This is a genomic window from Brevundimonas sp. (genome assembly GCF_003248455.1).
Taxonomy (GTDB): domain Bacteria; phylum Pseudomonadota; class Alphaproteobacteria; order Caulobacterales; family Caulobacteraceae; genus Brevundimonas.
On record NZ_QFNM01000018.1, the window covers coordinates 1 to 54,681 of the forward strand.

General features: G+C 66.6%; 38 protein-coding genes, 1 tRNA gene and 3 pseudogenes. 17 read left to right on the forward strand and 25 right to left on the reverse strand.

What is annotated here, in order from left to right:
- Positions 1-107 precede the first annotated feature (107 nt).
- Positions 108-320, forward strand: a pseudogene (locus DI624_RS08235) (transposase); the annotation flags it as partial.
- Here DI624_RS08235 and DI624_RS08240 read toward each other — a convergent pair.
- Both DI624_RS08240 and DI624_RS08245 read right to left on the reverse strand, forming a co-directional pair.
- On the reverse strand, positions 317-1,477 hold the full coding sequence (locus DI624_RS08240; protein WP_291537305.1) for an efflux RND transporter periplasmic adaptor subunit: 1,161 nt from the start codon (positions 1,475-1,477) through the stop codon (positions 317-319). The pseudogene DI624_RS08235 and the gene DI624_RS08240 sit on opposite strands and share 4 nt — an antisense overlap.
- A complete protein-coding gene (locus DI624_RS08245; RefSeq protein WP_291537306.1) occupies positions 1,470-4,682 on the reverse strand; it encodes an efflux RND transporter permease subunit in 3,213 nt (1,070 codons plus the stop codon). The genes DI624_RS08240 and DI624_RS08245 overlap by 8 nt, the downstream gene beginning before the upstream one ends.
- Before the next feature lie 663 nt (positions 4,683-5,345).
- Between DI624_RS08245 and DI624_RS08250 the strand changes: the two genes are divergently transcribed.
- Both DI624_RS08250 and DI624_RS08255 read left to right on the forward strand, forming a co-directional pair.
- Positions 5,346-6,455 (forward strand): pyridoxal phosphate-dependent aminotransferase, encoded by a 1,110-nt coding sequence (locus DI624_RS08250; protein WP_291537307.1) that lies wholly within the window; start codon positions 5,346-5,348, stop codon positions 6,453-6,455.
- Between the two features lie 57 nt (positions 6,456-6,512).
- Complete coding sequence (locus DI624_RS08255; protein WP_291537308.1) at positions 6,513-9,365, forward strand: M14 metallopeptidase family protein; 2,853 nt, start codon at positions 6,513-6,515, stop codon at positions 9,363-9,365.
- Positions 9,366-9,415: 50 nt separating this feature from the next.
- Here DI624_RS08255 and DI624_RS08260 read toward each other — a convergent pair whose 3' ends face one another.
- Positions 9,416-10,324 carry a LysR substrate-binding domain-containing protein gene (locus DI624_RS08260; RefSeq protein ID WP_291537309.1) on the reverse strand — a complete coding sequence of 303 codons (909 nt, stop codon included), beginning with the start codon at positions 10,322-10,324 and terminating at the stop codon, positions 9,416-9,418.
- 214 nt (positions 10,325-10,538) lie between these two features.
- Between DI624_RS08260 and DI624_RS08265 the strand changes: the two genes are divergently transcribed.
- From DI624_RS08265 to DI624_RS08285, 5 genes are all read left to right on the forward strand, one after another.
- On the forward strand, positions 10,539-11,846 hold the full coding sequence (locus tag DI624_RS08265) for a dicarboxylate/amino acid:cation symporter (RefSeq protein ID WP_291537310.1): 1,308 nt from the start codon (positions 10,539-10,541) through the stop codon (positions 11,844-11,846).
- Between the two features lie 348 nt (positions 11,847-12,194).
- Complete coding sequence (locus DI624_RS08270) at positions 12,195-14,954, forward strand: M14 metallopeptidase family protein (RefSeq protein WP_291537311.1); 2,760 nt, start codon at positions 12,195-12,197, stop codon at positions 14,952-14,954.
- Positions 14,955-15,173: 219 nt separating this feature from the next.
- Positions 15,174-18,206, forward strand: a complete 3,033-nt coding sequence (locus DI624_RS08275) for a TonB-dependent receptor (RefSeq protein WP_291537312.1) — start codon at positions 15,174-15,176, stop codon at positions 18,204-18,206.
- A gap of 76 nt (positions 18,207-18,282) precedes the next feature.
- Positions 18,283-19,749 (forward strand): amidohydrolase, encoded by a 1,467-nt coding sequence (locus tag DI624_RS08280; RefSeq protein WP_291537313.1) that lies wholly within the window; start codon positions 18,283-18,285, stop codon positions 19,747-19,749.
- Positions 19,750-19,777: 28 nt separating this feature from the next.
- Positions 19,778-21,481: a putative 2OG-Fe(II) oxygenase gene (locus DI624_RS08285; RefSeq protein ID WP_291537314.1), complete on the forward strand. Its 1,704-nt coding sequence runs from the start codon at positions 19,778-19,780 to the stop codon at positions 21,479-21,481.
- Between the two features lie 65 nt (positions 21,482-21,546).
- On the opposite strand, the gene DI624_RS08290 is transcribed toward DI624_RS08285, so the two are convergent.
- From DI624_RS08290 to DI624_RS08300, 3 genes and pseudogenes are all read right to left on the reverse strand, one after another.
- A complete protein-coding gene (locus DI624_RS08290; protein ID WP_291537315.1) occupies positions 21,547-24,360 on the reverse strand; it encodes a M14 metallopeptidase family protein in 2,814 nt (937 codons plus the stop codon).
- An 85-nt stretch (positions 24,361-24,445) separates the two neighbouring features.
- A complete protein-coding gene (locus DI624_RS08295; RefSeq protein WP_291537316.1) occupies positions 24,446-25,825 on the reverse strand; it encodes a VOC family protein in 1,380 nt (459 codons plus the stop codon).
- A gap of 315 nt (positions 25,826-26,140) precedes the next feature.
- Positions 26,141-26,617, reverse strand: a pseudogene (locus DI624_RS08300) (transposase); the annotation flags it as partial.
- Between the two features lie 283 nt (positions 26,618-26,900).
- On the opposite strand from DI624_RS08300, the gene DI624_RS08305 reads away from it, so the two are divergent.
- Together DI624_RS08305 and DI624_RS08310 are read left to right on the forward strand one after the other, a co-directional pair.
- Positions 26,901-26,976 (forward strand) — tRNA-Thr (locus DI624_RS08305).
- A 20-nt stretch (positions 26,977-26,996) separates the two neighbouring features.
- A complete protein-coding gene (locus tag DI624_RS08310) occupies positions 26,997-27,623 on the forward strand; it encodes a TetR/AcrR family transcriptional regulator (RefSeq protein ID WP_291537317.1) in 627 nt (208 codons plus the stop codon).
- On the opposite strand, the gene DI624_RS08315 is transcribed toward DI624_RS08310, so the two are convergent.
- Genes DI624_RS08315 through DI624_RS08325 form a run of 3 tightly spaced genes read right to left on the reverse strand, consistent with a single transcriptional unit; the run spans position 27,620 to position 30,552 of the window.
- Positions 27,620-28,384, reverse strand: a complete 765-nt coding sequence (locus DI624_RS08315) for an A24 family peptidase (RefSeq protein WP_291537318.1) — start codon at positions 28,382-28,384, stop codon at positions 27,620-27,622. The two genes, DI624_RS08310 and DI624_RS08315, sit on opposite strands and share 4 nt — an antisense overlap.
- A gap of 33 nt (positions 28,385-28,417) precedes the next feature.
- The gene (locus tag DI624_RS08320; protein WP_291537319.1) at positions 28,418-30,286 is read right to left on the reverse strand and encodes a ferrous iron transporter B; all 1,869 of its coding nucleotides are present in this window, start codon (positions 30,284-30,286) and stop codon (positions 28,418-28,420) included.
- Positions 30,286-30,552: a FeoA family protein gene (locus tag DI624_RS08325; RefSeq protein WP_291537320.1), complete on the reverse strand. Its 267-nt coding sequence runs from the start codon at positions 30,550-30,552 to the stop codon at positions 30,286-30,288. Before DI624_RS08325 ends, DI624_RS08320 begins: the two co-directional genes overlap by 1 nt.
- Positions 30,553-30,703: 151 nt before the next feature.
- On the opposite strand from DI624_RS08325, the gene DI624_RS08330 reads away from it, so the two are divergent.
- Complete coding sequence (locus tag DI624_RS08330) at positions 30,704-31,204, forward strand: cytochrome c family protein (protein ID WP_291537321.1); 501 nt, start codon at positions 30,704-30,706, stop codon at positions 31,202-31,204.
- Between the two features lie 7 nt (positions 31,205-31,211).
- Here the strand turns inward: DI624_RS08330 and DI624_RS08335 are convergent, their stop codons facing one another.
- From DI624_RS08335 to DI624_RS08350, 4 genes are all read right to left on the reverse strand, one after another.
- The gene (locus DI624_RS08335; RefSeq protein ID WP_291537341.1) at positions 31,212-34,418 is read right to left on the reverse strand and encodes an efflux RND transporter permease subunit; all 3,207 of its coding nucleotides are present in this window, start codon (positions 34,416-34,418) and stop codon (positions 31,212-31,214) included.
- Positions 34,418-35,521, reverse strand: a complete 1,104-nt coding sequence (locus DI624_RS08340; RefSeq protein ID WP_291537322.1) for an efflux RND transporter periplasmic adaptor subunit — start codon at positions 35,519-35,521, stop codon at positions 34,418-34,420. Before DI624_RS08340 ends, DI624_RS08335 begins: the two co-directional genes overlap by 1 nt.
- A gap of 113 nt (positions 35,522-35,634) precedes the next feature.
- Positions 35,635-36,237: a hypothetical protein gene (locus DI624_RS08345; RefSeq protein WP_314187352.1), complete on the reverse strand. Its 603-nt coding sequence runs from the start codon at positions 36,235-36,237 to the stop codon at positions 35,635-35,637.
- Between the two features lie 164 nt (positions 36,238-36,401).
- Positions 36,402-37,166: a class II aldolase/adducin family protein gene (locus tag DI624_RS08350; RefSeq protein WP_291537323.1), complete on the reverse strand. Its 765-nt coding sequence runs from the start codon at positions 37,164-37,166 to the stop codon at positions 36,402-36,404.
- Positions 37,167-37,343: 177 nt separating this feature from the next.
- Here DI624_RS08350 and DI624_RS08355 point away from each other — a divergent pair, with 177 nt between their 5' ends.
- From DI624_RS08355 to DI624_RS08365, 3 genes are read left to right on the forward strand one after another with little or no spacing between them, the layout of a single operon-like run.
- Positions 37,344-38,471: a DUF2336 domain-containing protein gene (locus tag DI624_RS08355; RefSeq protein ID WP_291537324.1), complete on the forward strand. Its 1,128-nt coding sequence runs from the start codon at positions 37,344-37,346 to the stop codon at positions 38,469-38,471.
- Between the two features lie 31 nt (positions 38,472-38,502).
- The gene (locus DI624_RS08360; RefSeq protein ID WP_291537325.1) at positions 38,503-39,297 is read left to right on the forward strand and encodes an NAD kinase; all 795 of its coding nucleotides are present in this window, start codon (positions 38,503-38,505) and stop codon (positions 39,295-39,297) included.
- Between the two features lie 60 nt (positions 39,298-39,357).
- The gene (locus DI624_RS08365) at positions 39,358-39,834 is read left to right on the forward strand and encodes an Hpt domain-containing protein (protein WP_291537326.1); all 477 of its coding nucleotides are present in this window, start codon (positions 39,358-39,360) and stop codon (positions 39,832-39,834) included.
- Between the two features lie 64 nt (positions 39,835-39,898).
- On the opposite strand, the gene DI624_RS08370 is transcribed toward DI624_RS08365, so the two are convergent.
- Positions 39,899-41,038, reverse strand: coding sequence for a DUF2336 domain-containing protein (locus tag DI624_RS08370; protein WP_291537327.1), 1,140 nt, complete (start codon positions 41,036-41,038; stop codon positions 39,899-39,901).
- Positions 41,039-41,126: 88 nt separating this feature from the next.
- Positions 41,127-41,924, reverse strand: coding sequence for a transglycosylase SLT domain-containing protein (locus DI624_RS08375; RefSeq protein ID WP_291537329.1), 798 nt, complete (start codon positions 41,922-41,924; stop codon positions 41,127-41,129).
- Between the two features lie 169 nt (positions 41,925-42,093).
- Between DI624_RS08375 and DI624_RS08380 the strand changes: the two genes are divergently transcribed.
- Positions 42,094-42,831: a TonB family protein gene (locus DI624_RS08380; protein ID WP_291537330.1), complete on the forward strand. Its 738-nt coding sequence runs from the start codon at positions 42,094-42,096 to the stop codon at positions 42,829-42,831.
- On the opposite strand, the gene DI624_RS08385 is transcribed toward DI624_RS08380, so the two are convergent.
- A complete protein-coding gene (locus tag DI624_RS08385) occupies positions 42,828-43,841 on the reverse strand; it encodes an FAD-binding oxidoreductase (RefSeq protein ID WP_291537331.1) in 1,014 nt (337 codons plus the stop codon). The two genes, DI624_RS08380 and DI624_RS08385, sit on opposite strands and share 4 nt — an antisense overlap.
- A gap of 206 nt (positions 43,842-44,047) precedes the next feature.
- On the opposite strand from DI624_RS08385, the gene DI624_RS08390 reads away from it, so the two are divergent.
- Positions 44,048-44,815: a pseudouridine synthase gene (locus DI624_RS08390; protein WP_291537332.1), complete on the forward strand. Its 768-nt coding sequence runs from the start codon at positions 44,048-44,050 to the stop codon at positions 44,813-44,815.
- 10 nt (positions 44,816-44,825) lie between these two features.
- Here the strand turns inward: DI624_RS08390 and DI624_RS08395 are convergent, their stop codons facing one another.
- From DI624_RS08395 to DI624_RS08430, 8 genes and pseudogenes are all read right to left on the reverse strand, one after another.
- Positions 44,826-45,578 (reverse strand): ATP12 family chaperone protein, encoded by a 753-nt coding sequence (locus DI624_RS08395; protein WP_291537333.1) that lies wholly within the window; start codon positions 45,576-45,578, stop codon positions 44,826-44,828.
- 17 nt (positions 45,579-45,595) lie between these two features.
- A complete protein-coding gene (locus tag DI624_RS08400) occupies positions 45,596-47,116 on the reverse strand; it encodes a putative 2OG-Fe(II) oxygenase (RefSeq protein WP_291537334.1) in 1,521 nt (506 codons plus the stop codon).
- Positions 47,116-48,153 carry an RluA family pseudouridine synthase gene (locus DI624_RS08405; protein ID WP_291537335.1) on the reverse strand — a complete coding sequence of 346 codons (1,038 nt, stop codon included), beginning with the start codon at positions 48,151-48,153 and terminating at the stop codon, positions 47,116-47,118. The genes DI624_RS08400 and DI624_RS08405 overlap by 1 nt, the downstream gene beginning before the upstream one ends.
- Entirely contained in the window at positions 48,150-48,545 is a 396-nt protein-coding gene (gene crcB, locus DI624_RS08410; RefSeq protein ID WP_291537336.1) for a fluoride efflux transporter CrcB, read from the reverse strand. The genes DI624_RS08405 and crcB overlap by 4 nt, the downstream gene beginning before the upstream one ends.
- 40 nt (positions 48,546-48,585) lie before the next feature.
- Positions 48,586-49,074, reverse strand: coding sequence for a hypothetical protein (locus tag DI624_RS08415; RefSeq protein ID WP_291537337.1), 489 nt, complete (start codon positions 49,072-49,074; stop codon positions 48,586-48,588).
- A 51-nt stretch (positions 49,075-49,125) separates the two neighbouring features.
- Complete coding sequence (locus DI624_RS08420; protein WP_291537338.1) at positions 49,126-49,851, reverse strand: RluA family pseudouridine synthase; 726 nt, start codon at positions 49,849-49,851, stop codon at positions 49,126-49,128.
- A complete protein-coding gene (locus DI624_RS08425) occupies positions 49,848-50,582 on the reverse strand; it encodes a DUF72 domain-containing protein (RefSeq protein WP_291537339.1) in 735 nt (244 codons plus the stop codon). The genes DI624_RS08420 and DI624_RS08425 overlap by 4 nt, the downstream gene beginning before the upstream one ends.
- A pseudogene (locus tag DI624_RS08430) lies at positions 50,575-51,868 on the reverse strand (replication-associated recombination protein A). The gene DI624_RS08425 and the pseudogene DI624_RS08430 overlap by 8 nt, the downstream one beginning before the upstream one ends.
- Positions 51,869-51,943: 75 nt before the next feature.
- On the opposite strand from DI624_RS08430, the gene DI624_RS08435 reads away from it, so the two are divergent.
- Positions 51,944-52,366: a VOC family protein gene (locus DI624_RS08435; protein WP_291537340.1), complete on the forward strand. Its 423-nt coding sequence runs from the start codon at positions 51,944-51,946 to the stop codon at positions 52,364-52,366.
- A 252-nt stretch (positions 52,367-52,618) separates the two neighbouring features.
- Here the strand turns inward: DI624_RS08435 and DI624_RS08440 are convergent, their stop codons facing one another.
- Complete coding sequence (locus DI624_RS08440; RefSeq protein WP_291537343.1) at positions 52,619-54,022, reverse strand: Do family serine endopeptidase; 1,404 nt, start codon at positions 54,020-54,022, stop codon at positions 52,619-52,621.
- Between the last annotated feature and the right edge of the window lie 659 nt (positions 54,023-54,681).

Below are 54,681 nucleotides of genomic sequence, written 5' to 3' on the forward strand. Positions count from 1 at the left end.
TGATCAGCTCCGCCGCACGGCCGCTCCCGCCGGCGCAGCAGATCGGCTATCAACCCCCTGGGCTCTCACAATGATCGAGGGAACAGAGGGGGCACGTCAGCGGCTGTGCGCACATCCCGACCAAGCGCGACCGCAAGGTCCAACGCTCCATCGATCCGGCGATCTATCGACAGCGCAACGTCGTCGAGCGCTACTTCTGCAAGCTTAAGCATTTCAGACGCGTAGCGACCCGCTTCGACAAGCTGGCCAGAAACTTCCTCGCAGCCGTCCTGCTCGCTTCAACACGACTATGGCTCAGGGCTTATGAGTCCAGAACCTAGACGCGCGGCGGCACCGTCCGCACCTTGTCCCCCTGGGCCATTGCGTCAGGCGGGTTGTCGACGACCCGCGCGTCTTCATCGACACCGGCCAGTATCTCGACGGTCTTGCCGGTATCGCGGCCGATCCTGACGGCGTGAATACTGACGCGATTGTCAGGCCCAAGGACAGCGACGACCGGGCCCTCGGAGGTGAATAGCAGCGCCGTGGCGGGTACATGCAGACTGTCGCCCACTTCGAGGTCGGAGAACTCCACCTGGGCGTAGGCACCGGGCTTGAGCTCGCATTTGGGATTGGCCGTCTGCAACTCGACCAGCACGGTTCCCGAGCGCACATCGACCGAATCCGCGCTCCGGGTCACGACCATATCGAACTCGCGATCCGGGTATTCGGGCAGACGCATTTTCGCAGCCGTTCCGATCCTCAGGCTGGCGGAAAGGGATTGGGGCACATTCACATAGATCCGCACCCGGTGCGTATCCGAAACGGTGAACAGCGGCTCGGCCGTGGTGGCGCCGGCAGCCACCAGCGCCCCGACCTGGGCCGATCGGCTGGTGATCACGCCCGAGAAAGGCGCCTGTAGACGCGTGAACCCGCGTTGCGCCTCCAACCGGCGCATATCGGCCAGCCGGGCGTTCGCCACTGCGGCCACGGCGGCATAATCCCCGACCTTTTCATCCGTCGCCTGCTGGGAAACCACGCCGCGGGCCAGCAGGGCTTTCCAGCGATCCGCTGTCGTGCGGGCCAGATTCTCATTGGCTTGCGCCGTCTGATATTCGGCGCGCGCCACGGCCAGTTGTTCGTCGAGTTCCGGGGCCGCGAGCACGGCGAGCGTCTGCCCCGCGCTCACGACATCGCCGATGTCGACGAACCAGGCTCTCACATAGCCGTTGGTGCGCGCATGGATCGGCGCGCTGTTCAATGCCTGGATCACCCCGGGCAGTATCAGGCCGTCTTCGGCACTCACCTTCTGGGGCCGCACCACGGCCACGGTGGGCAGGGCGATGTCGGTGGAAATCGCCTTCAGGTCGCGGTCGTTGGACGCGCGTGTAGACACACCGAACGCCACGACAGCCAGCGCCGCCAGCACGGCTCCGATCCCCAGGCGCTTCAAGGTCAGGACTTTCGGCTTTGAACCGACTTCGAGGGGTTCAGGCATGGGGCGAGGCAAGCTCCGGTGCGATCGCCTTGTGACGGCGGCGATGGTGAATGGAGGCGAACACGGCCGGTACGAAGAACAGGGTCGCGAACGTGGCGACCACGAGCCCCCCGATGCCTGCGCGGCCCAGCGGCGCATTCTGTTCGCCGCCTTCTCCCATGCCGATCGCCAGCGGCAGCATGCCGATGATCATGGCGAGCGCGGTCATCAGGACAGGGCGGAAGCGCACGGCTCCGGCCTCGATGGCCGACTGGATCGGGTCGCCGGTGGCCGCCAGACGCTCACGCGCGAAACTGACCACCAGGATGGAGTTGGCCGTCGCCACCCCCATACACATGGTCGCTCCGGTCAGAGCCGGAACGGACAGGGTCGTTCCGGTGGCGAAGAGCATCCAGATGATTCCCGCCAAAGCTCCCGGCAGGGCCATGATGATGACGAACGGATCGGCCCAGCTTTGGAAATTCACGACGATCAGAAAATAGATCAGCACGATGGCGACCAGAAGACCCAGGCTCAGCCCCCTGAAGGCGTCGTTCATGGTCTTCACCTGCCCGCGAACCGTCACCGTAACCCCCTTGGGCTTTTGGGCTTCCAGATTCTTCAGCGCCTTGTCGACATCGGCCGCCACGGCGCCGAGATCGCGTCCCGCGGTGGTCGCGAAAACGTCGACGACGGGCTGGATGTTATAGTGGCTGATGATCGGCACGGTCGTCGCACGTTCGAACCTCGCAATCCCCCCCAGTGTCTGGGGCGGTGATCCATTCACGCCGGATATGGGGATGTTGCGCAACTCATCCATCGAGTCGACCCGGTGTTCCGGGGTTTGAGCGACCACCGAATAGGACACGCCGTTTTCGGGATTCAGGAAGAAGACCGGAGAGGACTGGGACGTACCGGCCAGTGAACTGCCCAGACTGGTGGTCACGTCCCGTTCGGTCAGCCCATACTGGCCGATGCGCGAACGATCGACATTGACCTTGATCTGGGGCGCCCGGTTGCCCTGATGAATGCGTGCGTCAGCCAGGCCGCGTATGCCACGCACCTCTCGCAACACCTTTTCCGCATAGGCGTAGTTGGCCTCACGATCGCGCCCGGAAACCTGGATGTCGATCGGCGCAGGGCTTCCGAAATTCAGGGTCTGGCTTGTTATGTCAGCCGGCAGGAAGGCGAAAGTGCTGCCCGGAAACTGGCGCGGAAGCTGGGCGCGCAGGGCCGCCACATAGTCGCGGGTCGGCCGATGCCCCTCCTTCAGCTGGACGAGGATGTCTCCGTCCTGTGGCCCGATACTGCCCGTCATATTGTAGAGGACGTTCAGTGAACTGCCCGGCAGCCCGATATTATCCGTCATCGATCCGATCTCATCGGCCGGAATGACCTGGCGGATATGCTTCTGAACACGATCCAGCTCCGCAGCCGTCTCTTCGAGGCGTGTTCCGGCGGGCGCACGGACGTGCAGGGCGATCTGCCCGGCATCCACCTCAGGAAAGAAGTTACGACCCAGAAACGGCGTCAAACCGAGTGACAGGATGACCACCGCCACGAAGCCGACGATGAATATCTTGCGGCTGCCGACGGTGCGGGCCAGCAGGTCCGCATAGCGGGCTCGAAAGCGTTCAAAAAGAACCTCGAACCGGTGCTGGAAACGCACGAGCGGTGACCAGAGCCGCGCCATTCGGCCAGGTCTGGGAGCGTGGTCCTGCGGCCCCCGATCCGCCTTCGGCACATGCGGTTTCAGCAGATACATCGCCATTGTCGGGACTAGGGTTCGCGAAAGGATGAACGAGGCGATCATCGCAAAAATGACGGACAGGGCCAGCGGAACGAACAGGAATCCGGAGACGCCCGGCAGGTAGAACATCGGCACGAAGACGATGCAGATGCACAACAGCGACACGAAGGCGGGCCCGACGATCTGTGCGGCCCCGTCGAGGATCGAGGCGGTCACGCCCTTGCCCTGCTCCAGATGCCAGTTGATGTTTTCGATCGTCACGGTGGCGTCGTCGACCAGGATGCCGACCGCCAGCGCCAGTCCCCCCAGGGTCATGACGTTGAGGGTCTGGCCGGCGCTGTAGAGAAGCGCGATCGCCGCCAGGACGGACAGGGGGATGGAGACGGCGATGATGACCGTCGATCGCCATGAGCCCAGAAAGAGCAGGATCATCAGGGACGTGAGCGCCGCAGCGATGACGCCTTCCTTAATGACCGCGTCGACCGCGGCCCTGACAAAGATCGACTGGTCGCCGATGACGTCGGCCTTCAGGTTTTCCGGCAGCCCTTCCAGAATCTGTGGCAGCTTTTCACGCACATTGTCGACGATGGCGATGGTGGACGTCGTTCCATTCTTGAGCACCGTCAGCAGCGCAGAGCGGCGGCCGTTGACGTGGACGACATTCGACTGGGGGCCGCTGCCGTCGCGCACCTGGGCGACATCGCGCAGATAGATGGTGGCGCCGTCCACCATCTTCACCGGAATGTCGTTCATCTCCTCCACCGAGGCCGGGGCGTTGTTCAACTTCACGGCGTATTGCAGGCTGCCGATCTTCGCCACGCCGACCGGGTTGATCTGGTTCTGGGCGGCGATCGCCAGACCTATGTCCTGGGCGGACAAACCCTTGGCCTGAAGCGCGGCCGGGTTGAGGTCGATCTGGATCTGGCGAGAGCGACCGCCGTAGGGGATCGGAACCGCCACGCCCTGCACAGTGGTCAACTGGGTCCGGATCTGGTTCTGGCCGAGGTCGAACAGTTGCTGCTCGGACAGACCGTCGCCCGACAGCGCGACCTGCACGATCGGCACGGTCGAGGCGCTGTAGTTGACGATCAGCGGCGGCGTCAGGCCCGGCGGCATCTGTCGCAGCGTGCTCTGGGAAACGGCTGTGGCCTGTGCGGTAGCCGCCTGCAGATCGGCGCCGGGCTGCAGGAAGACCTTGATGATCCCGTAGCCCTGGATCGAGTGCGCCTCCATATGTTCGATGTTGTTGACTGTGGTCGTCAGCGACCTCTGGTGGATAGACAGTATTCGACCGGCCATCTCTTCGGGGGGCAGGCCGGCGTACTGCCAGGCGACGCCCAGCACGGGCACGCGGATCTCGGGGAAGATATCGACCGGCATTCGCAGCGCAGCAAATACGCCTGCGACCGCGATAAGTATGGACATCACGATGAAGGTCAGGGGTCGCTGCAACGCAATACGGACGATCCCGATCAAGACGCGGCTCCAACAATGACACAAGACGGGAACGGCTCAACGCATACGCATTTTGCACTGCACCATTTGTCCCGTCCGAAGCTTTCTGCGCGAACCTCCCGTCGGTCAAGGCGCGCCAGGCCCAGCCCGGGAGCGGCGGTCCGGCCATGGAGTGCGTCACACCGTCTCCGGCCGAAAGCCGAAACAGGTCCACGCCAAAGCAAAGACCGCCACATCCTCAAGTAAATGTATTATTTTCCGATATTTATAGGAAAGTTAGCAGGGCGGCGTCGCAAGACCGGGGTCGGGCTTTTTACAAGCCGTGAGCATGAGGTCACAAAAACATATCGCCATTTCCTGGCGTCGGGCCGGCTGCCGGGCCTTTATTTCGCGGAGTTGGGATCGTGAGCAGCGGTCAGGGCTGTCGGCCTTCTCCCCGCTCACAATTCGTCGGCATGACCCCACAAAAACATATCACTATTCGACCCAGCCGCTCATCCGTCATCGTTTCTCCTTGTATTGTCCGGGGCGCTTGAAACGTCCATGCCCGATACATCAAACATCAATTTTCAGATCTGAATCTGATAGAATATGGATGCATTTTCAAACGCCTTCTCACCCTCCGTTCGCGTCTCGAATATAAAGCCGTCGCCCATACTTTCGCTTTCTCAAAAGGCGAATGAAATGCGGGTGGATGGCGCCGACATCATCGATCTGACGCTGGGCGAGCCCGATTTCGACACCCCGGATCACGTCAAGCAATCAGCCCAGGATGCGATGTGGTCGGGGAAGACCAGATACACGCAGCTGACCGGTGCGCCCGACACCATCGACGCCATTCTGGCGCGCATCTCGATCACCTATGAACTCTGCTTCCAGCGCCAGAACGTCATCGTCACGAACGGGGCGAAACAGGCGCTGCACAACGCGTTTTCGGCGACGCTGAATCCCGGCGACGAGGTCATTCTGCCGACCCCCTACTGGACTACCTATCCGGACATCATTCGTCTGGAGGGTGGCGTCGTCCGTGAGGTTCCAGGCCTGTGGAGCCTGGACAAGGGATGGCGACTGGATATCGCGGCGATCGAACGGGCGATCACCCCCCGAACGCGCTGGATCCTGCTGAACTCACCCTGCAATCCCTCGGGCGCAGTCTATTCTCCGGAAGATCTCGCCGCGCTGGCCGGGCTTGTGGCGCGTCATGACGGCTTCTGGGTCATGAGTGACGACATCTATCAGGACATCGCATTCCCCGCGCCGGCGCCGATGTTCGCCGCCCGGCACCCTGAAGTCGCGGACCGGACGCTCATCATCGGAGGCGTTTCAAAGGCCTATGCGATGACAGGCTGGCGGGTCGGCTGGGCCGTCGGGCCTGCGGACCTGATCCGGGCCATGGCGGCCGTCCAGAGCCAGACGACATCGGCGCCGAGCTCCATCAGCCAGGCCGCTGCAGCCATCGCCTTGCGCGGGCCACAGACCAGCGTCCTGAACATGGTTGCAGAGTTCAAGGCGCGCCGGGACGTGGTGGTTGACCGCCTGAACGCCATTCCCGGACTGGAATGCGCCTTGCCGGGCGGCGCCTTCTACGCCTTTCCGCGCATCACAGGCGCGCTCCATCATCTGGGACTGGGTTCGGATACCGAGTTCTGTGACGCCTTGCTGAATGCCGGGGTGGCCGCAGTGCCGGGATCAGCATTTGGCGCGCCGGGATTCATCCGGCTTTCGTACGCCGCTTCGATGGCGGAGCTGGAAGGCGCCTGTGACAGGATTGAACAACTATGCGCGCAGGTCTGACCCGCGCCCGCATGGAGACGCCGGATCAGGGGGGAGTGGGCGCGCGGTCGACTTCGATTGGCGGCGCCGTTGGGATTCCGGTCGGCGTTCTGCCGGGCGGCTACTGAAGCAAAAGAGGGGATGCTGATGCGACATCTATTCACGATCGCCCTGGCCAGCGCGGCGGTACTGCTGACACAGCCGGGCGAGGTCTCGGCCCAGACTTCGGGCGTCACCTCGCCGGCACAGGCGTTCGGCTTTCCTATCGGGGCCGACTATTCGCTGATCAACTACGATCAGGCCCAGGAATACTGGCGCCGTATCGATGCCGAATCCGATCGGGTTCAGGTCGTCTCCTTGGGCAAGACGGCCGAGGGACGCGATCAGTTGATGGCGATCGTGTCTTCCCCGGAAAATCTGGCCAAGCTTGACACCTACAAGAGTATCGCCCGCCGGCTGGCGCGCGCGGAAAACCTGACGGAAGCCCAGGCGTTGGAACTCGCCCATGAAGGCAAGCCGGTCGTCTGGATCGACGGCGGCCTCCATTCGACGGAGACCGTCGGCGCCCAGCAGATTACCCAGACGCTCTATGAGCTGGTGAATGGCGACGATGCAGAGACCACACGGCTTCGGAACGATCTGGTCATTCTGCTGGCTTTCGCCAACCCCGACGGCATGAATCTCGTTTCCAACTGGTACATGAGGAACGCGGATCCCGCGCAGCGGGAGATGCGTAATATTCCTACGCTCTACCAGAAATATGTGGGACACGACAATAATCGTGACTTCTACATGTCCAACATGCCCGAGAACATAAACATCAATAACGCCCTCTACAGGGAGTGGTTTCCCCAGATCGTCTTCAACCACCACCAGACAGGCCCTGAGGGGATGGTGGTCTTCATTCCGCCATTCCGCGACCCGTTCAACTACAATCTCGACCCGCTCGTCATCCTCGGCCTTGATGGCGTCGGGGCCGCAATGAACACCCGCCTCATCAGCGAAGGAAAGGCAGGCTCGGGTCGCCGCAGCGTTGCGACCTATTCCAACTGGACCAGCGGCACGCTGCGGTCGACGGCGTTGTTCCATAACTCCGTCGGCATCCTGACCGAGATTATCGGAGATCCGACCCCCTACGACCTGCCGCTCGTGGCGCGCCAGCAGCTCGCCCGCAACGACCTGCCGATGCCCATCGCTCCACAGAAGTGGCACTTCATGCAGTCGATCGAATACTCGCTTTCGATGAACAGGGCCGTGCTCGACTACGCCTCAAGGAATGCCGAGGCGGTTCAGATGAGCATCTACCGGATGGGCGCCAACGGCATCGAAAGCGGCCAGCGCGACAGCTGGACCACGACGCCGAAGGATATCGCCCGGCTTGAGGCCGCCGCCCGGAGCGGTCCGGCCTTTGCGCCGACGGGAGCCCGCTATAGCGCCGGCGGCGCCGGAACGGTGATCAACCCCACCCTCTATGATACTGTGCTGCACGCCCCCGAGGCGCGCGATCCGCGTGGGTACGTCATCCCGGCGGATCAGGCCGACCTGCCGACGGCGGTCGCGTTTGTAAATGTTCTGATCAAGGGCGGGGTCGATGTCGAGCGCGCGACGAGCACGTTCACGGTGGGCGGAAAGACCTATCCCGCCGGAAGCTATGTCGTGAAGACGGCGCAGGCCTATCGCGCCAACATCCTCGACATGTTCGAGCCCCAGGACCATCCCGACGACATTCCCTTTCCGGGTGCGGCGCCGACCCCGCCCTACGACGTCAGCGGCTACACCCTCGCCTATCAGATGGGCGTCAAGTTCGACCGCATTCTCGACGGGTTTGACGGTCCGTTCCAACGCGTCAACGACGTCATGGCGCCGCCGCCGGGTGAGATGTCAGGCCGCGGCCGGGCCGGCTTCATCATCAGCCATGAAGTCAACAACACCTTCATCGTTCAGAACCGGCTGCTGAAGGCAGGAGCCGAGGTGTTCTGGCTGTCCGACCCGATCACCGTCGACGGTCAGAGCTTCGGTCCCGGCGCCCTGTGGATTCCGGCCGGGGAAGGCGTGCGCGACATTGTCGCCAAGGGCGCACAGGATCTGGGAGTCGATGTCCATGCCGTCGCGTCGGCCCCGAGGGGCGAGCGCCTGAAGCTGGCTCCGGTCAGGATCGGCCTGGTCGACAAATACGGCGGCGTCATGCCGTCTGGCTGGATGCGCTGGCTGTTCGAACAGTATGAGTTCGACTTCGACGTCGTCTTCCCGCAGGAAATCGACGCTGGCGGCCTCAAGGACCGCTACGATGTTCTGGTCTTCTCAACGGACTCCATCGCCAGCCGTCGCGCGTCGAGCCAGCCTGCGCCGGAAACGATCCCGGCGGAGTTCCGGCCCATGCTGGGAACCATCACCCCCGAGCGTTCGACGCCGCAACTGGCCGCGTTCGTCAGGGCCGGTGGATCGATCGTCGCCATCGGCAACTCCACCTCCCTGGCCAGCCAGTTGGGCCTCCCTGTTCGCAGCGCCCTCGTCGAGACCGGACCGGGCGGTGAGACGGTCGAACTCCCGCCGGCGAAGTTCTTCATCCCCGGGGCGATCATGACCAACAAGGTCGATCCTTCGGACCCTCTGGCCTATGGAATGAGCGACACGGTGGACATCTACTTCCACAACAGCCCCTCGTTCCTGCTCGGTCCGGCGACGGCGGATGCGTCGGTCCGGCCCGTGGCCTGGTTCGCCTCCCCCGACACCCTGCGCAGCGGCTGGGCATGGGGTCAGGCCTATCTCGACAAGAGCGTGTCGATCGTCGACGCCAGGCTCGGTCAGGGACGCGTGTTCCTGATGGGGCCGGAAGTCGTCCAGCGCGCCCAGTCGCATGGAACCTACAAGTTCCTGTTCAATGCGCTGATGTTCGGGCCCGCCGAGGCGAAGGCGAAGTCCGCCGACTGAGGTCGTCCTCGCGGCGACGGCGGGCGCCTTCGGCGGCCCGCCGTTCGCTGTCAGAAACGGTTGCCGGGCATGCTGGCGATGTTCAGCACCCATTCCGTGAGGTCGTGAAGCGGCCCGGAACCGCCCCTGTCCTCCGGGACAACCCAGTAGTAGGCGTTCTCGCTCTGCAGTTCGATGTCGAACGGGGCGACCAGATCGCCGGAGTCGAGTTCGTCGACAATGAACATGGACGGCAGGATCGCGACGCCCAGGCCCGCCTGGGCGGCCTGTCCGAGCATCGAAAACTGCTCGTATCGAGGCCCTGACAAGGCGGAGTGCATTTCCAGACCGGCAATCTCGAACCAGTTGGCCCAGGCCATCGGGCGGGTGCTGAGATGCAGCAGCGTCCCCCTGGCCAGATCCGCAGGCGAGGTTATCCCGTGGTCCTCGAGGTATTCGGGGTTCGCAACCACCACCATCACCTCGCTCATCAGGTGATGGGTGACGCCGCCCGGCCAGGCCGCCCGGCCATAGTGGATGGCGGCGTCAAAAGGCTCGGCCCCGAAATTGAAGGGCTGCAGTCGCGCCGAGAAGTTGACGGTCACGTCGGGATGCGACTTCATGAAGCTCGGCAACCTGGGCACCAGCCACCGCGAAGTGAAGGTCGGCAAGACCGCGACATTCAGCACCGTCTCGAGTTCCGAAAAGGACATGGCGCGTTGGGTCGCGTCGCGCAGATCGTCCAGAATTCGTCTCGCGTCCTGCATGTAGATAGACCCGGCCGCCGTCAGTACGACCTTTTGTCGAACGCGTTCAAACAACTGCGTGCCGAGCGACTCCTCAAGGACACGGATGTTCCGGCTGATGGCGCTCTGGGTCAGGTTCAGTTCCGCGGCAGCGCGGGTGAAACTGCCATGACGTGACGCCGCCTCGAAAGCGAGCAGATCATTGATTGAGGGCAGTAGCGCCTGCCTGCTCATTCACAATACTCATGACGTGATCGAAACATATCATTTTTCCACGGCGCTCACTCGGGAGAGCATACATATCAGCACTAGAAGTGTTGCCCCGAAAGCCCGAAATGCAACAGGACCAGACAATCCCGCCTCTTGCTGCGCAGAACTCTTCGTCTGTGTTCGGAATAACGCACCCCTCGGCCGCCGGTCCGGCGCGCGGATGTGAGGCGCAGAAGGCATGAGCGGTTCGGCGCCGCCTTCAGCAGAAATTCCAACGGCCGAAAGGCCGCGATCGCTTCTCCGCCGCTGGTGGTTCGACATCCCGCTCTGGCAGCGAATTTTGGCCGCCCTCGTACTCGGCGCCGTTCTGGGTTTCTTCTGGGGCGAGGGCGTCACCCAGATCAAATGGATCGGCGACATCTTCGTTCGGCTGATCCGGATGCTGGTGGTGCCGCTCGTGTTTGTCACCATCGTCGCCGGCATGTCGGCGATGGGGGACATCACCCGCCTGGGTTCGATCGGCGGAAAGACGCTGGCGCTCTACCTGTTCACGACCCTGCTGTCGGCGTGCCTCGGCCTGTTTATCGGCGGACTGCTCAAGCCGGGCGTCGGGGTCGATCTGGCCGGGGTCGTCCCCCAGGTGATGGCGACCGGGTCGACGTCTCTGGCCGAGCAATTCATCAGCATCGTCCCGACCAACCCCATCGCCTCTCTGGCGCAAGGCGAAATTCTGTCGGTGATCTTCTTCGCGCTTCTTCTCGGCGCCGGAATTCTTGCGGTGGGAGACGCCGCCCGTCCCGTGGTCAGCCTGTTCGACGCCGGCTCCCAGATCCTGCTCAAGGTCACTCATTTCGTCATGGAGACCGCCCCGTTCGGCGTCCTGGCGCTCATCGCCTGGGTCATGGGGACCAGCGGCCCTTCAGCCTTCTTCCACGTCTTCATCCTCGCCGTGTGCGTGCTGATCGGCTGTACGGTGCAGATCCTGTTCATCCACGGAGGGGTTGTGCGCCTGTTGGCGAGACTGCCCGTACTGCCCTTCTTCCACGGCATCATCGATGTGGTGGTGGTGGCCTTCTCGACCTCATCCAGCGCGGCGACCCTGCCCGTCTCCATGCGGGTGGCGGTCAGAAACCTCGGCGTCAGCCCGATCGTCGCCTCGACCGCCCTGCCGATCGGCACGACCGTCAGTATGGACGGCACCGCCATGTATGTCGGCCTTCTGACCATGTTCGCGGCACAGATCTTCGGCGTTTCTCTGGACCTTGGTCAGTTCGTCGCCGTTATCCTGGTAACGACCTTGGTCGCCGTCGGCTCCGCCCCCATCCCCTCCGCCTCGCTGTTCCTGCTCGCCGGCGTGCTTCAGGTGATCGGCGTGACCGCAGAACAGACGGCGCTGATCGTTGGCTTCATCCTGCCCTTCGACCGCATCCTCGACATGATGCGGACAGTCCCGAACTGCACGGGAGACCTCGCCGTCGCCGTAACGGTCGCGAGGGCTGAGGAAGAACTGGATCGAGGGGTCTATATGGATCTATCGGATGAATAGAGCCCCAAGAGAAAACAGGGACAATAAAGTTCAATCGTAATACTTATTATTGTCCATGGTGAGAATGATAATCAGACCCAATTCAGGTGTCTGAGGCAGAAACTATAATAATACCATAGGGAAAGACACTACTCCGGAATGGCCATAGCTGGTGCTTCAAAATAAAAAGTCAAAAGAATGGCAAAATATCTTGTCACAGATTCTTTTTGATCTAATAGTTTTCAAATGCTGCACTGCAATATGATCTGATCGGAACGTCATTCTGACGTCCGCTTCTGCAGCCGTATGGAGGACGTAGTGAAGTTCAAACGAAGCACTCTAACCGGTGTCGCAGCGACATTTGCATTCTTGTCCGCGTTTCCCGCCGATGCCCAGGCCCCCGCGCTGCGCCAATCCGAGATCGCAGCAATCACCGCCCCAGCGCAGGCCTTCCCGCAAGACCCGGGCTCTGACTACTTTCTGGCCAACTACACACAGTATGAAGCCTACCTCAAACAACTTGCGAGTCAGTCGAACCGGATGAAGTTGAGCAGCTTCGGCGTATCCGCCGAAGGCCGCACCCAGTGGATGGCCATCGTTTCCTCGCCCGAGAACCTGGCGAACATGGAACGCTATCAGGACATCGCCCACAGGATGGCGAAGGCTGAAGGCGTGACCGAACAGGAGGCCGCGCAGCTGGCCGCCGAGGGCAAGGCCATCGTCTGGATCGACGCCGGCCTGCACTCGACCGAAACCGTCACGACCCAGAGCCAGATCCAGATCCTCTATCGTCTTCTGACGATGAACGACCCTGAGACACTCCGCACGCTCGACGACGTCATCATCATCTTCGGCCACGTCAATCCGGATGGAACCGAACTGGTCGCCAACTGGTATATGCGGAACCAGAATCCGGAAGACCGTGAATTCAGATACATTCCAAGACTTTACCAGAAATATACCGGCCACGATAACAACCGCGACTCTTATATTTCAAACATGCCCGAGACGGAGAATGTGAACCGCGTTCACTTCCGCGAGTGGTTCCCCCAGATCATCTTCAATCAGCACCAGACCGGCCCTCGCGGCATGGTGGTGTTCATTCCGCCGTTCCGGGACCCTTTCAACTACAACTATGACCCCCTGGTCATGACCAGCACGACCGAGGTCGGCATGATCATGCACAGCCGCCTGATCTCGGAAGGCAAGGCCGGGTCAGGCATGACCAGCGCGGCGCCCTATTCGACCTGGCACAACGGCATGTATCGCTCGACGCCGTACTTCCACAACTCGGTCGGAATACTCACCGAGATCATCGGCGGACCGACGCCCGAGGCCATCCCGCTGCTGCCGGACACCCAGATCGCGCGGGGCGAGGAACCCATGCCGATCTCGCCGCGCATGTGGCACCTGCGGGACTCGCTGGAATACCAGTGGAGCATGAACCGGGCGGTCATCGACTACGCCTCCCGCAACCGCGAGCGCCTGTTGATGGGCATCTATCGCATGGGCGCGAACAGCATCCAGCGCGGCAACCAGGACAGCTGGACGATCACGCCTCAGGATATCGACGCCCTGAAGGAGGCCGGCGCCGGCACTGTCGCTCCGGACGCCGAAGGCACGGCCGAATACATGCGTTCGCCCGGTCAGGTGTCCTCGGAACTCTACGACACCGTCCTGCGTGATCCCGCGAAACGCGACGCGCGCGGCTACATTCTCAACCCGGACGAGCAACGCGACCTGCCCACGACGGTCGCGTTCCTGAACGCCCTGATCAAGAGCGGCGTCGATGTCGAGCAGGCCACCGCGGCGTTCACGGTCGGCGGCAAGCGCTATCCGGCCGGATCGTACGTCGTGAAAGCGGCCCAGGCCTATCGTCCGCATGTCATGGACATGTTCGAGCCCCAGGACCACCCGCACGACCTGGCCTATCCGGGCGGCCCTCCGAAACTTCCCTACGACGTCGCCGGCTACACCCTGGCCTACCAGATGGGCGTGTCGTTCGACCGTATCGTCGAAGGCTTCGAAGGCCCGTTCCAGGATGTCGCCGATGAACTCCCCTCTCCCAGGGGAACCATCACCGGATCCGGCCGCGCCGGCTGGCTAGTCGGTCACGAGACCAACAACAGCTTCATCCTGACCAACCGCCTTCTCAAGGCCGGCGCTCCGGTCTTCTGGACCAAGGGCGACACCCGCGTTGCGGGCGTGGAATTCGAACCTGGCGCCATCTGGGTGCCGGCCTCGCCGGAGGCCGCCGCGATCATGAGCGCCGGCGTGGTCGAACTGGGCGTCGACGCCCAGGCTGTCGCCTCGGCGCCGCGCGTGGAGACCCTAGCGCTCAAGCCGGTCCGCATCGGGCTGGTGGATCGCTACGGCGGCGTGATGAGCTCGGGCTGGACCCGCTGGATGCTGGAACAGTACGAGTTCCCGTTCGAGGTGGTCTATCCGCAGGCCCTGGACGGCGGAAACCTGAACAGCAAGTTCGACGTGCTGGTCTTCACCGACGGCACGACCCCGGCCCTGCGCGGCGGCCCGTTCCGGTCCGGCCGCGGAGGCGAACAACCTGCGCCCGAGGCCATTCCTGCAGAGTATCGCGCCTGGCTGGGCGAAGTCACCGAGCAGAAGACCCTGCCCCAGATCGACGCCTTCGTTCGGGGCGGCGGCACGATCCTGACCATCGGGGGCGCGAACCGTCTCGCCTCCCTGTTGAACGCTCCGGTGGAGCCCGCCCTCTTCCGGGAGGTCAACGGCCAGCAGACGGTGCTTCGCAACGAAGACTTCTTCATCCCGGGATCGATCCTGCGCGCCCGGATCGATAACAGCCAGCCTCTGGCCTACGGCATGCCCGACGAGGCGGACGTCTTCTTCTCGAACGGCCAGACCTTCCGTCTGAACGGCCCGGCGGCCCATTCGATCGCCTGGTTCGACACGGCGACCGCCCTGCGGAGCGGTTGGGGTCATGGTCAGGAGCAGCTGAAGGACACGGTCGCGATCGCCGATATCGACATCGGCGAAGGCAAGTTGTTCGTCTACGGCGCCGAGGTCATCCAGCGTGCACAGCCGCACGGAACGTTCAAACTATTCTTCAACGGCCTTATCTACGGTCCAGCCAGCAACGAAAACAAATAGGGTAGGTATAAAAACTAGGTATTTGTGGCCGAGGTTGCAAAACCTTGGCCATATTTCTCGTATTCAAAAAATCCAAATGTTTCAGGATACTGTACAATGTGAGGCATTTATGAACCATTTCATCATCTATTCTAAAATTTAAAGAGATTTTGATTGCTGATATTTGACAAGATGACACCATCCCTGTGACCGAGAGGTCAGTGAATGAAGGGGATAATCATGCACATTTGTACAGGAGCCCGGCGGACCCGGGCGGCTTATAGAAGCCTACTCGTCGCAACCTGCGCCTACGGGGCGCTCGCCTCGGGCGCGGCGCTGGCTCAGGAAAGGCCGGTCGAGGCGGAACCGGAAGCGTCCGAGGTCAGCGAGATCGTCGTGACCGGCTCGCGGATCGCCAGGCCGGACTACGTCGCCAACAGCCCGATCATTTCGGTATCGGCCCAGGCGATCGAGGACACCGGCCAGGTCACCGTTGAAAAGGCCCTCTCGCAACTGCCGCAGTTCTCGGGCTCGTTCGGTCAGGGCAACACCGGCAGCACCAGCACCGGCCTTAACGGCGGCCAGTCCTACGCCAGCTTGCGCGGCCTGGGCGCCAAACGCACCCTGCTCCTGCTGGACGGCATGCGCCTGCAGCCTTCCAATCCCGACGGTTCGGTCGACCTAAACGTCATTCCTGAAACCCTGATCGGCAACGTCGAGGTCATCACCGGCGGCGCCTCGACCGTCTATGGCTCGGACGCCACGGCCGGCGTGGTCAACTTCCGCTTGCGCCGAAACATCCAGGGCGTCGAAGTCGGCAGCACCTACGGCATCAGCGACTATGGCGACGGCGAGTCGTTCCGCTTCAACGTCATCTCCGGCGGTTCTATCGCCGAAGGACGTGGCCGGGCCCTGCTTTCGCTCGACTACACCAACAGGGAGCGCGCGACCGAGTCAGAGCGTGACTTCTTCCTTACGCGCTCCACGACGAACGCCACCGCGACGACACCGCAGGGCGCCATCCTGTTCGGCGCCAACACGCCGACGCTGGCGGCGGTCAACGCCCTGTTCGTCAATAAATACGGCACCCCGGCTTTGACCGGCAGCGCCGGCCGGTTCACCAACCAGTTGGGTTTCAACCTTGACGGCACCCTGTTCAACCAGGTCGGGACGCAGCCGGTTCGCAACTTCCGCGATCCGGAGACCGACGAAGCCTACATCTCGCCGACTGGAACGCAGATCAACTTTGGGTCGCCGAGCACCGCCGCTGTCCAGAACGATATGGAACGCTACTCGCTGTTTTCGCGCATCGACTACGATATCAGCGACACCCTCCGCTTTTTCGCCCAGGGGTCGATGGTCACCCTGGAGTCGGTGGGTATCGCGAACCCGTCGCTCGCGTCCGGCACCTATGCGCTGACGGCGCCCTCGACCAATCCGTTCCTTGCACGGACGGATATGGTTTCCGTCCTGGCGTCCCGCACCAATCCGACCGCGGACTTCACCTTCCAGAAGGCCTTCGACCTGGCCGGCGCCCGCTACCAGCCCTACTCCTACGACCTCTACCAGTTCACGGTCGGCCTCAGCGGCGACGTTCCCTACAAGGACTGGACCTGGGAAGCCTATGCCAGCGCCAGTCAGGCCAAGTTCGTAAATGAACAGACGGGCGGGGTTAGCTATCGCGCCCTGAGAAACCTTCTGTACAGCCCGACGGGCGGTACGGAATTCTGCGCCGGCGGCTTCAATCCCTTCGGCAACTTCATCCCGTCGCAGGACTGTATCGACTACATGTCAATCCGGACGCTGAACAGCAATACGCTGAAGCAGCGCTCGGCCGAAGCGACCATCCAGGGCGGTCTGTTCGCCCTGCCCGCAGGCGAGGTTCGGTATGCAGCCGGCGTCAGCTATCGCTACAACGCCTTCGCCTTTGATGCTGACCGCGCCTTCCAGGAGGCGGTCAACGGCCAGTTCACCAGCGACGTTCTCGGCTACAGCGTGCTCCGCTCCAACGGCGGCTCGGTCGATACGACGGAAGTCTATGGCGAGCTTCTGGTGCCGGTACTGGCGAACCTGCCGTTCATCAAGGAATTCAACCTGGACCTCGGCTACCGCTTCTCGGATTACAACACCGTCGGCGGGGTCAGCGCCTACAAGGCCGACTTCGAATGGCGTGTGATCGATCCTGTCCGGCTCCGCGGCGGCTACAATCGGTCGGTGCGCGCGCCCTCCCCCGGTGAGTTGTTCGCCCCGCAGTCAACCGCCAGCGTCGGCACCGGCACGGCGTCGCCGACCACCGAAAACGGCGATCCCTGCGACACCCGCAGCTTCTTCCGTCAGGCCAGCAACCCCAACGCCGCCCAGGTGCGCGCCCTGTGTCTCGCCCAGGGCGTTCCGGCCTCGCTCATCGACACCTTCACCTGGGGCAGCGCGCAGGCCTTCGCCCTGACCGGGGGCAACGAAGACCTCTACGAAGAAACCACTGACACCTATTCGTTCGGTGTCGTGGTCCAGTCCCCGTTCGAGGCGCCCTTGCTCAGCGGGATGTCGGTCGCACTCGACTGGTACAATATCAAGATCAAGGACGCGATCGGCGCGCTTTCCGTAACCAACAGCATTCGCTACTGCTTCAACAGCGGCGGAAACAACCCGACCTATGATCCCAACAACTACTATTGCTCGTTGCTGGCGAGAAACGCGGACACGGGACTGCTGCTCAACCCGGTCCAGCCCCTGCTGAACCTCGGACAATTCAATGTCGAAGGCGTGGACCTGGTCTTCGACTGGCGTCTGTCGCCGGCCGACATCGGCATTCCCGTCGAGGGAACCCTGTCGCTCAATTCGGCGATCAGCTACCTGGGCGCCTTTGAAATCCAGGATCTGCCCGGCGCGCCGACCTACGACTACGCCGGGGCCTGGGGAACGGCGATCGAATCCAACGCCGGCCTCGCCCACCCCGAGTGGAAAATCAATACCTCGATCACCTATTCCCGCGGCTGGGCCAGCGTCGGGCTGCGGTGGAGATTCATCGACGAGATGATCCACAGCAGCCTGATCACCAATCCGGCGAGCACCACCCCCAATGTCGACGCCTACAATGTGTTCGACATGAACGCCCGGTTCGACCTGTCCCACGACACCAGCCTGAGGCTCAACGTCACCAATCTCCTGAACGAAGAGCCCCCGCAGGCCGGGACCACGCCCGGAAGCTATGACTCCCAGAACTATGATACCGTTGGCCGCTATTTCACGATCGCAGTCACCAAGAAGTTCTGATTGGAATATGGGCCGCCCTGTTTCCCCAGGGCGGCCCAACGCCGCAGTCCATCATCGCACCCACCGGAACGCCAAAATGAAATTCAAGACCCTGACTGCCATCACACTGGCGCTGTCGTCCCTGACCATGACCGCCGTTCAGGCGGCCGAATTGCCGGAGGCGCAACAGGCCGGCATCATCCAGGCCGTCGACGGCAGCGCCGGCCAGCTGGGCGCCACCGCCCTGGCGATATGGGGATTTGCCGAGGTCGGCTATCAGGAAACCCAAAGCTCTGCCCTGCTTCAGCATGATCTGAGCGCTGCCGGCTTCACCATCACCCCCGGCATCGCGGGCCAGCCCACCGCCTTCCTCGCCAGTTTCAAGAACGGCGACGGGCCGGTCGTGGCTCTGCTGGCCGAGTTCGACGCCCTGCCCGGCCTGTCACAGGCGGTGTCCCCGGTCGAAACTTCACTGGGTGCGATCGCAGGTCATGGCTGCGGCCACAATCTGTTCGGCGCCGCATCCAGCTACGCCGCCATCGCCGTCAAGCAGTGGATGATCGCCAATAACATAAAGGGCGAACTTCGGGTCTATGGCACGCCCGCCGAAGAAGGCGGTTCGGCGAAGGCCTTCATGGTGCGCGACGGCCTGTTCCGGGATGTCGATGTCGCCATCCACTGGCACCCCGGCTCCGTGAACAGCGCCAGCCAGGGCACGACCAAGGCCAATGTCAGCGGGAAGTTCCGCTTCTACGGCACCTCATCGCATGCGTCGGGCGCCCCAGACCGCGGCCGTTCGGCGCTGGACGCCGTCGAGGCCATGAACAACATGGCCAATATGATGCGCGAGCACATCCCCGACGGGACGCGCATCCACTATGTCATCACCAACGGCGGCGAGGCCCCTAATGTGGTGCCCAACTTCGCCGAGTCCTACTATTACGTGCGTGACGGTAACCCGGACACCGTGCTGTCGGTGATCGAGCGGCTCAAGAAGGCCGCCGAGGGCGCGGCCCTGGGCACGGGCACCCGTTACGAATTCCAGCAGATCGGCGGCGTGTACAGCATGATGCCGAACGGCGCCTTGATGGCGGTCATGGATCGCAACCTGCACCGGGTCGGCGGCATCACCTGGACGCCCGAAGAAACCGCCTTCGCCACCGAAATCCAGAAGACCCTGACGGCCCGTCCCGCCCTGTCGACGGTCGGCCAGATCGAAACGGCGCAATTGAAGTTCGATGGCTCCGGCGGGTCGACAGATGTCTCTGACGTTAGCTGGGTCGTGCCCACCGTGGGCCTGTCCACGGCGACCTTCGTGCCCGGCTCGGCGGGCCATAGCTGGCAGAACACGGCGGCGGCCGGGTCCAGTATCGGGGTCAAGGGCGCTGTGGTGGCGGCCAAGACCCTGGCCCTGACGGCGGCGGAGCTGTTCACCAGCCCCGACACCATCGCGGCGGCGACGGAGGAACTGCATGAACGGCGCGGGGCGGATTTCGTCTATCGTCCACTCGTCGGCGACGGTCCTCCGCAACTGGACTATCGTGGCAATAGCGGCGCCAACTGACGCCGAGGAAGCCATGGCCTAATCACGCATGACAGGCGGACTTACCCCACAGGCCGCCGCCGCCGCACAGACGGCGGCGGCGCTCATGAACAGACGCCAGTTCGCCCAGGCCCGCGCCATCCTGGCACCGCTTGCACGTGACTGGCCTTTTCAGCCGGAGCTGCAATTCCTGTTGGGGGCGGCTTGCCGGGAGGTTGGCGACGCCGTGGCCGCCGAGGCCGCCCTGCGCGCAGCCCTGGATGCCGATCCCCGACACCAACGCGCGGCTCTGGATCTCGCGCGACTGATGTCCAGTCAGGGACGTCCTAGCGATCTGCTCGAGGCGACCTGCTTTGCGGCCGGGGCGGATCGTCCGCATGAAGCCCTGCTGGGCGAACGTGCTCGCGCCCTTCTGGCCCTGGGCCGGGACGACGAAGCCGTCGCCCTTCGTCGGCGCGCGGTCGCCCTGCACCCCGGAAAAGCCGGCCCGCTGCACAACCTCGCTGCGACACAGAGTGACGCCGGGCTGGGCGAAGACGCCGAGCGCAGCGCCCGCGCGGCCCTGTCACTGGGCGACACCCCGGAAACCTGGCTCGTTCTGGCCCGGGCCCTGCAGAGTCAGAACCGGTTTGACGAGGCCGAGACGGCCTTTGCCGAGGCGACACGCCGCCGTCCGGACTATGTGTCCGCCTTGCAGGATCACGCGCAACTGGTCTGGATGCGCACAGGAAATCTCGAGGCGGCGCTCGCCGTCGTGGACCGTGCCGTCCCGCCGGACGCAACAGGATGGCCGCTCCGGATCCTGCGGGCGCGGTTGATGCAGTCCGCCGGCGATACCGCCGGGGCCTACGCCGCCGTCATGCGTGACGCGCCTGAGGGCGACGTCGGCGCCCTGACCCTGGCCGCGCAACTGGCGCTGACCCTCGACCCCGGGGTCGCATTGAAACACGCCCTGGCCGCGTCCGCGCTGGCACCAGACGACCGGGCCGTGGAACGGGCGCTGGTCGAGGCCCATCTGGCCGTCGGACAGCCCGGGGCGGCCCTGGAAGCGATGGCGGAGCCCTTGCGTCGCACTCCGTTCGACCAGGGCTTCGTCGCATCCCAATGGACCGCGTGGCGGCTGCTTGGAGATCCCCGCGCCGCGACCCTCTACGACTATGCGTCGGTCGTTTCGGCCGGAATGATCGACATACCGGACGGCTGGGCCTCGCTGCCCGACTATCTGCACGACCTCGGCGCCGCCCTGCGGGGCCTGCACGGGCTGACCGCCCATCCGATCGGCCAGTCGCTGCGCCATGGAGCCCAGACCAGCGCCAGCCTTCTCCGTAGCGAGGCCCCCGCCGTTCGCGCGTTTCCAAAGGCGATAGAAGCCGCAGTGCGTCGCCACCTGGCCTTCATCGGCACGGGCGACGACATCCTGAGATCGCGCAACACCGGCGACTATCGCATCCGGTCGATGTGGTCGGTGCGCCTGTCGCCCGGCGGGTTTCACACCAGCCACGTTCATCCCGACGGCTGGCTGTCCTCAGCCTGCTACATCGAAACGCCGGATGTCGCCGACGATCAGGATCCCGAGGGCTGGTTGAAATTCGGCGAACCCGGCGGCCCCACCACGCCAGGCCTTGTGGCAGAATACCATGTCCAACCCAAACCCGGGCTCTTGGCGCTGTTTCCATCCTATATGTGGCACGGAACCGTGCCCTTCAGCCGAGGTCGTCGCATGACGATCGCCTTCGACCTGGTCCCGGCGTGAGTTGAACCGCACGGGCGGAACGGTCTGGGGAGAGACGCCGACGCGCGGCCCCGCCCCACGCCCCCCTATTCCTCCGCCGAACGCCGAGCCGCGCCGGTCGCCGTAATCGCGGGACCGTACATCAGGGCGTTGAACAGGAATTTGTAGGTGCCCTGCGACTGGCCGAGCTGGGTGATCTCGGCGCCCATCAGGAAGACGCGCCCCCGACCGTGAGGCACCTCCAGAACCGTGCTGGCGCCATTCAGGTGTTGCGCGCCCCAGGCCCAGCCGCTGCGAAGCGGGTCTTCGCCTTCGAACCAGGACACCCGGCTTCCTGCGGTCGGCCCGGTCAGACGGAAGGCGGGGCTGTTGTAGTAGTAGACGTCGACCGTATCCGACATGCCGTAGGCCAGAGGGTTCCGGTTATCGACACGACTGGAGAGGATTGAGCCCGGCACGTAGAATTTCGATCGCGGCAGATGCCGGACAGTTCCGTCAGCCGTCGTTTCCGTCAGGGCGTCTTCGACCGGAAGGTTCAGTTGGTAGGCCAGTTGGGTGGCGCTGCCAACGGCGACGACGGAGCCGCCCGCCTGAAGGAAGGCATCGATCTGGAGAACCGTCTTTTCCTTTGTGATCTTGCCCAGCCAGCCCCGATATTCGGCCGGGATGTCCTGGGGCTCGGGCTGCTCCCGCTCGGGGCGATCGGGCGACGGGGGGTTCGGGATAGTGCCGTTGGCAAAGACCAGCACATCGAACCGGTCCTTCAGATTGCCGGCGTCCAGATCCTGCGGGTGAACGACCTCGAACGGGAACTCGTAGTTCTCGAATATCCACCGCGTCCAGCCCGCCGACATGCTGCCGCCGTAGATGTCCACGAGACCGATGCGAACCGGCCGTAGCTCGAGCTTGTCCGAGGTCGGCGCGGTGCTCGCGGCCGCAGCGTCAAAGCCGAGATCCCTGACCCCCTGTTCGACGATCTGGCGCACGCCGTCAGCCTGGGGAATCCAGATCGTGCCAGCGGGGAAGGTCTCGCCGCCGACCGAAACCGGCGTCTTCAGCCAGCTGACCTGTTTTCCCGCCGCCAACAGACGGTTCTTGAGGACGAAGGCGTTGTTGATCTCGTGGCTGACCAGATAGCCCGCCCGACCGAAGCCGACGACCCGGCCGGCGGGCGCGGCGACTTCGTCCGACAGGCGCTCGAAAGGACCGTCCACCCCGTCGAGAACCCGGTCGAACTGAATCCCCATCTGGTAGGCCAGGGTGTAGCCCGTCACGTTATGCGGCGCATTGGGCGTGGCACCCGGATAGGGAATGTCGTCAGGGTGGTTCTGGGGCTCGAAATTATCGAGCACCATGGCGCGATAGGGCTGGCCCGTCTGCACCACGAAAGAGCCAGCAGGATAGGTCTTTCCGCCCGTCGTGAAAGCCGCCGTGGCGCGCTGCACCTGGATGCCGCTCTTGATCAGGGCGTTTACGAAACCCACCGTGCGCGGGAAGTCGGATTGGTCGGCGCTGAGAATATAGGCGCGGGGATCGCGGGCCGCCGCGCTGTGCAGCACCGTCTCATACAGCGCCGGATCAACCGCCGCGCGCGAATAGCCCATGCCCCAGCCGGGAACGTCGGGCGTGTAGGGATTGCGGGCGGCGGCGGCCTCCAGTTCGGCGATCCGCTTCGGCGTCACGGTCCAGGTGTCGGTCTGGCCCGCCTCGATGCCGTTGCGGGCCATGACGAACATGTTGAACAGCAGGTGATCGGGGTTTCGCGAGGCATAGTCGAGCACGGCGCGGTTCAATGACATGGTGTAGTCGATCGCCTGCTGGAACCGCCAGATCTGCGGCGCGACCGGCATGGGGATGTCGTTACGCGGCAACTGGGCCGACGGCACAAGCGGCAGTTGTTCCGGCGTGGGGTGGCCATTGATCTCGGTAATGATCCCGATCGAATTATGGAACAGAGCGTTGGCGCGAAGGGTCGTGCTGGCCCAGTTGGTGTAGGGGGCGACGGTGCGTTGTCCGCCGCCCGGCTTGCCCTCGGTGATCAGACGCGCGTTCATCGCGGCGCCGACGTTCTCGAGTCCCATCAGGACGAGCGGATCGAGGTTGTAGTTGTAGGGATCGCGGTGCGTCGGGATGAAGACCACCATACCGGCGGGGCCGGACTGGTGGTGGTTATAGACGATCTGGGGGAACCACTCCCGATACAGAACTCGGTTGACGTTCTCGGTCTCGGGCATGTTCGACGCCACGAAATCCCGGTTGTTATCGTGCCCGACATACTTGTGATACAGGCGCGGAATGCTCTCGAATTCGCGCTCTTCCGGGTCGGCGTTGCGCATGTACCAGTCCGCGACCAGCTCGTTTCCGTCCGGATTGGCGTTGGCGACCAGGACGATCACATTGTCCAGAATGCGCAGCATTTCCGGATCGTTGGCGCTGAGCAGCTCATAGGTCAGCTGGGACAGGTGCTGGGTGCTGACCTGCTCGGTGGAGTGCAGGCCGCCGTCGATCCAGACGATCGCCTTGCCTTCCGAAGCCAGCTTGCGGGCCTCGGCCTCGGTCATGTCCTCGCCCATGGCCATGCGCCGGGCGATGTCGCGATATCGGCCGAGATGGGCGAGATTTTCGGGCGACGAGATGATCGCCATCAGTTGGTCGCGGCCTTCGGCGGTGCGGCCGATCGACGTGAGCTGCATACGGTCCGACTGCCCGTCCAGCGTCCGCCAATAGTCTGCGAGCTGGGAATAGTTCGCCAGCTTGTAATCGTCGCCGATGTTGAAGCCGTAAGCCTGCAGCGGGGTCGTGATCGAGCCGTTTTCGACCGGGGCGGCCCAACTGCCGCCGGCCTGCAACGCCAGCACGGTTGTCGCCAGCCACAAGGCGCGTCGGTTCAGCTTTGTCATCTCTTTATCCCCTCAGAGTTGGCGTTGTGAAATGCGACTTGTCCCGATGCCGATGATCGTCCAGCCAGACCGGTCGACCTGATCCCTACCGGGCTCTCCCTTCACGCAGGAATCCTGGCTTCGACGTTCCGGGCCGTGCGAGGGCGCGCTGGACGTCCGCCAGAGACTGGTTCTGCTCCATGGCGTACAGCGCCATCTCATCCTCGACGGGACGCCCCAGGGCCGCTTCGAACGCCTCCCTGGCGGGATCGGCTGCGACATACGACGCCGTTGCCGCGCGCCCCAGGTTGGAATGGAATATCCCGGCCGCGCTAACCGGCAGAAAGTCCTCGTAGACGATGGGATCGGCGGCCACATAGCCGGCTGAAATCAGGGCTTCGAGGTCGCCGACTATGGCATCAGGCGGGGGCGAACCGGTATCGACCAGCCGATAGCGGAACCAGGCCAGCTCCTGTCGCCTCAACGCCGTCCAGTCGTCGGGGAACTCGGCGAAGCGGCCCTGGCCTGCCGATCTCGCAGCCAGCAACTGGTCGTAGAGCGCTCTTCCGGCGGGCGTCAGGGCCGCGCCACGCTGTTCGATCTCGCCAAAACGCGCGGTGTGAGACCCCAATACCCACTCTCCGTCCGACGGGAATGCGATGGCTTCGTCCAGAGCCTTGAAACTGGTCTGGCGCAACAGGATCGGGCAATCCCTGCGAGGCGGCCCCTCGATGCTGTCCTTGGGGCGCAGGCCCTGTGCGGACATCGCCGCCTGTGCGGCGTCGATGTCCAACGTCCGCGGCGTGAGGTGGTTGATATGCGGCCCCCGGAAACTCACGACGTCGGCGATCAGTCGATGCGCCTTGAGCAACCGCTCATGGGTCGGCGCGCTGACCGTGGCGTGCATATGCCAGCGGAAGGTGTCGAGCAGGGTCTCGACGAAGCGATCCGCCTGATCCGGCCCGAGACCACCCTCGCGTTCGCTGATCTGGATCAGTTCGACGGTTTCGGGATTGAAGATTTCCCGACGCCCGAGTGTGACGAGAGCTTCCTCGCGAAGGGCCTCGTCCTCGATCAACTCCAGCCGCAGGAGGGAGGTGAACACCCGGAACGGATTGCGGCGCAACGCCTCGATCTCAATCGGGCGAAACGCTGTCGAATGCACGGGCACCCCGGCGGGCGCCAGGTTGTAGTAGCTGACCGGGAACATGCCCATGACCGCAAAGGCCCGCCCGATCATCGCCAGTTCCGCAGGCGTGCCGACCCGGATAGCCCCGTGCCGTTCCTCGGACAAACGATCCAGATCACCGGAACTCTTCAGTCGTCGCTCGAAATCCTGATCTGCGGCCAACACATCGGCATTGATGCTCGCGACGAGCGACATGAGCACCGAATACTGAGGAACCTCTTCCCGATACATGCGGGAAAGCGCTTCGGAGAAGCGCCCTCTGATCTCGTCGCGATAGAGAAACCCTGTGCCGACCATCTCTGCGCCATTTACTGGAAAAGTCAGCGAATAATGGGCATCTCGCGAAGCCCCAAATGGGATTAATTTATGGAGTGATCACGGTTCATAATCGGTGACATTGACCTGCCCCTGCAGGGGCCGGGACGACGTCCTTCCGCCGGGGCTCGGGCAGGTGATGGAGGACCGGGTCGCCGCGCAGGCCCTTGTGGTAACAAGCTCGTCTTCCCGGATGCAAACGGCGGATCGCTCTAATATCTTATGGCGGGCGTCGCCCTGGCGGAACTGACACGTTAAGTCGGTCTGGCTGCAGAATGCTCTTCGCCTTACCCGCTTTCAGGCCGCTTGGGTCGCGGCCGCCCAAGCGGCCTCGGCGTGGCCTCGCAGAATACGAAGGCCAGGTCGCGAGATCAGGTGGGGCTGGAGGTTAAAGGCGTTGTAGATCGGACCGTGGACGGAGAGGAATCTCTGGGCTGAACGCTGCGATTTGAACCTCTGCTGCTTCTGCTCCCGTCATCGGATCACGAGGTGAGAGTTCTCGGCCCGATTATTCTCCCGCATCCCGCCAGGTATGTGACGGGTTTGAAGATGCAGGACTTTCATCGCCGCTCGATACGACGCGAGCTTGTCCGTGATGATCGTTTCGGGATGGATCCCGATATTGCGAAGCAGGCGGCGCAACAGCTTTAACGCCGCGTGCTTGTTCCGTCGCTTCTGGACCAGGACGTCCAGGACTTCGCCCTCGTCATCGACGGCACGCCACAGATACATGCGTCGTCCGCCGATCTTCACGACCGCCTCATCCAGATGCCAACAGCCCGTTGGTCGGTCGCGGCGACGGCGCAGATTGGCGGCGACCCTGGCCGAGCGGAAGGCGCTTGCCTCTTGAGGCTCATCGACCATGGCGACCCGCGCCGAGTGGAGACTTTTCGTCGTTGGCCTGACACCACCGCCAACGATTTTGTATAGGTTGATGGACGCCTTCGCCGTTCGGCGGTCATGACGAAAAGCAGGCCGCCGGCTTTATGCAAAACCGGATCGGCCGCTTGCGTCTCGGCCCCAGGCTGGACATAACAGCCGGACGCCGCAGGCGTGGGCCGGTTTAGCTCAGTTGGTAGAGCGCCAGTTTTGTAAACTGGATGTCGCGGGTTCGATTCCTGCAACCGGCACCATCTTTCGACCATCCGGGGCAATGGCCGACACGACGAACAAGCTGGGCCACAAGATCGGCGCGCGCGGCGGCAGAACCCGCCAGGCGATCCTCGACGCGACCCGACGCCTGTTGAACGAGCGACATTACGGCGAAATTCGCGTCGCAGACCTGGCCTCAGCCGCCGGGGTGTCGCCATCAAATTTCTATACCTATTTCAAGACGGTCGAAGAGCCTGTTCTGGCTCTGTGCGAAGTCGCGGCGGCCGATTTCCAGGGTCTGGCGGCGCATTTTCAGGCCGACTGGCCTGGCGACAAGGCCTTCGTCATCGCCCGCGCCTTCATCCTGGACGTGATGGCGATCTGGCGGAACCACGGGCAGGTGCTGCGGGTCGAACATATGCTGGCCGACAACGGCGACGTCGCCTTCGTCGAAAGCCGCGTGCGCCGCCTGCGACGGCTGCATCTGGCCATCGAACGCCGCGTCGCCCAGGCCCACGCCAGCGGCCTGCACCCCAGGGACTACAACCCCCGCCTGGCCTCCTATCAGATCGCGTCCATCGTCGAATCGACCGCAGCCAGCTTCGACCTGTTGCGCCGCGCCGATACGCCGGAAGCCATACTGGACACGGCGGCGATCATCGTCGTCAAGCTGACGACGGGCCGCTAGAGCCCCAGAGGGCCATAAAGCCAAGTCAGCCAGATCCCGACCGCCAGGACGACGCCGAACGGCAGCTTCTCCGTCGCCCCGACCGACCGGCGCACCACCAACAGCACAAACACCAGGCTGAGACCGACCGCGCACGCCCACAACAAGACGCTGGGCAGGCCGAGCCATCCCACCCAGGCCCCAGCCCCGGCGAACAGGAACGGGTCGCCGCCGCCCAATCCCTGGCGCTTGCGCACGGCCTGATACAGCCAACCGACCAGCCGCAGCCCCCCGAACCCGGCCGCCGCGCCGATCAGATGCGACAGGACGACGTCCCATCCCGTGGCGATGGCGACGACCAGGCCGGTGGCGATCAGCGGCAGGGTCAGTATGTCGGGCAGCCAGAAATTCTCGCCGTCGACAATGGCGATCAGCAGCAACTGCCAGCCCAGGACCGCCGTCGCCGCCATCATGAGGACCGATGCGCCGCTGCCCGACGCCCAGAGCGCCGCCCATACGCCGATCGCGCTCGCCGCCAGTTCGATCAGCGGATAGCGGCGGGAAATCCGCGTCTGGCAGCGGGCGCACCGGCCGCGCGACGCCAGCCAGCCGAACACCGGAACACGCTCCCAGGGCCGCCGCCTCTGGCCGCAGCACCGGCGCCGCGAGGGGGCGGCGACGATGTTCTCGTCACGCGGCAGGCGTACGCTGACCTCGGCGACGAAACCGCCGACGATCAGGCCCAGAACGCCCAGAACGACGGCGGCGGTCACAGGGTTCATGGAAGGGTCCAGACGACGACGACCCCTGGGCGTTTAGCCGCCGCCGAGCGCCGCCGCCACATGATAGGTGATCAGCGACGCCAGATAGGCCAGACCGAACATGTAGCCGATCATGATCCAGGTCCATTTCAGCGAGTTCGTCTCGCGCCGCACCACGCCCAGGGTCGCCACGCACTGGGGCGCGAAGATATACCAGGCTAGGAAGGACAGGGCCGTGGCCAGCGACCAGTGCGACGCCAGGGTCGAAGCCAGCAGGCCCGTCGCGTTCTCCGCGTCCGCGATGGCGTAGGTGGTGCCCAGCGCCGCCACCGCGACCTCGCGCGCCGCCATGCCGGGAATCAGGGCGATCACCATCTGCCAATTGAAGCCGATGGGCGCGAAGATCGGCTCCAGCGCCCGCCCGATCATGCCGGCGAACGAATAGTCGATGGCCGGCAGGGTGGCGTTTTCAGGCGGATAGGGAAACGTCGCCAGGACCCACAGGATGATCACGGCCGGCAGGATGATCCGCCCCGCCCGGTTCAGAAATATCCTGGCCCGGAGCCACAGGTTGAAACCGACGCTCTTCAGGTCTGGAACCTTGTAGGTCGGCAGCTCCATCATGAACGGCTCGACCGCGCCGCGCCAGAACACCTTGCGGATCACCAGCGACACCAAAAGCGCGCTGAGGATGCCGGCGGCGTAGAGACCGAACATCACCAGCCCCTGCAGATTGGCGAAGCCCCACACCCGTTCGTTGGGAATGAAGGCGGCGATGATCAGCGTATAGACGGGAATGCGTGCCGAGCAGGTCATCAGGGGCGCGACCAGTATGGTGGTCAGGCGGTCGCGCTTGGAATCGATCACCCGCGCCGCCATCACGCCCGGAATGGCGCAGGCGAAGCTGGACAACAGCGGAATGAAGGCGCGGCCGTGCAGCCCCGCTCCGCCCATGATCCTGTCCATCAGGAAGGCCGCACGGGCCATATAGCCGAAGTCTTCCAGGGCGATGATGAACAGGAACAGGATCAGGATCTGCGGCAGGAAGACCAGCACGCTGCCGACGCCGGAAATGATGCCGTCCACGATCAGGCTTTGCAGCAGACCGTCTGGAAGGGCCATGGCGACCAGACCGCCCAGCCAGCCGATGCCGGCCTCGATGCCGTCCATCAGAGGCGCAGCCCAGCTGAACACCGCCTGGAACATGAGGAATAGCAGGGCGAACAGAATCAGCAGACCGCCCACCGGATGCAGCAGGACGGAATCGATCCTGCCCGTCAGGGTGTCGGGTCGTTCGGGCGGAAGGACGCAGGCCTTCATGATCCGCTCGGCCTCGCGGGCGGCGGTGCGAAGTTCGGCGGCGTCGGGGCTGCGCCAATGGTTTTCCGATAGGGCGGCGGCGTCGGCCTGGGCCTCGATGGCGGCGATCAGGTCGTCGATGCCCCGCCTGCGCGTAGCGACCGTGGTGACGATCGGCACGCCCAGTTCGCCGCGCAGCCTTTCCAGGTCGATCCGCAGACCCTGGCGCTGGGCGATGTCGTACATGTTCAGCGCCAGCACCATGGGCCGGCCGACGGCCTTCAATTCCAGGATCAGACGCAGCACCAGCCGCAGATTGGTGGCGTCGGCGACGCAGACCACCACGTCCGGCGGCGCCTCGCCCGCCAGACGCCCCAGGACGGCGTCGCGCGTGACCTCCTCGTCGGGGCTGCGCGCGCGCAAGGAATAGGTGCCGGGCAGGTCCAGCACCGACATCGACCGGCCGGACGCACCGCGGATCAGGCCCTCCTTGCGCTCCACCGTGACGCCGGCGTAGTTGGCGACCTTCTGGTGGGCGCCGGTCAGGGCGTTGAACAGGGCGGTCTTGCCGCTGTTCGGATTGCCGACCAGGGCGACGCGGGCGGTCTTCAGGGCCATGTCCATCAGGCGGCGTCCAGGCGGATCGTCAGGCTGGCGGCCTCGTGGCGGCGCAGGGCCACGCGCATGTCGTCCACCTTCATGGCGATGGGATCGCGGCCGAACAGGCCCTCGTGAAGCAGTTCGACCCGGGCGCCCTCGACGAAGCCCAGTTCCAGCAGGCGGCGCTCCAATTCGACCGCCTCGCCCTGATGATGACAACGGGCGCCCACCTGGACGATGACGCCGTGATCGCCGCGTCGGGCCTGGCTCAGCTTTATGGTTTCGGTCAAAGGCTACGCTCGCACGGGCGAGGCCGTCCCCCGACGGCTCCGCGTTCATTGACAGTGATTATCAGGTGCGCGACCCCCGCGTCCAGCGGGACAGCTTGACCAATTGCCGCGCAGGCGCATTGCGCTATCAGACGCCGAACAGGAGCCGTTCATGTCCCGCCTCGCCTTCGCCGCCCCGCTTGTTCTGGCCCCGGTCCTGGGCCTGTCCGGCTGCGGCCAGGACGTCCCCCCGTCGGCTCCGGCCAAGCCTGCGCGCGTTCTAACGGACGCCGAAAAGGCCAGCCTGCTGGCCGCCCTTCCCGCGCCCTACGACGCCGGCGATCTGGAGAACGGCCGACGCGCCTTCGCCCGCTGCCGCTCGTGCCACACGATAGGCGAGGGCGGCGCCGATACGACCGGGCCGAACCTTTACGGCGTCTTCGGCCGCAAGGCGGGAGACCGTCCGCGCTACAGCTATTCCAATGCGCTGAGGAACGCCGACTTCGTCTGGGACGCCGAGCGGCTGGACCGCTGGCTGCAGAATCCGCGCGGCTTCCTGCCCGGCAACAAGATGACCTTCTCCGGCCTGCCCGACGCCAAGGACCGCCGCGACGTCATCGCCTTCCTGAAGGTGGAGACGGGCTACGCGCCGCAGCCTTCGCCCGCCTCCTGATTTCCGATCAGCTTTCGGGGATCGGCTTCTCGCCGCCGTCGCGCATTTCCTGGGCCTCCCACGCCTCGATCCTGCGGGCGGTCCATTCCGGCGACTTGGTGAAGCGCGCCAGCACGCCATAGATCACCGGCACGACGAACAGGGTCAGCACCGTCGCGAAGATGGCGCCGGTGAAGATCACCACGCCGATCGTCTGGCGGCTGCCCGCCCCCGCCCCCTGCCACAGCACCAGCGGCAAGGCGCCGAAGGCGGTCGCGATCGAGGTCATGATGATGGGCCGAAGGCGCAGCGACGACGATTCTATGATCGCCTCGCGGATGGACCGGCCCTGGTCGCGCAGCTGGTTGGCGAACTCGACGATCAGGATGCCGTTCTTGGCCGCCACCCCGATCAGGATGATCAGGCCGATCTGGCTGTAGATGTTCAGGCTGGACCCCGCCATCAACAGGCCGAACAGCCCCCCGGCGGCCGCCAGCGGCACCGTCAGCATGATGACCGCCGGCGTGATCCAGCTTTCGAACTGGGCCGCCAGCACCAGAAAGACCAGCAGCAGCGCCAGGCCGAAGGCCGCAATGACCGCGCCGCCCGCTTCCTGCTGGTCGCGCGCCGCCCCGCCCCACTGCACCACCACGCCGCCCTGCGGCTGTTTCGCCGCCTCGGCGCGCAGGAACTGCACGGCGTCGTCGATGGTGGTGCCGGGGTTCAGATCGGCCTGCAGCGAAATGGACCGCTGCCGGTCCAGCCGGCGACGATCCGGCGTGTCGCCGCTGGTCTTGGTCGTGACCACGGCCGACAGCGGCACCAGCTGCCCGCTGCCGGTCGCGACATACAGGGCCTCCAGGTCCGCCACCTCGCGCCGGTTGTCGCGGTCGGTCTGCAGGATGACGTCGTACTCCTGGCCGCCCTTGATGTAGGTCGTGGCGCGGCGGGAGCCGAACATGGTCTCCAGCGTCCGCCCGATGGACTGGGCCGACACGCCCAGCGCCGCCGCCTTCTGCGGATCGACGTCGACCAGCAGACGCGGCGAGTTCGGCTCGTAGTTCAACCGGGGCCGCGAAAATCCAGGATTGGCCTGGGCCGCCGCAAGGACGGGCTGAAGCCAGTTGTAGATCTGCTGGTAGTCCGTGCCCGTGGCGATCAGTTCGATGGAGTTGGAATTGCCGCCGCCCCTCTGGAAGGCGCCGGGCGTAGAGGCGTTGACCTGGGCCCCGGTCTGGGTCCTCAGCTTGCCGTTCAGCTCCTGGGCGATCTCGGCGGCCGTGCGGTCGCGCTCGGACCAGTCCGACAGGGTCAGGACGGCGTTGCCCGAGTTGAAGCTGCCGCCGCCGAAGCCGGGCGCCGACACCAGATAGCTGTCCGCCTCGCCGCTGGCCTTGTATTCGGCCAGCAGGGGCTCCAGCCCCAGCATGATCTTGCGGGTATAGTCGAACCCGGCCCCTTCCGGCCCGGCGACGCGCACCGTGACCCGGCCGCGGTCCTCGTCCGGCACCAGTTCGTTCGGCAGAAGCATGAAGATGCCCCCCGCCCCCGCCGCGACCAGCAGGATCAGGGCGCCCACGCCGACCACCGCGATCCGGCGGCCCAAAAGCATGTCCAGCGAACGCGAATAGGACGACTTCAGCCGGTCCATGCCCCAGTCCACCTTGCGCGCCACCCAGCCGCCGCCCTGGGCGGGTTTCAGGATCTTGGACGCCAGCATCGGCGACAGACTCAGCGCCAGGAAGGCCGAGAAGGCCACGGCCGCCGCGATGGCCGCCGCCAGCTCCACGAACAACCGCCCGACATAGCCGGGTAGGAACAGCAGCGGCGCGAACGCCGACAGCAGTACGATGGTCGTGGCCACGACGGCGAAGAAGACCTGGCGCGCGCCCCGCTCGGCCGCGACCAGCGGCGGCTCGCCGTGATCCAGGCGGCGCTGGATGTTCTCGACCACCACGATGGCGTCGTCCACGACCAGGCCGATGGCCAGCACCAGAGCCAGCAGGGTCAGCAGGTTCAGCGAAAAGCCCAGCGGCGCCAGGACGATGAAGGTGGCCAGCAGGCAGATCGGCGCCACGATGGACGGGATCAGCGCCGCCCGCAGGCTGCCCAGGAAGATGAAGTTGACCAGGGCCACCAGGGCCATCGAAATGCCGATGGTGATCCACACCTCGTCGATGGCGTGAGAGGTGAAGACCGAGTTGTCGGATCCGACCTCGATGGTCACGCCGGGCGGCAGACTGGGCCGGATCTCTTCGATCATCTGGTGGACGCCGTCGGAAATGGCCAGGTCGTTGGACTGGGCCTGGCGCGTCACGGCCAGGCCGATCTGATCCATGCCGTTGCCGCGGAACAGTCGGCGATTTTCCTCCGGCGCCTCTTCCACCCGCGCGATGTCGCCCAGGCGGGTCACATAGGTGGGCTGCCCCTGGATGATGGCCGCGGAGCCGCTGCCCGTGCCCGTCGCGACCGTGGCGGAGGTCGAGGCCGAGCCGCGCGTGCCGATGGGCAGCTGGCGGAAGTCGTCCGGCCGCGCATAGGTCCGCGCCACCCGAACCGTATAGTCCTTGTCCGTCGATTCCAGCGAACCGGCCGGCAGTTCGACGTTCTGGTTGGTCAGGGCGGTCTCGACGTCGTTGACCGTCAGCCCCCGCGCCGCCATCGCCGCCGACTCCAGCCATATCCGCATCGAATAGCGCTGCTCGCCGAAGATGTTGACCTGGGCGACGCCCGGCACGGTCGCCATCCGGTCGACCAGATAGCGGTCGGCGTAGTCCGTCAGTTGCAGCCGATCCATGCTGGTCGAGCGCAGGAAGACGATGATGATCGGCTGGCTGTCGGAATCGGCCTTGGCCACCTCCGGCGGATCGGCCTGATCCGGCAGGTTGCCCACGACCCGGCTGACCCGGTCGCGCACGTCGTTGGCGGCGTCGTCGATGTTGCGGTCCAGCGCGAACTCGATGTTGACGCTGGATCGGCCGTCGCGGCTGGTCGAGGTGATGCGCTCGACGCCCTGGATGCCGGCGATCTGCTGTTCGACCGGCTCGGTGATCCGGCTCTCGATCACCTCGGCCGAGGCCCCGGCATAGGTCGTGTTGACCGACACCACCGGCGGATCGACGTCCGGCAGCTCGCGCACCGGCAGGAAGAAGAAGGCCGCCGCGCCGATGACGCACAGGACGATGGCGGCGACCGCCGCGAAGACGGGCCGCCGGACCGAGACGTCGGACAGCATCATTGGGCGGCGCCCGACTTGCGCTGCGCGCCCGCGACGCTGACGGGGGCGCCGGGCTGGATGCGGTTCAGGCCCGAACCGACGATCCGCTCGCCCGGCTCCACGCCCGACAGAATTTCGACCAAGCCGTTCTCGACCGCGCCGGTCTCAACCTCGACCCGCTGGGCGGTCGAACCGTTCTGGCCGGGCGCGATGCGATAGACGAAGGCGCCGGCGCCTTCGTACTGCACCGCCGCTTCCGGCGCCGCCGGCGTCTGGCGCTGGCCCTGCTGGACAACGACGCGCAGCAGCATTCCGGGGCGGATGCGTCCGCCGGGATTGGGGAATTCGGCGCGGGCCGTGGCGGCGCGGGTCGCCTCGTTGACGCGGGTGTCGATCAGGGCGATCCGCCCCTGGAACGGCGCATCGCCATAGGCGTCGGCCGTCGCCGTGATCGGCGCGCCGGGCCGCAACAGGTTCAGATAGCGCTCGGGCAGCGGGAAATCGACGCGGATGGTCGAGGTGTCGTCCAGGGTCGCGATCACCGCGCCGGGGTTGATCAGGGTGCCTGGCGTCACGGTCGTCAGGCCCACGCGGCCCGCGAAGGGCGCGCGGATCACACGGTCGCCCCGCCGCGCCTGCGCCGCCTGAAGCGAGGCGCGCGCCGTCTCCAGCGCCGTCTCGGCCTGTTCCAGCATGACCTGGGGCGCCACGCCCCGGTCGGCCAGAGCCTTGTAGCGATCGTACTCGCGCTGGGCCTGATTGACGTTGGCCCGGGCCTCGATGATGGCGGCGTCCTCCTCGCGCGCCTGCAGTTCGACCAGGGGCGCGCCCGCCGACACCAGCTGGCCGTCGGCGAACAGGACGCGGGTGATCAGCTCCGTGGTGGACGAGGTGACGTTGACCGACCGCTGGCCGCGCGCGACGCCCAACACCCGAATCTGATCCGAGAAGGGCCGCACGGCCACGACCGCCTCGGACACCTGCTGGCCCCCATGCCGCCCGCCGGCGCCCGGGGCCTGGCTCGACTTGTCGTCAGAGGTGATCACCTTGAACACGGCGGCGACGACCATCAACGCCAGCAGGACGGCGGCGGCGACGAGGAAAAAGTGACGTTTGATCACGCAGCGGGACTCTCGAACGGGGGGACGCCGCATGCATTACCGGCTAATGCGGCGTGCGCAACGTAATCTAACAGTAACGTGTGCGGCTGCGATTTCCGTCGCGGAAATATGCGTCAGAAACGACGCCAGATCGCGACGACCGGCCCGTGCGCCAGAGGCGTCTCGCGTCCTGCGACCGTTTGTCTCCATCCCGCCTGCACGCTCCAGGACCCCAGGTCGCGCACCACCGACGCCTCCAGCGACAGCCAGCGCGCGCCCCCGTCCGCCGCCCCGCCGAAGGCCTGGCCCAGCGCCATCCAGTCGCGGCCGAAGCGGGCGCCGGCCGTCGCGTCGATGCGCGTCTCGTCCGGCAGACCGTCGCGCAGGCGGCGCGCGGCCTGAAGCTCCACGAAGGTCTGATCCATGCCCCAGCGGCGGCTCATCGACCGACCGGCCGACAGCCGCGCCTCCCAATCGTGTTCGCCAACGCCCGGCGGCGCATAGTCGGCGTTGCGCCCCTCGCCCGCGCGGGCGTAGCCGCCGTAGAGGCTGACCGCGCTGCGGCCGCCGCGCCACACCTGCCAGGTCGCGCCGATCTCGACAGGGCCGCGACCTTCGTAATCGACGAAGGCGTCCTCGCCCGCCTGCCAGTCGGCCTTCAACTGCAGCGTCAGCCGCTCCGTAACGCCATATTCCGCGAACAGGCCCAGACGCGCGTCGCGTCGGACGGCGGGCAAGGGCTGTTCGCCGCCGGAGGGATCGAACCCGCTGTCGGCGCGCGACCGCTCATATTTGACGATGGCCTGGCCCTGTCCCTTGGGCTGGACCCAGGCGCCGGCCGCGACCGGCTGGGCGACCGAGACGGACAGGACGCATCCCGCCGCTGCGGCCGCCGCCGTTATCAGGCGTCGTAGCCCGGCGACTTGCGATCCAGTTGGCGCAGCGCGCCTGGCCAGGCCAGGGCCGAAATGAAGCCGATGCCCCGCCCCTGCTCTCTGGTCTCCGCCTGGGCCTGTTGCGGGGCCAGCAGCACATGCTCGCGCCCGCCCGACAGGGCGGCGATCTGCTGCGCGCAGGCCCGCTCCAGGAAGAAGATGCCGATCCATGCCTGCGCCGCCGTCTCCCCGACCGCCAGCGTGCCGTGATTGCGCAGCAGCATCAGCGGTTTGTCCCCCAGATCGGCGACCAGACGTTCGCGTTCGTCATGGTTCAGGGCCAACCCCTCATAGCCATGATACGCAACCTGGTGCTGTAGTAAACAGGCGTTCTGGCTGATCGGCAGCAGGCCTTCGGCCTGGGCCGCGACGCCCACGCCGTCCACCGTGTGCAGGTGGATCACGAACTTCGCGTCCTCTCGCGCGGCATGGACCGCCGAATGGATGGTGAAGCCCGCCGGATTGATGAAATTCGTCGTGTCCTGGACGATATTCCCCTCCAGATCGACCTTCACCAGCGACGAGGCCGTGATCTCGTCGAAATAGAAGCCGTAGGGATTGATCAGGAAATGATGCTCCGGCCCCGGCGCGCGCGCCGAGATGTGGGTGAAGATCATGTCGTCCCAGCCGTGCAGCGCCACCAGCCGATAAAGCGCCGCCAGTTCCACGCGCGCCTGCCATTCGGCCTCCGACACGCGGGATTTGATCGAGGGATTCGCACCGTCCGCCATGGTTTCCTCCTGCCTCTGTGTGGGCGTTGGCCGAACCGTCTTCCTCGCGCGCCGCGGCGTCAAGCCGTGTTCGCCCGGCTGACGCCACGTCGAGGCGACGCATCGGGGCTTGGTTAACTCGGCCTTCACTACGCCGGACCTATGGTCGAAGGGTTCATCGACGGTTCGGGAGCCGCTGTGTCTGTCGTTCAACTGGAGCCGGCCCGGGACACCTGGGACGACCGGACCATGACCCAGATGCTGACCCTGGCGCGCAGCCGCTCGGCCGAGGATCGCCAGCGCCTCCTGCTCAAGGTCACGGGCCTGTGCGAGGCCGCCGCGCCGCCGCCGAACGTCGCCCCCCTGCTCAGCGACATCTTCCTGACATTGGCCGCCCAGGCCGAACGCGACATCCGGCTGGCCCTGGCCGAACGCATCGCCGACGCGGAATGGGCGCCGCCGGCCCTGGTCAACATGCTGGCGCTGGACGAGATCGACATCGCCCGCCCCGTCATCGCGGCCAGCCCGCTGCTGAAGGACGCCGACCTGATCCGCCTGCTGATCGAGGCGACGCTGGAGCATCAGATCGCGGTGGCCCGCAGACCGCGGCTTTCGGGCCCCGTGTGCGACGCGATCGTCGACCGGGGCGAGGCGGTGACGATGACGGCCCTGGCGTCGAACCGGACCGCCGACATCGGCGAGGCGGCCATGCGACGGCTGGTCGACCAGTCGCGCCGCATCGCGGGCCTGCGGGCGCCGCTGACCCGCCATCCCCGCCTGAACGAAGCCCTGGCCCAGCAGCTTTATCAGTGGGTGGGCCAGGCCCTGCGCCAGTCCATCGGCGAACGATTCCGCATCGACGACGCCCATCTGAACGCCGCCGTCCAGCAGGCCGCGACGGTCGCCGTGGGCGCGCCGGAATGGCGCGGGGCGCCCGCGGGCCGCCTGGCCGAAAACCGCGAGCGCGTCGAGATGGAACGCCGCCTGGTGGACAAGCTTCAGGCCGCCGGCCAGCTTCGCCCCGGCCTGCTGGTCCGCGCCCTGCGCGAACAGCGTTTCGAACTGTTCGAACAGGCCTTGGCGGCCCTTGGCGGCTTCAGCGACGCCCAGGTCTATCATGCGGTGCGCGCGCCCACGGCCGAACCCCTGTATCTGGCCTGCATCGCCGTGGGCGTGGACAAGGCCGTCTTCGCCTCCCTGTTGGTCGAGGTCCGCAAGCTGAGCGGCGGCCTGCCGGGCGAGGGGGGCTGGACCGCCACGCCGATGAACGCCCATTCCGCCTCGCGCGCCTTTCGTCAGATGATGGAAAACCCCGTGATCGTTTGACTTCGCCGCCAAGCTCGGCTCACGTCGCGCCGTGAACCAGACCCGGCCTTCTCCGACCGCGACGCCCCCCGCCCTGGCCTTCGTCGCCAGCGACCGACCCGAAGCGCAAGCCGCGCGGGCCGCCCTGATCGCGCGCTACGGCGCCGTCCCCGCCGAAGAGGCCGACGTCATCGTGGCTCTGGGCGGCGACGGGCAGATGCTGGAGACCCTGCACGGCAACCTGCGTCGCCGCGCGCCTGTCTATGGCATGAACCGCGGCTCGGTCGGCTTCCTGATGAACGACTACGAGGAACAGGGACTGCTGGAGCGGATCGCCACCGCCGCGAAGACCGTCATCCACCCCTTGCAGATGGACGCCTGGACCGAGGCGGGCGAAGTCCACACCGGCCTGGCCATCAACGAGGTCTCCCTGCTTCGCCAGACCCGCCAGACCGCCAAGCTGCGCATCACCGTCGACGACCGCGTGCGCCTGGAGGAGCTGTCGTGCGACGGCTGCCTGGTCGCCACCCCGGCCGGATCGACCGCCTACAACCTGTCCGCTCACGGCCCCATCATCCCGCTGGACGCGCGCATTCTGGCCCTGACGCCGATCAGCGCCTTTCGGCCCCGGCGCTGGCGCGGCGCGCTTCTGTCGCACGGCGCCAGGGTGCGTTTCGACGTGCTGGAGGCCGACAAACGCCCGGTCTCGGCCACTGCCGACAATTTCGAGGTCCGCCGCGTCGCCCGCGTCGAGGTGCGCGAACGCCGCGACGTGGCCCTGACCATGCTGTTCGACGCCGGCCGGTCGTTCGACGAACGGGTGATGGCCGAGCAATTCGCCAACTGACTGGTGACGGCTTCTTAAGCCTGTTTCCGTAATTTGGATCGACGTTCAATGGAGCCCGCCATGAGCAACCCGGCGCAGATCACTCCTCCCACCAACGCCCTGCGTCTGAAGGTCGGCGGCGGATTCGGCATCAACGCCGACGCCATCGCCAAGGCCGAAGAGGCGCTGAAGGCCATGTCGGCTCAGTTCGGCGAATGGCTGAACGACGAGATCGTCAAGCTGGACAAGGCCCAGGCCGACATCCGCGAACACGGCTACATCCCCGCCACCGCAGAGGCCCTGTATTTCCGCGCTCACGACCTCAAAGGGCTGGGCACGACCTATGAATATCCGCTGGTCACGCGCATCGCCGGCTCGCTGTGCAGGCTGCTGGACGACGCCGAGCGGCGGATGTCGGCCCCCTTGGCCGTGCTGGACGCCCATATCGACGCCATCCGCGCCGTCGTCCGCGACCAGATCAAGACCGACGAACATCCCACCGGCCGCGCCCTGGCCGAGACGCTGGAGGAGCGGGTGGCCGAGCATCTGGCGGGTTGACCGGCGCGCGAACGCGAAAGGAAGCGGCCCGCCCTTCGGCGGGCTTTTTTCGTGCTTTCGGCGCTCAGGCGGCGCTGGCGGCGGCGTAGGCGGCAGACGGCGACTGGTCCAGCCGCTCCATCAGATAGGCCAGGTCGTCGCGCAGCACGTTCGGGCGCTGGGTCAGGAACCGCTCCAGCATCTGCTCGCGGAACAGCTCGCTGGACGTGTCGATCCCTTCGGCCGCCAGCGCGCGCCAGGTGTCCACCCCGGCGCGGAAGGCCGGGAACAGGCGCGGCGGCAGGCCGGCGCGGTCGTAGATGGCCTTCAGCCCCAGCGGCCCGGCGTCGTGCACCATCAGCCAGGCGCGCTGATGCGGCGTATTGGCCAGCTCGGCCAGGCCGTATTCGAACATCGCCATCTGCCCCCGCGCCAGGCCGCGCAGCAGCAGCGAGGCGTTCAGCACCCGACGCGCGTTCAGCTGCGTCATGAAGGCGGCCAGGTCGGCGCTGGCGCCCGCCTGGTCGATCAGATCGACGGTGGTGCGTTCACGCGCATACTGGGCCAGGCGGATCGCCGTCTCGGGCGCCACGGCGTGGCGGCTGATCAGGTGTTCACGCACCGTATCGCTGGCCAGCTGGATCAGCCGTTCGGTCACGTCGAGCGGCAGGACCTGACGGTAGGCGACGGCGGTCAGCACGTCCGGCGCCTCGGCGAACCGCTCGACCACCACGGCCAGCGACGCCTCGGACAGGTCGGCGTTGTCGTTGGCCGCCAGGGTCCGCACCGCCTGCTCGCACCCCTCGCCGGCCAACACGTCGCAGACGTCGCGCGACACGCGCGCCCGGCCCGCAACCGCCACCTGCCGGACGACCGAACCGGCGCGCACGATCTCGATCAGGTCCTCGTCGCTGAAGGCGGGCGAGGCGGCGATGATCGGCAGGGCGATGCTGTCCAGGTCGCCGGCCAGCTTGCGCGCCACGTCGTTGGGGATCAGGTCCGACGCCTTCAGCGTGACGGCCATGGCCCGCCGCACCAGTTCGGCGGCGTCATTGGCCAGCAGGCGCAGGATCTTCTGGGCCGCCGCGCGGTCTTCCTCGCCCAGTTCGGCGCGTTCCATATTGCGGCACAGCTTGTGGGCGGCTTGCGCGCGCTCGTCGTCGTCGGCCGCCTTGATCAGGCGACGAATGTCCACTTCGGTCAGGCGTGCGCGATAGGCGGTCATGGACGGCTCGTCAGGGAATCGGATCGTGATCCCAAAATGAGACTGCCATGCTTAATGGGCGGTTTACCATCGGTTGAATTTCACCGACTCAGGTCGTTTGCTTGCCCATCGGCGAGAAAGCGCCGCCGAAGCCGCTGCTGGACGACCCGTCCTGGCCCAGCAGCAGGGCCAGCAGCCCCTGATCCTGTTTCAGCCGGTCCAGCCGCGCGGCCAGCATCTGGTCCTGGTCGCTCAGGCCGGGGGTGGAATAACGGGTGTCGCCCGCCCCCGCCGCGGGCGCGCCTTCGCCGGCCGTGCGCTGCAGATTGGCGTGCACCTCGGCGACCGTCGCCGCCCGTCCGTCGCGATAGAAGATGCTGCGGTTGGCGCGCGCCGCCTGGGGGAACATGGAGGCCGCGCTGGCGCCCGGGTTGCGGTCCATCGCCTGCATAAGGTCCGCCGCCCCCGCCGGTCCCAGAAAATGCGCGGCGTACAGATCGCCTGCCCCCGGCTCCTTGCCGGTTCGTCCGCGCAGATAGGCCGCATTCGACGCGGTCAGCTCCGCCGCCATCGCCGAGGCGGCGTGCGGGTCGAACCGCAGGTCCAGAACCACGTTGCGCGCCGATCCCTCGACACGCCAACGCCCGTCCGATCCGCGATGGATCAGGTCGGCGTACTGGCCGTAGCCATGCTGGGCGCCATGCTGCTTGACCGTGCCCAGCCAGGTCTGTTCGATGAATTGGAACAGGCCCGCCGCCGTCGAGGTCGGGGCCTTGGCCGACGGGTTCATCGCGCTTTCGCGACGCGCGGTCTTGACCAGGAAGTCGTAGTCCACGCCCACGGCCGTCGAGGCGCGCCGGATCGCCGCCTCCACGCCGCCTGCCGATGGAATCGCGCCTATGCTCATGCGCGCGATGGTCGGCGAACGTGGTTAACCAATCCCTAATCCTTAACGACCGCGTTAACGGATCGACGTCGGGTCGAACGCGACAGCCGCGCCGCAAAGCCGCCACAACCTGCGCGCTCAACTTCACCTTACGGGCGCTGCGGGGGCGGTGAACGAGGGAAGTCAGACCATGATGATGCGCGCAGCCGGCGGACCCGGCTTGATCAGCCCCATCGACTTCGGGGAACGCAAGAAACCCATCCCGCGCTGGATGCTGGCCGCCATCGGCGTGTCGGTCGTCCTGCACGTCGGGGCCGGGGTGGTGCTCTACAGTCAACGCTTCGAACTGACCGAGCCGGAACCGGTTCCTGCGCCGCCGGCGACCACCGTCGTCCTGGACCTGCCTCGGCCCAAGCCGATCGACCCGCCGCTGGAACGCCAGGCGGCGCCTTCGCCGCCCACGCCGGTGCACAAGCCGGCCGTCGTCCTGCCGACCGACGTCCCGTCGCCCTTCGTCGCGCCCGATACGACGGTCTCGGGCGAGCCCGGCCAGACGGTCGTCGTCTCCACCGCGACCACGGGCGTTCCCGGCGGAACCGGAACGACCGAGGCCGAGCCGCCGCGCCCCTCGGTCATCAACGACCCGACCTGGGCCGCGCGCCCGTCGGCGGCCCAGATGGCGCGCGCCTATCCCGCGCGGGCGGCGGATCGCGGTCTGGCAGGGGCCGTGGGCCTCAGTTGCGCGGTGCGCGCGGATGGCGCCCTGACCGCCTGCCGTGTGGCCAGCGAGACGCCCGCCGGGGCCGGCTTCGGCCGGGCCGCCATGAGCCTGGCGCGCGACTTCCGCATGAATCCGCGCACCGTCGACGGCCGCGCGGTCGGCGGCGCCACGGTCAACTTCACCGTCCGTTTCGCGATGGAGGGCTAGAACCGGCCGGGATCGAGGGCGCGGGCGTGCGGCGACGCCGCCCGCCCCTCGATCGCATCGGCGACCACGCCGCCGATCAGCGGCCCCAGCAGCCAGCCGTTTCGTCGCGGCGCCAGGGCCATGAACAGTCCCGGCCCGCCCGGCGCGGCGCCGGCCAGCGGCAGGCCGTCAGAACTGGCCCCGCGCACCCCGGCCCGCCATTCGACCTCCAGCGTTCCGGGCGTCCGGTTCAGCACCCGCCAGGCCGCCTGCAACAGGCGTTCGCCAGCCGCCGCGTCCGGCGCCGTGTCGCGCCGTCCTGGCTCCATCGTCGCGCCCACGACCGCGCCCGGCCCCATTGGCGCGACATAGGCGCCCGGCCCGCGGACCACATGGTCCGCCAGGGACTGTTTCGTGATTCCGATCTGGCCCCGGATCGGCTGGATCGCCTCGATCAGCCGACGCGCCGCCTCGGGCAGGCCCGCCGGGGCGCCGTCCGCCCCTGTCGCCAGCACCAGGGCCTGGGCGTCCAGCGTCCGGTCCGCCGTCGTGACGCGCCATCCGTCGTCGGCGCGCGCGACCGCCTCGACCCGGCCGGCCACGACGGCCTCGCCCAGGGTCCGACGCATCGCCGCCAGCGCCTGGCCGGGATCGACCTGGCAATCCTCATCGGTGACGACCCGGTCGCCGTCCAGCCGCGCCTGGAAGCCCAGGGCCCGCATCCGCGCCGCCATTCCCGCCGCATCGCCGCCGCGCCATTCCGCCGGCCGTCGCGCCAGCACGATCCCCGCCGCCTGGGCGAAGTCCGGCCACAGGTCGCGCCCCGCCCGCAACAGGGCGGCGTGCGCCGGCGACGCCGCATCTATCGCCGCCTCCATCGCCGGGGCGATCATCCCCGCCGCGACCGCCGAGGCGTTGGTTTCGCCGGGATCGACCACCACGACCGATCGGCCGCGCCGACGCAGTTCGACGGCGGCGCACAGGCCCAGCACGCCCGCGCCGACGATCACGATGGGGGGAGAAGACGTCACGGCCTGTCTGATCGGCCCCCGCCGCCCTCAATGCAAGGGCTGCGCGCCCGTTTCGCCGCCAGGTCGTCGCCGACGCCCGGAACACGGCCGCCCTTACGACTGGCGTCGACCCCGCGGCGGCGGAGGGCTACAACCCGCCATCAGCCGACTCGGCCTCTCCGAGGACGGCCTGGCGCGCATCCACAACGAGACTGCCGGTTCATCGCATGGCCTTCACCCGCACCTATGACGGCGACGAGCCCGTCCGCGTGAACAAATGGCTCGGCCAGACCGGCGTCTGCTCCCGGCGCGAGGCCGACGGCCTGATCGCCGACGGCCTGGTCGCCATCGACGGCCAGACCGTCACCGACGCGGGTCGCAGGATTCAGCCGGGCGAGACCCTGACCCTGAACGACACCGCCCAGGCCGCCCTGGCGTCCGGCATGACCCTGGTGCTGCACAAGCCGGTGGGCTTCGTCTCGGGCCAGCCCGACCCCGGCAAGACCCCGGCCGCGCGCCTGCTGAAATCCCAGAACCGCATCGGCGGGGGCGAAACCCCCGCCCGCGACGCCTCCCTGCCCCCCATCGGCCGGCTGGACGAGGATTCGCGCGGCCTCCTCCTGCTGTCGTCCGACGGCGTGGTGGCCAAGGCCGTGATCGGCCCGCAGTCCGAACTGGACAAGGAATATGTCGTCGTCGTCGAAGGCGCCGTCACCGAGGCCAGGCTGGACCGCCTGCGCCACGGCCTGTCGCTGGACGACAAGCCGCTGAAGCCCGCCCGCGTCACCCAGATGGGGCCGCAGCAGCTTCGCTTCGTCCTGAAGGAGGGCAAATATCGCCAGATCCGCCGGATGTGCGACCTGGTCGGGTTGGAAGTCGTGGACCTGCACCGCATCCGCATCGGCCCGCTCGAACTAGGCGACCTGCCCGAGGGGCGCTGGCGTCACCTGACCGATCAGGAGCGCACCGCCCTGATCACGGCCTCGGCGGGCTGAAAACGGACCTTCAGTCCAGCGCCCTGAACCAGCGATCCAACAACGTCGCCTCGGCGCGCCGCGCCTGGGTCCGCTCCTCGGCCTCGGCGTCGACGCCCCACTGATCTTCCTGGAACGCCTCGTCGATCCGCGACAGGTCGAAGGCCTCGCCCCCCGTCAACGCCCCCCGCTCGACCGCCAGCGCCAGCACCGCCGACCCGAGCAGGGGCACGACCGTCGCCAGACCGGTCAGGCGGAAGTCGTCCAGCGTCAGGGCGTGGGCCTTCACCCGCGCAATGGCCTCGGGCGGCTGCGGCCGATGAACGATGCCGCGGGTCGGCTCCAGCGCGACCCCCAGCTCGCGCGCGGCCCAGTCGCGCCACGGCCCCCATTCGCGCGCCTGCCGCTCGACCAGCGCGGCCGGATGTTCGGCCAGGTAGCAGACCACGTCCGACCCGGCATAGGCCGCGATCTCGTCCGCCACCGCCTCTCGCGCGCGGCCGATCCGGTCGATGGCGGTCGAGGCCAGTCGCGTCGCCGGCATGGTGGCGGGATCCAGGAATTCCCCCTGCGCGGCCCATTCGGCCGCCGCCAGCCGCGCCGCGCTCGGCGTCGGCAGCACGAGCGGCGCCTTGTCCGGCGTCCTGGGCGTGCGCCCGTCCAGCAGCACCGCCCAGCCGCCCCCCGCATGCGGTCCCACGTCCGCCGCCGTCCAGAATCGGGCGATGCGGTCGGGCGACAGCTCCACGAAGCGCGGGCGATGCGGCGTCGGCTGGTCAGTCATGGAAACTCCGTCGAAAATCAGGCCGGCACGATGTCGAAGGCAAGCGTCAGGCGCGACGCCTCGCCGCCGAACGGCTGGGTGCCGTGCCACATATAGGAGGGAAACAGCACCAGCGTCCCCGGCTGCGGCTGGACATGGTGTTCGGCCTTCAACCCTGGCAGGCTCGGCGGCGCCCCGAACCGCAGCCAGCCCTCGCGCCCCTCGCCCGTCCCGCCTGTGATCGCCGGCGGCAAGGCGATGTGGCAGGCCGAGGACAGCCAGCCGTCCGAATGGATATGGTCGGCATGGAAGCCGTTGGGCCTCAGCCGCACCGACCAACTACCCTTGATGCGATATTCGCCGGTGTTGCGCGTGCGCAAGGGATCATCCCCCTGCCCCACCGCCTTCATATAGGCGCGGATGGGGGCGTCGATGGCGGTGAAGAAGGCCCGGATCGCGGGATGGTCGCTCTGGGTCAGAGACGCCGCCGTCTGCGACCCGCCCCGCAGCGACTGCCCCACCGGATGGGTCTTCAGCGTATGCAGGGCGTTCAGCGCCTGGGCCAGATCAGCCAGATAGTCTTCCAGCGTCGCCCACCCCACCGGCGTCGCCAGCCGATAGGGCCGCACGAAGGCGTCATAGTCGTAAAGCTGTCCATAGCGTGGGTCGCCCAGCATCCGCCACGCCGTCGCCTGGTGCGCCAGGACGTGCTGGTTCAGCGGCTCCCTGGCCCTCAGCGCCGCGATCGGCTCCAGCGCCGCTTCGGCCCGCCCCAGCGCCAACAGACATTCGGCCTGGGTCGCCATCACCGCCGGCACGGCCCCGCCGGCCAGGGCCGCCGCTCTGTTAGCATGGTCCAGGGCTCGCCTCGGGTCTAGCGCCAGGCAGGCCTGCGCCGCCGCCAACTCGCCCGGCCCGTCCAGAGCCCCTCCGACCAGGGTCCGATAGGCGCCCTCGATCTCGCCCGCATATTCCAGCAGCCGCGCCTTGATCCGCCGCAGCCCCGCCTGACCCGGCGCCGCCGCGATGGCGACGTCCAACGGCGCGACGGCGGCGTTGAGGTCGGCGTCGCGCATCCAGATCAGTTGGCTCAGGTCCCGCAGCGCCTCCTCGTAGCCGGCTCGGCGCGCCAGGGCCTGGCGATAGGCGTCTTCCGCCCCGTCGAACCGGCTCTGGGCCTGCAACGCCCGGCCCAGCACCAGCCAGGTCTCGGGCGCATCGCCGCCTATGGCCATCGCCTGGCGACAGGCGGTCTCCGCCTCGGCCGCGCGTCCCATGTCGCCCAGGGTGGACGCCAGATTGTGCCGTGCGGGCACGCTTTGGGGCCGCGCCGCGACCAGACGCTGCGACAGGGCCGCGCTATCGGCCAGTCGCCCGGCCCGCTTGGCGATGTCGGCATGAACCGACAGGGCCTGCCAGGGCGCATCCGCCCGCGCCGTCGTCGGCTCGAGCAGGGCCAGCGCCTCGTCCAGCCGTCCGGCGTCGGCCAGGCCCCTAGCCCATTCGACATGGGCCCGTTCGACCTGCGCGCGTTCGACCTCGACCTGCCCGCCCGACATCACCGGATTCGCTTCACGCCCAGGAACGGATCGTCCTCGGCCTCGTCCTCGGTGAAACCGAAATGGGCGAAGCCGGCCTTCATCTCGGGGCTCAGCGGGGCCGTCACCTTCAGGACGCCGCCGCGCGGGTGATCCAGTTCGATGCTGCGGGCGTGCAGTTGCAGCTTCAGCGCCCCGGACAGTTCGCGTGATTTCTCGTCGCCGTATTTGGGATCGCCCAGGATCGGATGACCGATCCCCGCCATATGGGCGCGCAGTTGGTGCGTCCGTCCGGTGAAGGGCCTCAGCGCCATCCACGCCGCCCGGTGCGAGGCGCGGCTGATGGTCGAAAAGGCCGTTTCGGCCGGTTCGGCGCGCGGATCCTTGCGATCGGCCGGGCGCATCATCTCGAAGTCGTTGATGCCGGTCTTCTTCAGCGGCATGTCGATCTGACCGGAATAGGGTTTCGGATTGCCGATGACGATGGCCCAATAGGTCTTCTTGGCCTGACGCCGCGCAAACGCGCCCGCCAGCCGCTTGGCCGCCTCCGGCCCCTTGCCCAGCAACAGCACGCCCGAGGTGTCGCGGTCCAGCCGGTGGACCAGGCGCGGCCGCTCCAGCCCCTCGCCCCAGGCCGACAGCAGCCGGTCGACGTGGCGGCTGGTCTTGGTGCCGCCCTGCACGGCCAGGCCGTGCGGCTTGTTCAGGGCGATGACCATGTCGTCCTCGTAGAGGACCAGCGACTTGGCGAACCGGATGTCCTGTTCGGACAGGGTGTGAACGTCCCCGGCCTGGCGCGAGGTGTCGTCGGGGATCGGCGGCACGCGCACGGCGGCGCCGGCGGTCAGGCGGCCTTCGGGCTTGATCCGGGCGCCGTCGACGCGGATCTGGCCGCTGCGGGCCATCTTCTGCACCTGGATGTTGGACAGGTGCGGCCAGCGCCGGCGAAACCAGCGGTCCAGGCGGATGCCGTCCTCGTCCTCGGCGACATAGAGCGTCAGGACTTCGCGCTTGGGGGCGTCGGCTGGAGACTGGGGGGCGGACGGCTGGTCGGTCAAACGGAAGCTCCAAAGGCGCGTCGCGCGATCGCCAGGCCCACGAACAGGGCCGTGATGGCCAGAACCGACGAGCCGATCACATAGGCCGAGGCCAGGCCGATCTGGCGGCGCTCGATCATCTGCGCCGCCTCCAGCGAATAGGACGAAAAGGTCGTGAACCCGCCCAGCACGCCGACGGCCGCGAACAGGCGCACCGTCTCCTGCTGCGCACCGCCACGGAACGACAGCCAGCCGACCAGAAGACCCATCAACAGGCCGCCGATCACATTGCAGGCGAAGGTGCCGACCGGCCATCCGGCGTTCGGCGCCCATCGGCCGGCGGCGAGGCCCAGCCCATAGCGCCCCATCGAGCCGATGGCCCCGCCGGCCGCGACGAGAAGAAAACGTGTCATCGTGCGGCCTTTTATACGCCGCGCGCACCGAAAGCGATGGTCAGCGGGGAATCGACCCCTGCACCGAACGCGCATCGTAGGCATAGGGGCTGTCGGGCTTGGCGCCGCGTCCCATCACGATTTCCAGCGTGGTCGATGTCGGTTGCGGCCCGCTGAAGTTCAGGCCGACGCCCACCCCGACGCCCGAGGCGGAATAGCCGCCGTATCGACTGGTTCCGCCGCCGATGGAGACGCTGGGCCGCACGCCGCCCGCGCCGCCCGGACGGCCGTCTGTCCAGCTCTGCGTCACCTCGAACCAGTCATAGCCCTGTTCCGTCGTCAGGTCGGCGGCCCGCACCAGCGCCCAGTCGGCGACCCGCCCGGCCGCGCCGACGCCATTGTAGGTGACGCGGTAGCGATTGCTCTCGATCCGCTGTTCGGAATAGCCTTGGCCGCCGGGACCCCGCTGCGCTCCATAGGGCGCCAGGCTGGCGCAGGCCGTCAGGGCCAGGGTCGATGCGGCGAGGCCGAGAATGGCGAGGCGCTTCATGACGTCGTCTCCTTCGATCCAGATAGCGTCGCTGGCGCTCAAGCGTTCCGCTCAAAGCCCCAGGTTGGTCCGCAGCGTCTTGAAATCGTCCGGCGGCGTGGCCTCGATCGAGGTCGTCCCGCCTTCGGGATGCGGAAAGCTCAGCCTGGCGGCGTGGAGCATCAGGCGCGGCGCCGGTCCGACCGGCGTGGTCAGGGCGCCGCCATAGCGCACGTCCCCGATCAGCGGACGGCCCAGATGCGCCATATGCACCCGCAACTGGTGCATCCGTCCGGTCAGCGGCTCAAGCTCGACCACCGCCCCGTGATCGCTGGCGCCCAAGGTGCGGTATCGACTCTGTGCGCCTTGCGCGCCGGGCGCGTCGAAGGCGACGACCCGCATATAGGATTCGCGCCCGATCTCCTCGCGGCGCAGGGGCGCATCGACCGTGCCGGATCGCGGCTCGGGCGCCGCCGACAGCAGGGCCAGATAGGACTTGCGGAACCGCCGCATCTGCAACGCCTTGCCCAGAAATCCCGCCGCCGGCTTGGTCTTGGCCGCCAGGATCACGCCCGACGTGTCCCGGTCCAGCCGATGCACCAGTTCCGGCCGCTTTCCGTTCGACCGCGCGAACGCCCACAGCAGGTCGTCCAGCGTATGGGCCTTGATCCGCCCGCCCTGGCTGGACAGGCCGCTGGGCTTTGAGAAGGCGATGATATGCGCGTCCTCGTGGATCACCCACGACCGGACGGCGGCGATCTCGTCCTCGGACAGGGCGACGGGCGTTCTCGAAGTCATCGCGGCTCTTGGCCCGACGCCGCCATGACGGTCAAGGCGTTCGGCAGGGCGTATCCCTCGGCGGTGTTGTCGAACACGCACCAGGTCGGCGCGACCGCGGATTCGCGCAGAACCCTCGCGGCCGTCGCGGCCAGGGCCTCGGGCGCATAGGCCGAATAGTAGATGCGCGGCGCGCCATGCAGACGGATGTAGGTCAGCCCCCGCCATCCTCCCGGCGCATCCGCGCCCGCGACCGGGGCCGGATCGGCCGCGACCCGCGCGATGCGGCGGTCTTTCAGCCAGGCGTCGACTTCCGGTGCGAACCAGCTGGCGTGGCGGGGCTCGAAGGCGATCGGAACGGGCAGACGCGCCGCCGCCGCGTCGAAGAAACGGATAGCATCGGCTTCATCGAAAACCAGCGACGGCGGCGTCTGGACCAGCACCGCCCCCAGCCGGTCGCCCAGCCCCTCGACCTCGGATGCGAACCGATCCAACCCGGCCTCCGGCTCGCGCAGCCGCTGTTCCTGCGTCAGGACGCGCGGGGTCTTCACCGAGAAGCGAAAGTCCGGCGGCGTCGAGGCCGCCCAGCGCGCATAGGTGGCTCGCCGATGCGGTCGATAGAAGCTGCTGTTGATTTCGACCGCATTCATCGTCCGGGCATAGCGTTCCAGATGCGTGCCGGGACCGGCGAAACGTTCGGCGACCTCGCGCGGCACGCTCCACCCGGCCGTCCCCAGCCGCAGTTCAGGCATCGCCGCCCTGATCCGCCATCCGCGCCCGCATGGCGGCCCAGCGTTCCAGGCGGGCCTTGACCTTCTCCTCATGCCCCTCGCCCTTGGGCTTATAGAAGGTGCGTCGCTCCATCTCGTCGGGGAAGAAGTTCGCGCCCGAAAAGCCTTCGGGCGTGTCGGGATCGTATTGATAGCCCTTGCCGTAGCCCAGTTGCTTCATCAACTTGGTCGGGGCGTTGCGGATATGAGCCGGCGGCATCAGCGAGCCCGTCTCATAGGCCGCCTTCTTGGCCGCCTTGAACGCTTCATAGACGCCGACCGACTTGGGCGCGGTGGCCAGATGCACCACCGCCTGGGCCAGGGCCAGTTCGCCCTCGGGGCTGCCCAGGAAATCGTAGGTGTCCTTGGCCGCATTGGCGACCAGGATCGACAGCGGGTCCGCCTCGCCGATGTCCTCCACCGCCATCCGCACGATCCGCCGCGCCAGATACAGCGGGTCCTCGCCCCCGTTCAGCATCCGCGCCAGCCAGTAAAGCGCCGCATCCGGGTCTGACCCCCGCACCGATTTATGCAGGGCCGATATGAGGTTGTAGTGCTCTTCTCGACTCTTGTCGTAGGCGGGCGCCCGGCGTTGCAGCACGCCCGCCAGACCCTGCACGTCCAGCCGTTCGCCTTCCGGCAGGTCGAACAGCACCTCCGACATCGTCAGCAGATAGCGCCCGTCCCCGTCCGCCAGGGCCAGCATCGCCTGACGCGCCTCGGGCGTCAGCGGCAGGGTCCGGTCCATGTGCGCCTCGGCCCGGATCGTCCAGCCGTTTCAGCACATAGACCTGGCTGCGCGACAGCAGCGCCCCGTTCAGCTCGAAACTGGGGTTCTCGGTCGTGGCCCCGACCAGCGTCACGACGCCCGCTTCCACGAAGGGCAGGAAGCCGTCCTGCTGGGCGCGGTTGAAGCGGTGGATCTCGTCGACGAACAACAGGGTCGACTGCCCCGCCGCCCGACGCACCCTGGCCGCCTCGAACGCCTTCTTCAAGTCCGCGACGCCGGAGAAGACCGCGCTGATCGCCTGATATTCATAGCCCGCCGCCTGGGCCAGCAGCCGCGCGATGGTGGTCTTGCCGGTGCCGGGCGGCCCCCACAGGATCATCGACCCCAGCCGCCCCGCCTCGATCATGCGCCGGATCGGCCCGCCCGGTCCCAGCAGATGATCCTGCCCCACCACCTCGTCCAGGGTGCGCGGGCGCAAGCGGTCGGCCAGCGGGGCGTCGGGCGGCAATATGCCGGAGGCTTCGAACAGATCGCTCATGGGTGCGACCTATGTAGGCGTTCGCCTTCGGCTTTTCACGCGCTAGTATCGCGTCCCGATACGGAGACCGCCTTCATGACCGACGCCCGCACCGATCAAGGCCCGACCTCCGGCGTGACGCCCCATCTGACCATTCCGTCGCGCGGCGCCTCGGCGGCGGTGGACTTCTACATCATCGCCTTCGGGGCCCAGGTTCTGGACCGGCGCCTGGCCGACGACGGAGAGCGGCTGATCCACGCCCATCTGAAGATCAATGGCGCCAGCGTCATGCTGAACGACGAATTCCCCGAATACACCGGCCAGTCCGACGTGCGCCCGGCCGGCGTGACCCTGCACCTCCAGGTCGCCGACCCCGACGCCTGGTGGACCCGCGCCCTGGTCGTCGGCGGCGCCGAGCCCGTCATGGACATGGCCGACCAGTTCTGGGGCGACCGCTACGGCGTCCTGCGCGACCCCTTCGGCCACACCTGGTCCATCGGCGGCCCGACGAAGGGCTGAGGCTTGTCAGTCCCTATCGGGCCTGCTCTCGGCGCGCTTCTTCTCCTCCGTCGCCTTTTCGATCTTCGTCATCTGTTGATCCATCCAGGTAGCGGACGAACGACGTGGCCTCTCCGAGCAAGCCACGACGCCAGTTTCCAAGCGGCGATCACGAAAACGGCAAGGCCAACCGTTCCAAATAAAAAGTTCGAAGATCGTTGGCTCGCTCATAGCTCAACATTGCCACAACTGCGGACTGTGCCTAACCTGGAGTTAACGCAACACGCCCCGGATCTGGCGGCCGCCTCGGTTGATGACGACCTCCCATGGACCCCGGCCGGCGCCGGCGGCTTCGATGTCGCGGGCCGAGGCGATGGGGCGGCCGTTGATGCTGACGATCAGGTCGTTCTGGCGAAAGCCCGCCCGCGCCGCATAGCCGCGCCCCGAGACGCCCGTCACGATGACGCCCGTCGCGAACGGATCGCCGCCCAGACGGTCGGCCAGCGCCGGATTCAGGGCCACCACCTCGGCGCCGGCGAAGGGACCCGTGGTGATGATCACGCCCTGTTTGGGGTCGGCGTCGCCCGGCAGGGGCTGGACCCGCGCCGTCAGGGTCTGCGCCCGGCCGTCGCGCAGGATGGCGACCTGCACCTGGTCGTTCGGATTTCTGGACCCGACGCGATAGTTCAGCCCGGCCTGGTCGTTGATCTCCTGGCCGTCGATGGCGGTGATGACATCGCCCTGGCGCACGCCCGCCCGCGCTGCGGGTCCGTTGGCGTAGACCTCCGTGACCACCAGTCCCTGCGGCCGGCTCAGGCCCAGGCTGCCGGCGATGTCGGCGGTCACGCTGTCCCCCTTCACCCCCAGCCAGGGCCGAACGACCTGTTTGGCGCCGCCCAGGGCCGAATCGACCACTCGCTTGACCATGGCCGCGGGCACGGCGAACCCGACCCCGGCCGAGGAGCCGGATCGCGAGAAGATGGCGGTGTTGATGCCGATCAGATCGCCGTCCATGTCCACCAGCGCCCCGCCCGAGTTGCCGGGGTTGATGGCCGCATCGGTCTGGATGAACGAACCGCTGTCTGAAATCCCGGTCTCGGTCCGGTTCAGGGCCGAGATGATGCCGTTCGTCACCGTCTGGCCCACGCCGAACGGATTGCCGATGGCGAGGACCAGATCGCCGACCTGCTGCTCTTCCTGATCGTCGATGGCCAGCACCGGCAGCCGGTCGCCGACGTTCTCCAGCCTCAGCACCGCGATGTCGCTGCGTTCGTCGGCCAGGATGACGGTGGCCGGGAACTCGCGCCGGTCGTTCAGCACCACCTTGATCTGCTGGGCGCCGTCGATGACGTGGTTGTTCGTCACCACGATCCCGTCAGAGCGGACGATGACGCCCGAACCCACCGATTCCGCCACCCGCGCCTGAGGGATGCCGCCGCCGAACAGCTGGAAGAAGGGATCGACCTGGACCCGCTGCACGCTGCGCGCGGAGATGTTGACCACCGCCGGCGCCGCCGCGCGCACCACGGGCGCGAAGCTGGACTTCATCCCGGCCGCATCGCTGGGGACGTTGCGGGTCGGCTGGGCGAACTCGCCCTCCTGCGCCTTGGACGGTTGGGGATTGCCGCAGGCCGACAGGGCGAAGGCGGCGGCGAGCAAGATCGATCGGGTCTTCATCGTCATCCGAGAATTCAGGCTTAAAGCCACGCCATACCGCACCCGGTTTCGGGCTGGATCAAGGCGTTACGCCGTTTAAACGGCCAAGCTGTCAGGCCGTTCCCGCGTTCTTGAAGCCCCTCGTGCGCTCAGTCGCCTTCGTCATCCTCCGACCAGGCGAAGCGCCTGGACCAGGGCGGCGCCGAAGCGATGTGTCGGCCGCACCGCAACCCCATCCTCGCACCGTCATCCCGGCGCCCGCCCGTCATTCTCGCCCACCATCTCGTCATCCTCGGCCATGTGCCGAGGATCCATACGCTCGGTCTCAAAGGTCGGGGCACGGCGGCGGACACCGGGATTATGGATCCTCGGCACAAGGCCGAGGATGACGGGTTTCAATGCCAGCCATCACAATGCGCCTGGTGCATTCCCAGCGAATCCAACTGCTTGTCGAATTATCTCCCCCATCTCCCATCCCCCCTTCGAAACGCGCGTATTCTAAAGCCGTCTCGTCGCGTGGAGGGCTCGCCTGGCCTGCGACCTTGCGGCGGCGGGAGCGGATGGAACGGGAGCGGGTCTGCAACGGCCCGCGCCGGCGGCGACACACGGTGCGCCGTCGGAGGGTCGAGGGGGATACTCGGCCGCACTCGGGACGGGGTTTCGCAGACCCCGCCGACCCG

Coding starts and splice junctions, on each gene's coding strand:
- DI624_RS08240 (WP_291537305.1), bottom strand. CDS start 1,477: ATGCCTGAACCCCTCGAAGTCGGTTCAAAGCCGAAAGTCCTGACCTTG.
- DI624_RS08250 (WP_291537307.1), top strand. CDS start 5,346: ATGCGGGTGGATGGCGCCGACATCATCGATCTGACGCTGGGCGAGCCC.
- DI624_RS08260 (WP_291537309.1), bottom strand. CDS start 10,324: ATGAGCAGGCAGGCGCTACTGCCCTCAATCAATGATCTGCTCGCTTTC.
- DI624_RS08265 (WP_291537310.1), top strand. CDS start 10,539: ATGAGCGGTTCGGCGCCGCCTTCAGCAGAAATTCCAACGGCCGAAAGG.
- DI624_RS08275 (WP_291537312.1), top strand. CDS start 15,174: ATGCACATTTGTACAGGAGCCCGGCGGACCCGGGCGGCTTATAGAAGC.
- DI624_RS08280 (WP_291537313.1), top strand. CDS start 18,283: ATGAAATTCAAGACCCTGACTGCCATCACACTGGCGCTGTCGTCCCTG.
- DI624_RS08285 (WP_291537314.1), top strand. CDS start 19,778: ATGACAGGCGGACTTACCCCACAGGCCGCCGCCGCCGCACAGACGGCG.
- DI624_RS08290 (WP_291537315.1), bottom strand. CDS start 24,360: ATGACAAAGCTGAACCGACGCGCCTTGTGGCTGGCGACAACCGTGCTG.
- DI624_RS08295 (WP_291537316.1), bottom strand. CDS start 25,825: ATGGTCGGCACAGGGTTTCTCTATCGCGACGAGATCAGAGGGCGCTTC.
- DI624_RS08310 (WP_291537317.1), top strand. CDS start 26,997: ATGGCCGACACGACGAACAAGCTGGGCCACAAGATCGGCGCGCGCGGC.
- DI624_RS08315 (WP_291537318.1), bottom strand. CDS start 28,384: ATGAACCCTGTGACCGCCGCCGTCGTTCTGGGCGTTCTGGGCCTGATC.
- DI624_RS08320 (WP_291537319.1), bottom strand. CDS start 30,286: ATGGACATGGCCCTGAAGACCGCCCGCGTCGCCCTGGTCGGCAATCCG.
- DI624_RS08330 (WP_291537321.1), top strand. CDS start 30,704: ATGTCCCGCCTCGCCTTCGCCGCCCCGCTTGTTCTGGCCCCGGTCCTG.
- DI624_RS08335 (WP_291537341.1), bottom strand. CDS start 34,418: ATGCTGTCCGACGTCTCGGTCCGGCGGCCCGTCTTCGCGGCGGTCGCC.
- DI624_RS08350 (WP_291537323.1), bottom strand. CDS start 37,166: ATGGCGGACGGTGCGAATCCCTCGATCAAATCCCGCGTGTCGGAGGCC.
- DI624_RS08365 (WP_291537326.1), top strand. CDS start 39,358: ATGAGCAACCCGGCGCAGATCACTCCTCCCACCAACGCCCTGCGTCTG.
- DI624_RS08370 (WP_291537327.1), bottom strand. CDS start 41,038: ATGACCGCCTATCGCGCACGCCTGACCGAAGTGGACATTCGTCGCCTG.
- DI624_RS08375 (WP_291537329.1), bottom strand. CDS start 41,924: ATGAGCATAGGCGCGATTCCATCGGCAGGCGGCGTGGAGGCGGCGATC.
- DI624_RS08380 (WP_291537330.1), top strand. CDS start 42,094: ATGATGATGCGCGCAGCCGGCGGACCCGGCTTGATCAGCCCCATCGAC.
- DI624_RS08390 (WP_291537332.1), top strand. CDS start 44,048: ATGGCCTTCACCCGCACCTATGACGGCGACGAGCCCGTCCGCGTGAAC.
- DI624_RS08395 (WP_291537333.1), bottom strand. CDS start 45,578: ATGACTGACCAGCCGACGCCGCATCGCCCGCGCTTCGTGGAGCTGTCG.
- DI624_RS08400 (WP_291537334.1), bottom strand. CDS start 47,116: ATGTCGGGCGGGCAGGTCGAGGTCGAACGCGCGCAGGTCGAACGGGCC.
- crcB (WP_291537336.1), bottom strand. CDS start 48,545: ATGACACGTTTTCTTCTCGTCGCGGCCGGCGGGGCCATCGGCTCGATG.
- DI624_RS08415 (WP_291537337.1), bottom strand. CDS start 49,074: ATGAAGCGCCTCGCCATTCTCGGCCTCGCCGCATCGACCCTGGCCCTG.
- DI624_RS08420 (WP_291537338.1), bottom strand. CDS start 49,851: ATGACTTCGAGAACGCCCGTCGCCCTGTCCGAGGACGAGATCGCCGCC.
- DI624_RS08425 (WP_291537339.1), bottom strand. CDS start 50,582: ATGCCTGAACTGCGGCTGGGGACGGCCGGGTGGAGCGTGCCGCGCGAG.
- DI624_RS08435 (WP_291537340.1), top strand. CDS start 51,944: ATGACCGACGCCCGCACCGATCAAGGCCCGACCTCCGGCGTGACGCCC.
- DI624_RS08440 (WP_291537343.1), bottom strand. CDS start 54,022: ATGAAGACCCGATCGATCTTGCTCGCCGCCGCCTTCGCCCTGTCGGCC.